47 protein-coding genes, 1 tRNA gene and 1 pseudogene (2 of these 49 cut by a window edge) are annotated in these 57,671 nt (G+C 74.4%); 26 read left to right on the top strand and 23 right to left on the bottom strand.

Translation table 11 applies throughout. The features are described from left to right. The 5 genes and pseudogenes from H488_RS37810 to H488_RS37815 all read left to right on the top strand — a co-directional run. Positions 1-129: the 3' end of a GH25 family lysozyme gene (locus tag H488_RS37810; RefSeq protein WP_031282431.1), read on the top strand. The gene continues 1,767 nt to the left of window position 1, outside the view; 129 of the gene's 1,896 nt are visible here — the last part of the coding sequence; the start codon falls outside the window, past its left edge; it ends in the stop codon at positions 127-129. Then, positions 126-1,289: a CAP domain-containing protein gene (locus H488_RS22535; protein WP_017832361.1), complete on the top strand. Its 1,164-nt coding sequence runs from the start codon at positions 126-128 to the stop codon at positions 1,287-1,289. The genes H488_RS37810 and H488_RS22535 overlap by 4 nt, the downstream gene beginning before the upstream one ends. A gap of 526 nt (positions 1,290-1,815) precedes the next feature. Further along, positions 1,816-4,194, top strand: coding sequence for a bifunctional polysaccharide deacetylase/glycosyltransferase family 2 protein (locus H488_RS22540; RefSeq protein ID WP_150110284.1), 2,379 nt, complete (start codon positions 1,816-1,818; stop codon positions 4,192-4,194). Continuing rightward, positions 4,181-4,516 (top strand): annotated as a pseudogene (locus tag H488_RS38485) (acyltransferase family protein); the annotation flags it as partial. The gene H488_RS22540 and the pseudogene H488_RS38485, both read left to right, overlap by 14 nt. A 184-nt stretch (positions 4,517-4,700) precedes the next feature. Beyond that, complete coding sequence (locus tag H488_RS37815) at positions 4,701-5,627, top strand: acyltransferase family protein (RefSeq protein WP_017832363.1); 927 nt, start codon at positions 4,701-4,703, stop codon at positions 5,625-5,627. Here H488_RS37815 and H488_RS37820 read toward each other — a convergent pair. From H488_RS37820 to H488_RS22565, 5 genes are all read right to left on the bottom strand, one after another. Next, entirely contained in the window at positions 5,593-6,621 is a 1,029-nt protein-coding gene (locus tag H488_RS37820; RefSeq protein WP_017832364.1) for a chitinase, read from the bottom strand. The genes H488_RS37815 and H488_RS37820 overlap by 35 nt on opposite strands. A gap of 179 nt (positions 6,622-6,800) precedes the next feature. Then, a complete protein-coding gene (locus tag H488_RS22550) occupies positions 6,801-7,784 on the bottom strand; it encodes a ribose-phosphate diphosphokinase (protein ID WP_017832365.1) in 984 nt (327 codons plus the stop codon). Positions 7,785-7,786: 2 nt separating this feature from the next. Beyond that, a complete protein-coding gene (gene glmU / locus H488_RS22555) occupies positions 7,787-9,358 on the bottom strand; it encodes a bifunctional UDP-N-acetylglucosamine diphosphorylase/glucosamine-1-phosphate N-acetyltransferase GlmU (RefSeq protein WP_017832366.1) in 1,572 nt (523 codons plus the stop codon). Positions 9,359-9,500: 142 nt separating this feature from the next. Further along, a tRNA-Gln gene (locus H488_RS22560) sits at positions 9,501-9,573 on the bottom strand. Between the two features lie 62 nt (positions 9,574-9,635). Next, a complete protein-coding gene (locus H488_RS22565; RefSeq protein WP_150110285.1) occupies positions 9,636-10,403 on the bottom strand; it encodes a hypothetical protein in 768 nt (255 codons plus the stop codon). A gap of 397 nt (positions 10,404-10,800) precedes the next feature. Between H488_RS22565 and H488_RS38325 the strand changes: the two genes are divergently transcribed. The 3 genes from H488_RS38325 to H488_RS22575 are packed head-to-tail and all read left to right on the top strand — an operon-like array spanning position 10,801 to position 14,022. Further along, entirely contained in the window at positions 10,801-11,094 is a 294-nt protein-coding gene (locus H488_RS38325; protein WP_202804007.1) for an ATP-binding cassette domain-containing protein, read from the top strand. Beyond that, on the top strand, positions 10,980-12,797 hold the full coding sequence (locus H488_RS22570; RefSeq protein ID WP_031282441.1) for an ABC-F family ATP-binding cassette domain-containing protein: 1,818 nt from the start codon (positions 10,980-10,982) through the stop codon (positions 12,795-12,797). Before H488_RS38325 ends, H488_RS22570 begins: the two co-directional genes overlap by 115 nt. Before the next feature lie 4 nt (positions 12,798-12,801). Beyond that, complete coding sequence (locus tag H488_RS22575) at positions 12,802-14,022, top strand: phosphotransferase (protein WP_017832369.1); 1,221 nt, start codon at positions 12,802-12,804, stop codon at positions 14,020-14,022. A 75-nt stretch (positions 14,023-14,097) separates the two neighbouring features. On the opposite strand, the gene H488_RS22580 is transcribed toward H488_RS22575, so the two are convergent. Next, complete coding sequence (locus tag H488_RS22580; RefSeq protein WP_017832370.1) at positions 14,098-14,871, bottom strand: matrixin family metalloprotease; 774 nt, start codon at positions 14,869-14,871, stop codon at positions 14,098-14,100. A 143-nt stretch (positions 14,872-15,014) separates the two neighbouring features. Then, positions 15,015-16,286 (bottom strand): ScyD/ScyE family protein, encoded by a 1,272-nt coding sequence (locus H488_RS22585; RefSeq protein WP_150110286.1) that lies wholly within the window; start codon positions 16,284-16,286, stop codon positions 15,015-15,017. Positions 16,287-16,478: 192 nt separating this feature from the next. On the opposite strand from H488_RS22585, the gene H488_RS0117960 reads away from it, so the two are divergent. Continuing rightward, entirely contained in the window at positions 16,479-18,125 is a 1,647-nt protein-coding gene (locus tag H488_RS0117960; protein WP_017832372.1) for a polymer-forming cytoskeletal protein, read from the top strand. 3 nt (positions 18,126-18,128) lie between these two features. Here the strand turns inward: H488_RS0117960 and H488_RS22590 are convergent, their stop codons facing one another. Both H488_RS22590 and H488_RS0117965 read right to left on the bottom strand, forming a co-directional pair. After that, positions 18,129-18,575, bottom strand: coding sequence for an adenylyltransferase/cytidyltransferase family protein (locus H488_RS22590; RefSeq protein WP_017832373.1), 447 nt, complete (start codon positions 18,573-18,575; stop codon positions 18,129-18,131). 167 nt (positions 18,576-18,742) lie between these two features. Continuing rightward, positions 18,743-19,861 carry an acyltransferase family protein gene (locus tag H488_RS0117965; protein ID WP_017832374.1) on the bottom strand — a complete coding sequence of 373 codons (1,119 nt, stop codon included), beginning with the start codon at positions 19,859-19,861 and terminating at the stop codon, positions 18,743-18,745. A 397-nt stretch (positions 19,862-20,258) separates the two neighbouring features. Here H488_RS0117965 and H488_RS22595 point away from each other — a divergent pair, with 397 nt between their 5' ends. From H488_RS22595 to H488_RS22625, 7 genes are all read left to right on the top strand, one after another. Next, a complete protein-coding gene (locus H488_RS22595) occupies positions 20,259-20,972 on the top strand; it encodes a hypothetical protein (RefSeq protein ID WP_150110287.1) in 714 nt (237 codons plus the stop codon). 33 nt (positions 20,973-21,005) lie between these two features. Further along, a complete protein-coding gene (locus H488_RS22600) occupies positions 21,006-25,100 on the top strand; it encodes a fibrinogen-like YCDxxxxGGGW domain-containing protein (RefSeq protein ID WP_017832376.1) in 4,095 nt (1,364 codons plus the stop codon). Continuing rightward, positions 25,100-25,918 carry a CDP-alcohol phosphatidyltransferase family protein gene (locus tag H488_RS22605; protein WP_017832377.1) on the top strand — a complete coding sequence of 273 codons (819 nt, stop codon included), beginning with the start codon at positions 25,100-25,102 and terminating at the stop codon, positions 25,916-25,918. The genes H488_RS22600 and H488_RS22605 overlap by 1 nt, the downstream gene beginning before the upstream one ends. Continuing rightward, on the top strand, positions 25,908-26,879 hold the full coding sequence (locus H488_RS22610; RefSeq protein ID WP_017832378.1) for a glycosyltransferase family 2 protein: 972 nt from the start codon (positions 25,908-25,910) through the stop codon (positions 26,877-26,879). The genes H488_RS22605 and H488_RS22610 overlap by 11 nt, the downstream gene beginning before the upstream one ends. 7 nt (positions 26,880-26,886) lie before the next feature. Next, on the top strand, positions 26,887-28,161 hold the full coding sequence (locus H488_RS22615) for an O-antigen ligase family protein (protein ID WP_017832379.1): 1,275 nt from the start codon (positions 26,887-26,889) through the stop codon (positions 28,159-28,161). Next, positions 28,158-29,684 (top strand): lipopolysaccharide biosynthesis protein, encoded by a 1,527-nt coding sequence (locus H488_RS22620; protein WP_017832380.1) that lies wholly within the window; start codon positions 28,158-28,160, stop codon positions 29,682-29,684. The genes H488_RS22615 and H488_RS22620 overlap by 4 nt, the downstream gene beginning before the upstream one ends. 170 nt (positions 29,685-29,854) lie before the next feature. Continuing rightward, positions 29,855-31,234, top strand: coding sequence for a hypothetical protein (locus H488_RS22625; protein WP_031282453.1), 1,380 nt, complete (start codon positions 29,855-29,857; stop codon positions 31,232-31,234). Between the two features lie 70 nt (positions 31,235-31,304). Here H488_RS22625 and H488_RS0117970 read toward each other — a convergent pair whose 3' ends face one another. After that, a complete protein-coding gene (locus H488_RS0117970) occupies positions 31,305-32,252 on the bottom strand; it encodes a 4-(cytidine 5'-diphospho)-2-C-methyl-D-erythritol kinase (protein WP_017832381.1) in 948 nt (315 codons plus the stop codon). Then, positions 32,249-33,151, bottom strand: coding sequence for a 16S rRNA (adenine(1518)-N(6)/adenine(1519)-N(6))-dimethyltransferase RsmA (gene rsmA / locus H488_RS22630; RefSeq protein ID WP_017832382.1), 903 nt, complete (start codon positions 33,149-33,151; stop codon positions 32,249-32,251). Before rsmA ends, H488_RS0117970 begins: the two co-directional genes overlap by 4 nt. 262 nt (positions 33,152-33,413) lie before the next feature. Between rsmA and H488_RS22635 the strand changes: the two genes are divergently transcribed. Next, a complete protein-coding gene (locus H488_RS22635; RefSeq protein ID WP_017832383.1) occupies positions 33,414-34,310 on the top strand; it encodes a DUF559 domain-containing protein in 897 nt (298 codons plus the stop codon). A gap of 180 nt (positions 34,311-34,490) precedes the next feature. Here the strand turns inward: H488_RS22635 and H488_RS22640 are convergent, their stop codons facing one another. After that, on the bottom strand, positions 34,491-35,504 hold the full coding sequence (locus H488_RS22640; RefSeq protein WP_017832384.1) for a TatD family hydrolase: 1,014 nt from the start codon (positions 35,502-35,504) through the stop codon (positions 34,491-34,493). Between the two features lie 161 nt (positions 35,505-35,665). Here H488_RS22640 and H488_RS22645 point away from each other — a divergent pair, with 161 nt between their 5' ends. The 3 genes from H488_RS22645 to H488_RS22655 are packed head-to-tail and all read left to right on the top strand — an operon-like array spanning position 35,666 to position 40,397. Continuing rightward, positions 35,666-36,616 (top strand): AAA family ATPase, encoded by a 951-nt coding sequence (locus H488_RS22645; RefSeq protein WP_017832385.1) that lies wholly within the window; start codon positions 35,666-35,668, stop codon positions 36,614-36,616. Next, positions 36,613-37,983, top strand: coding sequence for a DUF58 domain-containing protein (locus H488_RS38195; RefSeq protein ID WP_017832386.1), 1,371 nt, complete (start codon positions 36,613-36,615; stop codon positions 37,981-37,983). The genes H488_RS22645 and H488_RS38195 overlap by 4 nt, the downstream gene beginning before the upstream one ends. Beyond that, complete coding sequence (locus tag H488_RS22655; RefSeq protein ID WP_150110289.1) at positions 37,980-40,397, top strand: DUF3488 and transglutaminase-like domain-containing protein; 2,418 nt, start codon at positions 37,980-37,982, stop codon at positions 40,395-40,397. The genes H488_RS38195 and H488_RS22655 overlap by 4 nt, the downstream gene beginning before the upstream one ends. A 108-nt stretch (positions 40,398-40,505) precedes the next feature. On the opposite strand, the gene cynS is transcribed toward H488_RS22655, so the two are convergent. From cynS to rsmI, 3 genes are all read right to left on the bottom strand, one after another. Further along, entirely contained in the window at positions 40,506-40,955 is a 450-nt protein-coding gene (gene cynS, locus H488_RS22660; RefSeq protein ID WP_017832388.1) for a cyanase, read from the bottom strand. Positions 40,956-41,011: 56 nt separating this feature from the next. After that, complete coding sequence (locus tag H488_RS22665; protein WP_017832389.1) at positions 41,012-41,854, bottom strand: formate/nitrite transporter family protein; 843 nt, start codon at positions 41,852-41,854, stop codon at positions 41,012-41,014. Positions 41,855-42,039: 185 nt separating this feature from the next. Next, positions 42,040-42,969: a 16S rRNA (cytidine(1402)-2'-O)-methyltransferase gene (gene rsmI, locus H488_RS22670; RefSeq protein WP_017832390.1), complete on the bottom strand. Its 930-nt coding sequence runs from the start codon at positions 42,967-42,969 to the stop codon at positions 42,040-42,042. 78 nt (positions 42,970-43,047) lie between these two features. Between rsmI and H488_RS22675 the strand changes: the two genes are divergently transcribed. Next, positions 43,048-44,691 carry a dolichyl-phosphate-mannose--protein mannosyltransferase gene (locus H488_RS22675; protein ID WP_237740418.1) on the top strand — a complete coding sequence of 548 codons (1,644 nt, stop codon included), beginning with the start codon at positions 43,048-43,050 and terminating at the stop codon, positions 44,689-44,691. A 9-nt stretch (positions 44,692-44,700) separates the two neighbouring features. Here the strand turns inward: H488_RS22675 and H488_RS22680 are convergent, their stop codons facing one another. From H488_RS22680 to H488_RS35965, 5 genes are all read right to left on the bottom strand, one after another. After that, entirely contained in the window at positions 44,701-45,723 is a 1,023-nt protein-coding gene (locus H488_RS22680; RefSeq protein ID WP_081615703.1) for a TIGR01906 family membrane protein, read from the bottom strand. Between the two features lie 120 nt (positions 45,724-45,843). Further along, positions 45,844-47,121, bottom strand: a complete 1,278-nt coding sequence (locus H488_RS22685; RefSeq protein WP_017832392.1) for a L,D-transpeptidase — start codon at positions 47,119-47,121, stop codon at positions 45,844-45,846. A gap of 153 nt (positions 47,122-47,274) precedes the next feature. After that, on the bottom strand, positions 47,275-47,445 hold the full coding sequence (locus tag H488_RS37370; protein ID WP_017832393.1) for a hypothetical protein: 171 nt from the start codon (positions 47,443-47,445) through the stop codon (positions 47,275-47,277). Between the two features lie 291 nt (positions 47,446-47,736). Beyond that, positions 47,737-48,435: a DUF3499 family protein gene (locus H488_RS38390; protein WP_017832394.1), complete on the bottom strand. Its 699-nt coding sequence runs from the start codon at positions 48,433-48,435 to the stop codon at positions 47,737-47,739. Between the two features lie 14 nt (positions 48,436-48,449). Next, positions 48,450-48,980 carry a WhiB family transcriptional regulator gene (locus H488_RS35965; protein WP_017832395.1) on the bottom strand — a complete coding sequence of 177 codons (531 nt, stop codon included), beginning with the start codon at positions 48,978-48,980 and terminating at the stop codon, positions 48,450-48,452. 311 nt (positions 48,981-49,291) lie between these two features. Here H488_RS35965 and H488_RS0117985 point away from each other — a divergent pair, with 311 nt between their 5' ends. After that, positions 49,292-50,083 carry a TIGR03089 family protein gene (locus H488_RS0117985; protein ID WP_126349935.1) on the top strand — a complete coding sequence of 264 codons (792 nt, stop codon included), beginning with the start codon at positions 49,292-49,294 and terminating at the stop codon, positions 50,081-50,083. A 10-nt stretch (positions 50,084-50,093) separates the two neighbouring features. On the opposite strand, the gene H488_RS22700 is transcribed toward H488_RS0117985, so the two are convergent. Next, entirely contained in the window at positions 50,094-50,750 is a 657-nt protein-coding gene (locus tag H488_RS22700) for a GtrA family protein (RefSeq protein WP_017832397.1), read from the bottom strand. Between the two features lie 344 nt (positions 50,751-51,094). Between H488_RS22700 and H488_RS22705 the strand changes: the two genes are divergently transcribed. The 4 genes from H488_RS22705 to H488_RS22720 all read left to right on the top strand — a co-directional run bounded on the left by H488_RS22705 (position 51,095) and on the right by H488_RS22720 (position 55,590). Continuing rightward, positions 51,095-52,210, top strand: a complete 1,116-nt coding sequence (locus tag H488_RS22705; RefSeq protein ID WP_051063720.1) for a 5-(carboxyamino)imidazole ribonucleotide synthase — start codon at positions 51,095-51,097, stop codon at positions 52,208-52,210. 136 nt (positions 52,211-52,346) lie between these two features. Then, positions 52,347-52,832 (top strand): 5-(carboxyamino)imidazole ribonucleotide mutase, encoded by a 486-nt coding sequence (gene purE / locus H488_RS22710; RefSeq protein ID WP_051063721.1) that lies wholly within the window; start codon positions 52,347-52,349, stop codon positions 52,830-52,832. Positions 52,833-52,898: 66 nt separating this feature from the next. Further along, positions 52,899-54,515 (top strand): LCP family protein, encoded by a 1,617-nt coding sequence (locus H488_RS22715; RefSeq protein WP_017832400.1) that lies wholly within the window; start codon positions 52,899-52,901, stop codon positions 54,513-54,515. 55 nt (positions 54,516-54,570) lie between these two features. After that, positions 54,571-55,590, top strand: coding sequence for a lipid II:glycine glycyltransferase FemX (locus H488_RS22720; RefSeq protein WP_031282466.1), 1,020 nt, complete (start codon positions 54,571-54,573; stop codon positions 55,588-55,590). Between the two features lie 10 nt (positions 55,591-55,600). On the opposite strand, the gene H488_RS22725 is transcribed toward H488_RS22720, so the two are convergent. Both H488_RS22725 and glpX read right to left on the bottom strand, forming a co-directional pair. Then, positions 55,601-56,776 (bottom strand): hypothetical protein, encoded by a 1,176-nt coding sequence (locus tag H488_RS22725; RefSeq protein WP_017832402.1) that lies wholly within the window; start codon positions 56,774-56,776, stop codon positions 55,601-55,603. Positions 56,777-56,999: 223 nt separating this feature from the next. Further along, positions 57,000-57,671: the 3' portion of a class II fructose-bisphosphatase gene (gene glpX, locus H488_RS22730; protein WP_109222828.1), read on the bottom strand. Its footprint extends 276 nt past the window's final position; 672 of the gene's 948 nt are visible here — the last part of the coding sequence; its start codon lies off the right edge, out of view — the gene reads right to left on this strand; it ends in the stop codon at positions 57,000-57,002.

Raw genomic sequence — 57,671 nt, forward strand, 5'->3', positions numbered from 1 at the left:
TCCGAGCGCGGCTACGGCTACCCGACCACCGGCGAGTACCGCTACGGCACCGAGGTCCGCCAGAAGTTCTCCAAGAACTTCACCGTGCACTACTCCACCACCACGAAGAGGACCTGGGCCACCCGATGAACACCGCCAAGCACCGCGCCCCCGCGCGCGCCCGCACCACCGGCCGCCTGGCGCTCACCGCGGCGGCCCTCGCCCTGGCGGTCCCCGCCACCGGGATGCTCGCGGCGGCCCCCGCCGCCGCGGCGACCTCGGACATCGTCAACGTCTCCACGAGCACCCGCTCGGCCGACACCCAGCGGCTGCTGGACCTGATCAACGCCCACCGCAAGGCCAAGGGCCTCGCCCCGGTCAAGTACTCGGCCACGCTCTCCAAGATCGGCCAGGAGCAGTCCACCCGCCTGGTCCGCGAGGAGGTCATCGACCACACCGACGACTTCTGGAAGGACGAGCGCGCCGGGAACTGGAACGCCGTCGGCGAGATCCACTCCGTGTCCTGGCAGGGCACCGTCACCGAGCTCATGAACTGGTGGAAGGGCTCGAAGGCGCACAACAAGGTGCTGACCGACCCGAGGATGACGGTCATCGGCATCGGCCTGACCTACGTGGACGGGCAGCTGTCCGGGAACAAGCAGGGCTGGAAGCTGGTCGGCACCGTGAACTCCTACGGCTATGCCGCCGGCCAGGCCCCCGCGGACACCCGCTCCACGGTGGGCACGGTCGCGGCACCCAAGCCCCCCACCGCCCCGATCACCTCCGCCGGGTACACGGTGCGCGGCGGGATCGGCAACCAGTACCGCGCGCTGGGCGGGGCCGCCGTGTTCGGCGCCCCCACCATGAACGAGCGCGGCGGCCTGGTGGGCGGCGGCGCCCTGCAGAGCTTCGCCAGGAGCACCACCTTCTACTGGAGCGCCCCCACCGGCGCCTGGCCGGTGCGCTTCAACAGCGCCATCGGCCAGAAGTTCGCCGCCGCCGGGCACGAGCGCGGCTACGGCTACCCGAGCAGCCCCGAGCGCGGCGGACTCACCGGCGGCGGCGCCTACCAGGTGTTCCGCAGCGGGGCCACCGTGCACAAGGTCCTCTGGAGCCCCCGGACCGGGGCGAAGGCCGTGAAGGAGAACAGCGCGATCGGCCAGCGCTGGAAGTCCGCCGGCTACGAGCGGGGCTACGGCTACCCGAGCACCGACGAGTACCGGTACGGCTCCGAGGTGCGCCAGCGGTTCTCGAACGGCTACACCGTGCACTGGTCCTCGATCACGAAGCGGACCTGGGTCACCCGCTGACCCTCCCCACCCGCTGAACGCCCGGCCGGATTCTCCGGCCGGGCGTTCTGCCGTCCCCGGCCGGCGTTCTTGTCCCCGGTCCCGGTGCCGGTGTCCCCCGAGCGGGGGCCGGGCACCGGCTCGCCGCGGTTGTCCCCCGCACGAGGGCGGGCGATCACATCCGGCCACGTCAGGATGTGGTGCGCTTCACAGGCAGGACGGGATCGAGCTGTGTTTCCTGTTGCGAATCTGTGAATGTGTGGATTCCCGTGTCACCACTTGGGGGGACGAGTCCGGCCGCGCCCGTCCCCCGATCGGCGGATGTTTTCGTTCATTAAGTACCACCCCGTAACTTCAGGTGCCGCGATGGCAGTCGTTTGCACTCGCACTTGCATGCACAGCGATGAGATGTGCTGCCTGTGCAACCTGTTTGCACTTGTGACAGACGGGTCAGGGCTTGGCAGGCTGGCCCGGTCGGCCCGTCCGGGGGGATGCGCCGGCCGGTCCGTCGAGGGGACGGACCGCCGACCGGGGGAACGAGCACGCCGTGGCAGCATCCGACAACGACCGACGACCACCGCACCGCCGACGCGCGGAGCGGACCGGCAGCAGCGCCGCGCCGCCGGTGTTCTTCGACCCCAGCGGCAAGCGCTGGTACCGCATCCTCGCCACCCTCGTGGTGCTCCTGGCCCTCGCGGCCGGCGCCGTGTCCTGGATCGTCCCGCAGGCGCTCGCCCAGCCCTGGGAGCGGCCGCTGCACCAGGAGAGCGGCTATCCGCGGGAGCTGATCGCCACCGGGGACCAGGAGAACATCCCGCTGCTCGGGGACGCGTCCAACCCGTTCAGCCGGATCGGGCTCGTCGAGGAGACGGAGGCCGGGACGGTGCTGCGCAGCCCGTTCAGCGAGGACGTGTTCCGGGTGCTCACCGACGAGGAGCGGGAGCTCGTGGGGGACAGCCCCTACGTCATGGAGCGCTTCGGGGAGCTGCCGGAGAAGCAGCTCATGCTGACCTTCGACGACGGCCCCGACGCCACCTACACCGGTGAGATCCTCGACGTGCTCTCGGCCGAGGGCGTGCCCGCCACGTTCTTCAGCGTGGGCACCAACGTGGTCGGGCAGCCGGAGCTCTTCCGCCGGATCGTCCGGGAGGGGCACATGGTGGGCAACCACACCATGACCCACACCACCGCCTGGGACGACGACCTGCGCAACCGCGAGGAGCTGATCGGCACCGACCGCGCCATGCGCTCGGTCGGCAGCTACGCGACCCACCTGTTCCGCCTGCCCACCGGCGACCCGGACAACAAGGCCCTGCCCATCCTCGAGGCCCAGCAGCTGGGCTACCTGCACGTGGACTTCGACTACGACACCCACGACTGGGAGGCCGTGCCCGGGGAGACCGTGGACCTGCCCGCGCTCGACGGCGAGGGTCACATCGTGCTGATGCACGACGGCGGCGGGGACCGCACCGCCACCGTGGCCGCGCTCAAGGAGCTGATCACCGAGGCCAAGGCGCAGGGCTACACCTTCTCGACGCTGGCCCCCATCATCCCCGAGGGCTATCTGCCGGCGGCGGACACCGAGCCCGTGCTCGCCGACGACGCCACCGCCCTGGCCGTGGCCGGACTGACCGTGGCCCCGGACGTGGTCATGACGTGGCTGTTCTGGTTCGGCATCGGGTCCCTGACCCTCATGTCCGCCCTCTACGTGGTGCTGGCCCTGATCGGCCACCGCCGCCAGACCCGCCGGGCCTGGCCCGAGCTCCCCGAGGACCGGCTGCCCCTGGTCTCGGTCATCCTGCCGGTGTTCAACGAGGAGCCCGTCATCGCCCGCACCCTGGCCGCCCTGCGCGCCAGCGACTACCCGAACCTCGAGGTCATCGCCGTCGACGACGGCTCCACCGACCGCACCCTGGCGATCATGCGCGAGCACGCCGCGTCCTGGCCGGCGCTGACGGTCATCACCCAGCCCAACGGCGGGAAGTCCATCGCCTCCAACCACGGGATCATGGCCGCCCGGGGCGAGATCGTGGTGACCCTCGACGGGGACACCCTCTTCGAGCCCCAGACCGTCCGGATGTTCGCCCGCCACTTCTACGCCCAGGACTCGAAGCGCCCGGTCGGAGCCGTGGCCGGGCACGTGAAGGTCGGCAATCGCACCGGGCTGCTGACCATGTGGCAGTCCCTGGAGTACATCTCCGGGATCTGCGTCACCCGCATGGGCGAGGGCGTGGCCGGGGCGATCTCCATCGTCCCCGGGGCGTGCGCCGCCTGGCGCAAGGAGGCCCTCCAGGCCGCCGGGGGCTACTCCCACGACACCCTCGCCGAGGACGCCGACCTCACCATGACCCTGCAGAAGCTGGGCTGGGCCGTGGTGCAGGAGAACCGGGCCGTGGCGTGGACCGAGGCCCCCATGACCGTGCGCGGCCTGGCCAAGCAGCGGCTGCGCTGGACCTACGGCAATCTCCAGGCCCTGTGGAAGCACGCCGGGATGCTCTTCCGCCCCCGCTACGGGTTCCTCGGGATGGTGGCCCTGCCCTACACCCTGCTCGCCACCCTCGTCCCGCTGGTCTTCCTGCCGCTGACCGTACTCATGGCCGGGATCAACCTGGCCGCCGGCAACTGGCAGCCCATTGCCGCCTTCGCCGCCTTCGTCCTGGCCATCCACGCCGTGATCTGCGTGATCGCCATCCGCATGGTCGGCGAGTCCTGGACCCACCTGCTGGTGGTGCCCGTCTACCGGGTCATCTACGAGCCCCTGCGCGCCTACCTCCTCTACGCCTCCCTGCTCCAGGCGCTGCGGGGCCGGATGATCGGCTGGTACAAGCCCGAGCGCACCAACAGCGTGATCGACCTGACCCCCGTGGCGGATCCCGCCGGCGGCGAGGCTCCGTGGCAGGAGGACCGGCGCGGTGAGCGGGTCTGAGCCCGGCCGGGACCGGTACCTCGACCTGCTGCGGTCGATCGCGCTGGTCCGCGTCGTCGCCTACCACACGTTCGCCGGCGCCGCCTTCAGCCTCGTGTTCCCCGCGATGGGCGTGATGTTCGCGCTGGCCGGCTTCCTGATGGCCCGGTCCCTGCGCCGGCCCGCGGGCAAGGTCCTCGCCTCCCGGGCCCGGCGGGTGCTGGTGCCGCTGTGGGTCTACGCCGCCACGGTCCTGGCGCTGCTCGTGGCACAGGGCTGGACGCCGGGGACCGACGCGTCCTGGGGGCAGGTGCTCCTGTGGTTCCTCCCGGTCGGGGACCCGGTCCTCCCGGAGAGCGCCGGGTCCGGGGCGGTGGATCCCACCTGGCCGGTGCAGGCCGGGGAGATCCTCTGGTACGTCCGGGCCTACGTCTGGTTCCTGCTCCTCTCCCCCGTGCTGCTGCGGGCGTTCCGGGCCCGGCCCTGGCCGGTGCTGCTCGNTCCCGGAGAGCGCCGGGTCCGGGGCGGTGGATCCCACCTGGCCGGTGCAGGCCGGGGAGATCCTCTGGTACGTCCGGGCCTACGTCTGGTTCCTGCTCCTCTCCCCCGTGCTGCTGCGGGCGTTCCGGGCCCGGCCCTGGCCGGTGCTGCTCGCCCCGCTCGCCCTGGGCGGACTGCTCGCCCTCGGGCTCGTGCCGCTGCCCACCTGGGCGGACGCCCCGGTGACGGACCTCGCGACCTACGGCTCCTGCTGGCTGCTGGGCTTCGCCCACCAGAGCGGCATGCTGCGCCGCCTCCCCCGCGGCGCCGTCCTCGCGGCGGGGCCCGCGGTGATGGGCCTGGGCCTCTGGTGGGCCGCCGGCCACCGCGGCGAGGCGGGGTGGGACCTCAACGAGATCCCTCTCGCCCAGGCCCTGTGGTCCTTCGGCTTCAGCGCCGTGCTGCTGCGCGTCTCCCCGGCCTGGCGGGAGCTGCCCCGGCCGCTGCGGTTCCTGGACGGGGCCGTGACCCTGCTCAACGCCCGGGCGATGACCGTCTACCTGTGGCACAACCTCCTGCTGGTCGGCGCCGTCCTGCTCGTCGACCTGCTGTGGGAGAGCGACGTCCTGGCCACGGCCGTGCCCGGGCTGCTGGCGAGCCCGTGGCTGTCCTTCGTGCTGGTCTGGCCGCTGCTCGCCGTGGTCGTGCTCGCGGTGGGCTGGGCGGAGGACCTCGCCGCGGGTCGGCGGCCGCGGCTGTGGCCGGTCCGGCCCGCGGCCGCCCCCGCCACCGCTCCCGTGCCTGCCCACACTCCTGGTCCCCCTTCTGCCACCGCCGCGGGACAGGCGGCCGCTGGACAGGGGGCCGCGGGCACCGGCTTCGCCGGCCGGTCCTGGCTCTACCCCCGTTCCGTGCGGGAGCCGGCCCCGCCGGCGGAGCTCAGCCCGCGAAGCCCTCGCGGAGGACCCGGGTGAACTCCCCGGCCTCCTCGTCGAGGCCGCTGCAGAAGTCGTTGGCCTCGGCCGGGTCCCCGTCCTGCGCGGTGCACGGCCGGTCCCGGTTGACCGACCAGTAGGAGAGCCGCCCCACGCCCTGCTCCCGGGCGAACCCGGCGAGCTCGGCGGCCGCGTCCAGGTCCAGGACCTCCCCGGGGACGTCGTTGACCCCGATCATCGGGGTGAGCCCGATCCGGTTCCACACCTCCTCGGCGGAGAGGTCCTGGCCGGCCGCCTCCCACAGCGCGGTGAGCTGGCCGTGCGCCGAGCGGGCCGCCTCCTCCGAGGCCGCCGCCATCGACTGCCCCGCAGGCTTGCTCTCGCTGTAGTTCATGGTCATGAGGTTGACCCCGGCGAGGTCCACCTCCGCCGCGAGCAGCTGTGCCACGACCTCCACCGGGTCCTGGTCCAGACCGTGCGGGGCCACCGGCAGCGTGGCCCACACCTCGAGCGGCTCGTCCCGCTCCTCCTGCAGGCGCACCAGCACCTCGGCCCGCCGGTGGTTGGCCTCCCGGTCCTCGAGGTCGTCCAGTTCGATGTCGAAGTCCGCGATGCCCACGTCGTAGCGCTCGAGCACCGTCCGGTACGCCGCGAGCAGCCGGTCCGGGTCGGTGCACACGGTGGCCAGCTCGGCCCCGGCGGCGCCGCCGAAGGAGATCGCCACCTCCCCGCCCTGCTCCCGGAGGGACGCGATCTGCTCCTCCATCCGCAGCACGTCCTCCGCCTCGTCCAGCCCGTAGTAGCCGCCCCACGAGGGCGTGCAGGGGTCCTCGGGATCGGCCACCACGAACCCCAGCACCGTGCGGGACTGCCCCGCGGCCTCCGCCCCGAAGTCGAAGTACGGGTAGGACGTGGTGTTGACGTAGCCGCCGGACCAGGGCTCGCGCAGGTCGGGGCCGCAGCCGGTGAGGACCAGCCCGGCGGCGCCGCACAGCAGCAGCGGGCCGAGGAGGCGGTGTCGTCGTCGGGTCATGGGGTGCGGGCTGTCCTTGTCGGCGCGAAGGTTCCCCGGACGGTGCCGCCCGGGACGGTGGTTCCTGCGGTGCCGGGCTCCGCAGCGGAGGCCCCAGCTGTAGGGCCCCGGTGGCGGAGCAGCCCCCCGCCGGGTGGCGAGGGGCTGCGTCGTCGTCGTCGACCGTTCCCGGGAGCGGGTCAGGACCTGCCGTCGAACAGGCTGGTCACGGAGCCGTCCTCGAAGACCTCCTGGATGGCGCGCGCGATGAGCGGGGCGATCGAGAGGACCGTGAGGTTCTCGAACTGGTGCTCGGGGGGCACGGGCAGGGTGTCCGTGACGACCACCTCGAGGGCGCCGCACGTGGACAGCCGCTCCACGGCGGGATCGGAGAACACGGCGTGGGTCGCGGCGATGATGACGTCCTTGGCGCCGCGCTCGCGCAGCACCTGCACGGCGCCGGAGATCGTCCCGCCCGTGTCGATCATGTCGTCGATCAGCACGCAGGTGCGGCCCTCGATCTGCCCCACGACCTCCTTCGAGGTGGCCTGGTTCGGCCGGGTGATGTCGCGGGTCTTGTGCACGAAGGCGAGCGGGCAGCCGCCCAGCAGCTCGGTCCACTGCTCCGCCACGCGCACGCGCCCGGTGTCCGGGGAGACCACGGTGACGTTCTCGACGTCGACGACGGAGCGCACGTGCTCCGCCAGCAGCGGGATGGCCATCAGGTGGTCGACCGGGCCGTCGAAGAAGCCCTGGATCTGCGCGGTGTGCAGGTCCACGGACATCAGCCGGTCCGCGCCGGCGGTCTTGTACAGGTCCGAGATGAGGCGGGCCGAGATGGGCTCGCGGCCGCGGTGCTTCTTGTCCTGCCGGGCGTAGGGGTAGAACGGGGACACCACGGTGATGGACTTGGCGGACGCCCGCTTCAGGGAGTCGATCATGAGCAGCTGCTCCATGATCCACTGGTTGATCGGGGCCGGGTGGGACTGGATGAGGAAGGCGTCCGTGCCGCGCACCGACTCCCCGAACCGCACGTAGGTCTCCCCGTTGGCGAAGTCGTAGGCGTCCGTGGGGATCAGCTCCGTGCCCAGCTCCGTGGCGATGCGCTCGGCGAGCTCGGGGTGGGCCCGTCCCGAGACCAGGACCAGCTGCTTGGCGCCCTCGTTGGTGATGGCAGTGGTCATTGCTACTCGCTTTCCTCGGTGGTGTCCCCGGCCGCGCCGTGCGCCGTGGTGCCGGCGCCGGTCCCGGCCTGGGAGTGCTCGGTGGTCCCGGCCGCGGTCGCGGCGCCGTTGCCCAGGGCCCGGGACGCGGCCTCGGCCGCAGCGGTGCCGGGACGGTGCTCCACGACCCAGTTCTCGACGACCCGCTGCGCGCCCTCGGTGAGGGCCAGGGCCCCCGGCGGCACGTCCTTGCGGATCGTGGTGCCCGCCCCGGAGTAGGCGCCGTCCCCGACCTGCACGGGCGCCACGTACATGTTGTCGGAGCCCATCCGGACGTGGTCGCCGATCACGGTGCGGTGCTTGCGCACGCCGTCGTAGTTGACGAACACGGAGGCCGCCCCGATGTTGGAGTGCTCGCCGATCGTGGCGTCCCCCACGTAGGACAGGTGCGGGACCTTCGAGCCGGTGCCGATCCGGGAGTTCTTGGTCTCCACGAACGTGCCGATCTTGCCCTCGTCCGCGAGCACCGTGCCGGGGCGCAGGTAGGCGAAGGGGCCCACGCTGGCCCGGGGGCCGATCACGGAGCCGGAGCCGTGCGTGCGCACCACGTGGGCGCCCGGGCCGACCTCCACGTCCGTGAGAGTGGTGTCCGGGCCGACGACGGCGTCCTCGCCCACCCGCGTGCCCCCGTGCAGCTGGGTGCCCGGCAGGATCGTGGCGTCCGCGGCGATCCGCACCTGCACGTCGATCCAGGTGCTGGCGGGGTCCACGACCGTCACGCCGTTGCGCATGTGCGCCTCGAGGATCCGGCGGTTGAGGTGGGCGCCGAGCTGGGCGAGCTGCACGCGGTCGTTGGCGCCCTCGACCTCCCAGCGGTCCTCGATCTTCAGCGCGTCCACCGCGTGGCCGGCCTCGCGGGCCAGCAGCGGGACGTCGGTCAGGTACATCTCGCCCTGCGCGTTGTCCGAGGTGACCTTCGCGAGGCTGTCGCGCAGCACGTCGGCGTCGAAGGCGAAGATGCCGGAGTTGATCTCGGCGACCGCGAGCTCGGCCTCGGTGGCGTCCTTGGCCTCCTTGATCTCGCGGAACGAGCCGTCGGAGTCCCGCAGGATCCGGCCGTAGCCGCCGGGCTGCTCGTGGTCCGCAGTCAGCACGGTGACCGCGTTGCCGCGCTCCTCGTGGTGGGCGACCAGCCGCTGCAGGACCTCCGGGGTCAGCAGCGGGACGTCGCCGTAGGTGACCACCACGGTGCCGGCCAGCCGCTCCTGGGCGTCGAGCGTCTCCACAGCCACCTGGACGGCGCGGCCCGTGCCGGGCACCTCGTCCTGGTCCACGACGATCGCCTCGGGGTCCTGCTCGAGGACGTGCGGGGCCACCAGGTCCCGCTCGAAGCGCACCACGGCGGCCAGCCGGCGCGGGTGCAGGCTCCGGGCGGCCACCAGGCAGTGCCCGACCATGGAACGACCCCCGATCCGGTGCAGGATCTTGGGGGTCTTGGACTTCATGCGCGTGCCCTTGCCGGCGGCCAGGACGATGACGGCGGCGGGCCCGGCGGCCGCCCCCGGACGATGTGCAGGGGTCTGGGGGGTGCTCACGGCGGGATGCAGCTCCTCGGTCGTCGATCTGAGAGAGGAGGCGGTGGGCTCACCGGCTCCGGCTCTGTTCCGTCTCACTAGCTTGTGGGCTCTTCGGCTCTGGGGATCTCGAGCTTCCGGGCTCTCGGGCGGGATGCGGACGTTCCGCCTCTAGGACTCGAACCTAGACTCCACGGCTCCAAAGGCCGGGGTGCTGCCGATTACACCAAGGCGGAGCACCGCCGTGGAACGGCAGTGGTGCACGCAGTGCACAGGCAGTCACCCTACCACTCAGGGGTCAGGCCCCCGCCGCTCCCGGGCGCCCCAGGATCACGATGATCCGGGCCGTGGCGGCGGCCTCCCGCAGCTCCGGGACGGCGGCGAACAGGTCCTCCACGGTGTCCTCGTCCACCCCGCAGACGATCAGCGGCGCCCGGTCCAGCAGGGGCCGCATCCGCTCGAACGCGGCGGCCGGGCCCTCCCCCGCCGCGGAGGACGCGGCCACGTTCCAGGCCACGGACGCCACGTAGTGCGGGTCCACGTCCAGGGTCCCCGCCTCCCGGGCGCGCTCCAGGTACTCGACCAGCTCCACCTCGTCCGCGGTGGCGCCCTCCGTCTCGAGGAGCAGGTGCACCTGGTGGGCCGAGGCCGCCTCGTCGAGGGCGGCCAGCATCGAGAAGATCCGCTCCTCGCTGCGCCCCCGCCCGCCCATCCCGGCCCGGGGCACCACGAGGTACTCGGCGCCCACGCCGGCGGCCAGCGAGAGGTGGTCGTCCAGGACCGCGATGACGCCCTCGTCCGGGATGTCCTCGTCGATCGAGATGTCCGCCCGCATCATCAGCGGGTCGGCGCCGGCTCCGCGCAGCGCCTCCCCGACCTGCCGCTGCGGCACCGAGCCGAGGTGGCGCCCGACCAGCTGGCCGGGGCCCGCCGGGATCTCCACGGGTCCGGGGTGCTCCGTCACGGCACGGACGGCGGTCTCCAGGTCCGTGATCCCGTCCAGCCTGGTGCCCAGCGGACGGGTGCTCGGGGACGCGGAGGATCGCTCCGTCGGATTCTGCTCCATGCACTCCATGCTCTCACCCGAGCTTGAGCCGCCGCTGAGAAATTCCTGTCCGCACATGTGCCTCCCCCGCCCCCATTTCCGCACCCTCATTCCGCCGAGTCCCCCGTTTCGTCGAGTCCCCCACCTCCGCACCTCCATTCCGCCGAGTCCCCCATGTCCTCGCAATTCCCCATGGTCTGGCGGGGGGAATTGCGACGACATGGGGGACTCGACGCGGCAAGGGTCCAGTCACTGGGGAGTCGACGCGCCAAGGGGCCCACCATGGGGGTCTCTGCGCGGCAAGGGGCCCATCACTGGGGACTCGGCGCGCCGAGGGGGCCCACCATGGGGGACTCGACGCGGCGAGGGTCCCATCACTGGGGACTCGGCGGGGCGGGGGCGCGAGTACCCTTGACGGGTGGCACATCTACTCGGCGGCGAGAACCTGCACCTGGAATTCCCCACCAAGACGGTCTTCGACGCCGTCAGTCTCGGCATCGACGAGGGCGACCGGATCGGCATCGTGGGCCGCAACGGCGACGGCAAGTCCACGCTCATGAAGCTGCTCGCCGGACGGCTGAAGCCGGACNCGAGAACCTGCACCTGGAATTCCCCACCAAGACGGTCTTCGACGCCGTCAGTCTCGGCATCGACGAGGGCGACCGGATCGGCATCGTGGGCCGCAACGGCGACGGCAAGTCCACGCTCATGAAGCTGCTCGCCGGACGGCTGAAGCCGGACGGGGGCCGCGTGACCGTGCGCTCGGGCGTGCGCGTGGGCATGCTCGACCAGGCCGACGTGCTGGACCCGGAGCTGACCGTAGGGCACGCCGTCGTCGGGGACCGCGATGAGCACGAGTGGGCCGGGGACGCGAAGGTGCGGGACGTGGTCTCGGGGCTGGTCAAGGACCTGGACTGGGACGCGAAGCTCGGCGAGCTCTCCGGCGGGCAGAAGCGCCGCGTGGCGCTCGCCGCGCTGCTGGCCGGCGACTGGGACGTCATCTTCCTGGACGAGCCCACCAACCACCTGGACGTGGACGGCATCACCTGGCTGGCCCGCCACCTGAACAACCGCTGGCCGAAGAACCAGGGCGGCCTGGCCGTGGTCACCCACGACCGGTGGTTCCTGGACGCCGTGTGCACCGACACCTGGGAGGTGCACGACCGGATGGTGGAGCCCTTCGAGGGCGGCTACGCGGCGTACGTCCTGCAGCGCGTGGAGCGGGACCGGCAGGCCTCCACCATCGAGTCGAAGCGGCAGAACCTCATGAAGAAGGAGCTGGCGTGGCTGCGCCGCGGCGCGCCCGCCCGCACGGCCAAGCCCAAGTTCCGGATCGAGGCCGCGAACCAGCTGATCAACGACGTCCCGCCGCCGCGCGACACCGTGGCCCTGTCCCAGATGGCGGTCTCCCGGCTGGGCAAGGACGTGGTGGACCTCGAGAAGGTCTCCGTCTCCTACCCCACCGAGGACGACGGCCCGCGGGAGGTGCTCCGGGACGTCACGTGGCTGATCGCCCCCGGTGAGCGCACGGGCATCCTGGGCGTCAACGGCGCGGGCAAGTCCACGCTGCTGGGCCTGGTCACCGGCGAGGTGCAGCCCACGAGCGGGCGGGTCAAGCGCGGGAAGACCGTGAAGATCGCGACCCTCACCCAGCAGCTGTCCGAGCTGGAGGACGTGGCCGAGGACCGGGTCTCGGACGTGGTCGCCTCGAAGCGCACCACCTACCTGGCCGACGGCAAGGAGATGACGCCGGGCCAGCTGCTGGAGCGGCTCGGCTTCACCAACGAGCAGCTCGCCACCCCGGTGAAGGACCTCTCCGGCGGGCAGAAGCGGCGGCTGCAGCTGCTGATGATCCTGCTCGACGAGCCGAACGTGCTGATCCTCGACGAGCCGTCCAACGACCTCGACACCGACATGCTCACCGCGATGGAGGACCTGCTCGACACCTGGCCGGGCACCCTCCTGGTGGTCTCGCACGACCGCTATCTCCTGGAGCGGGTCACCGACCAGCAGTACGCCGTGATCGACGGCCGCTTCCGGCACCTGCCCCGCGGCGTGGAGCAGTACCTGGAGCTCGCCTCCCAGTCCCGCACCGGCACGGCCGCAGGCTCCGCGAACGCCTCGAACCCGCTGGCGGCCACGGGGGCGGCGTCCTCGAACGGGACGACGACGGCGCAGGGCGGGCCCAGGCTCTCCGGTGCGCAGGCCCGCACCGCGCAGAAGGAGGTGGGCGCGATCGAGCGGAAGCTGGAGAAGCTGTCCGCCAGGGTCGACGCCCTGCACGCGGAGATGGCGGGGCACGACCAGTCCGACTACACCGGCCTGGGCGAGATCACCGCCCGGCTGACCGCGGTCCAGGACGAGATCGAGGAGCTCGAGATGCGCTGGCTCGAGCTGTCCGAGGACCTGGTCTAGCCCCGTGGCGGGCCCGGAGCAGGAGGCCGTGGCCCTGCTCTCGGGCACCGGGATGGGCCCGGTCCTGGCGGCTGCACTGGCCCCGGCCGGGCTGTCCGTGCAGCGCTGGACCCGGCGGCGCGTCCACCACCGGCCGGGCGCCGGGGTCACCGCGGTCTTCGACGTCGTGGCCCTGGCCGGGGCACGGCGGGCCGCCGAGGTGGTGTGCGTGAGCACCGCCTCCCCGCCCGCCGGCACGTCCCCGGACCTGGTGCGGACCCGGCACGAGGGCGTGGACCTCGTGGCGTGGCGGCACCCGCACGACCCGTGGCTGCCCGAGCTCGCCTGGGCGTCCTCGCCCGGGGCCGTGGGGCGGGAGGTCTTCTGCTCCGCCGAGCCCGCGGAGCTCACCGAGGTCTCCTACCGGCCCACCCGGCGGGCGGTGCTGCGGGCGGCCCACGGGTCCCGGGTGCGCTACCTCAAGGTGCTGCGGCGGGACCGGGCCGCGGCGCTGCACGCCCGGCACCGGATGCTGCTCGAGGCCGGGCTGCCCGTGCCGGCGCCCGTGGAGGACCCGGTCCGGGACGTGGTGGTGCTCCGGCAGCTGCCCGGCACCCCGCTGGCCGCGTCCGTGCGTCAGGACGGCGCCGCCGCGCTGCACCCTGAGCACGTGCTGGCGCTGCTCGACGCCCTGCCCGCCGCCGCGCTGGAGCTCCCCGCCCGCGCCTCCTGGACGGACCGGGTCCTGGACTACGGGCATGCGGCCGCGGTGGCCCTGCCGGAGGAGCGCGGACGGATCGAACGGCTCGCCGCGGCGATCGACGAGGCCCGCCGGGCCACGGACCCCGGCCCGGTCCTGCCCGTGCACGGGGACCTCTACGAGGCGAACCTGCTCGTCGGTCCGGCCGCCCGCGGGACGTTCGGCCCGGTGACCGGGGTGCTCGACGTCGACGCCGTGGGCCCCGGCCACCGGGTGGACGACCTCGCCTGCCTGGTGGCCCACCTGGCGGTCCTTCCCACGGTCCACGACAGCTACGGGCACGCGCCGGCCACCGCGCGGCGCCTGCTCGCCGGCTTCGACGCGGCCGTGGACCCGGCCGCGCTGCGGGTGCGCTGCGCCGGGGTGGCCCTGTCCCTGGTGGCCGGCGCCCGCCGCTCGGGCGGCCCGCCGGACCGGGCCCGGCGCCGGCTGGAGATCGCGGAGGAGTTCCTCGGCGCGCGGCGGTCCGCCGGCGCGGACGGCTGACACGGGGCGAGGAAGCACCGTCGCGCGGCCGTTCCGGGCCCCGCGGACCGGGCTCGCGGCGAGCGCCGGTCCCGGTCAGTACCGGGGGGAGCGGGCGTCCGTCCGGGCCGTGACCGGCAGCGCCCCGGCGGCCTCCGCGACCGGTGACCCGGAGGCGCTGTAGGGCCGCACGAACCGGACCGGGGTCCCGTTGATGTCGGTGAGGTGGCCGGCCCAGGCCAGCCGGTAGAGCTCTCTCAGATCGCCGAGGTCCTCGTCCGTGAGCTTGCTCATCGGCCCGTAGTTCATGATCGAGAACGGGCTGTGCGTCCCGAAGACCTCCGAGGGCCAGGGCTTCTCGAGGTTCGCCGCGAAGAAGTGCCGCAGGCCGAAGACGTGGCCGAACTCGTGGATCATCGTCTCGATCTGCTCCTCGTGGGACTGCTCGAACATCGTGGGGTAGACGGTCAGCTCGTGCCGTCCCCCGTCCGGGAAGAACGCGCTGGCCAGGACGCAGCCCTCCGGGGTGCAGTCCGCGGCGTTGCGCAGCACCACCTCGAAGTCCCACAGGTCGGGGTCGTGGGTGAACCGGACCGGCGCGGCCGAGCTCCACCGCACCAGGGCCTCGCTCATGAGCCCACCGACGATCGACCGGCTCTCCTGCGGGTCGGGGGCGAGCGCGAAGCTGCGCTCCTGGAAGCGCCACTTCAGCATCGACCCCGGCTGCCACAGGGGGATGAACCCCTCGGTGGCGTCGACCACGATCCTGCTCGGGGGCCGCCCTCCCGGCGTGGCGTGCCCCCTCCCCTCGGTGGCGCAGACGAACCCCTCCGCGATGAGGTGGACCAGGTCTTCGGTCGTCGGTGCCATGGCTCTTCCTCGCCTCGTACGTCGTTCCCGGGTGGTCCTGCGTGCCTCCGGAGGCCGGTCGGTGCGGTCCGGCGCTCCGGCGGCGGTGGCGGGCCGGCGCCGCGCCACCGCCGTCGTCGTCGTTCCTCCGGGGCCGTGGCCTGTTACCCGGCGTCCTCGAGGCGGTAGGCATCGGAGAAGTCCAGCTCCCAGACGGCCCCGCCTCCGACGGCGCCGAACGGGTTCTGGGGACCCTCCGCGATCCCCTCGGCCGGAGCCACGCTGTTGACCGAGGCGTAGACCTGCCCGTGCCGCCCGGTCGCCAGACCGGCCGGCAGGGGCACGTCGATCGCGTACCGCGCCGCGTCCTCGTGGTGCCGGTGCACGACCACCACCTGGCCGGGGACCTGACCCGGCCTCGGCGGCGCCTCCGCCGCCGGGGTCTCCCCCGGAGGCATGGGCGGCGTGGGCCCGAACAGCTGCGAGACGTACAGGTGGCCGCGGTCCACGGCCACGCCGGTCACCGCGGTGAAGCCGTCCCAGCGGCCGAGCTCGGTGCCGTCCGCGGAGAACTGCACGACCGCGCCCTCCCCCGGTCGGACCGATCCCAGCCCGCCCACGTAGACGTTGCCGTGCTCGTCGGCGGTGAGGGACGTGGGCACGAACTCGGCCGGGCCCTCCGGGTCGTCCGTGCCGTCGGGCAGGGCGGTGGTCGGCCAGGTGGCCCACGCGGTGATCTCGTACTCCGGCGGCGCGTCCTCCGTGGCGGTGGAGAAGTCCGGCTCCACCTTCCACACGGTGTTCGCGCCGGCGTCGGCCACGAGCGCGTAGCCGTCCGGCGAGACCTCGTCGTCCTCGTCCACGTACAGGACCGCGTACGGGTTGGAGTCGATCTGCGCGCCGTCCGGGTTGAGCTCCTCCTCGGCCGCCTGCAGATCGGCGTACGCGAGCAGGTATTCTTCCCCGTTCTCCTCGGTGCCCGCGACGAGCATCGACGCGCCACGCGCCTCGAACACCGACAGGTCGAGCCGCTCGGGGTCGTAGCCCGCGACGATGTACTGGCCGTCCACGTCCGTGGCGTCCGCGCCGCCGGGCCCCTCCGCGAAGGACGCGTCCGGCGCCGCCACGGACAGCAGACCCTCCACCACGGTCGACACCGCGGGCTCGTCCCGGTGGGGGTTCTCGATCAGGGTGACGGCGCCGGTCAGCCCCGCGCACCGCTCGCCGACGCAGTCCGGACCGCCGCGGCCGGCCTCCACCACCACCACCAGGTTCCCGTCCTGGTCACTGTTGAGCTGCCGGGGATTGTCCAGGCCCTCCGCGACCACGCGCGGCCCGTCCGGCCGGTCGTCCCCGTGCGCGAACGCCGCCGGCACCGGCCCCGCCAGCACCACCACCGCCGTGACCACGCCTGCTCCGAGTCCCTGTCCTGTCATGACCCACCCCCGGTCGGAATCCTTCCGCGCGCCCGCCACGCGACAGCCCCAGGCTAGGACCGCGATCCCGCTCCCACGGGGAACGGTCCGCAACCGTGACCACCTCTTCACCTACGCGCGGGTACATGGCGGACCGCCGTCACACTGGGCCGCGCCTTGACTCCGTCCCGGCCCGGGCGTGGACTCGGGACCATGGAGACCCTGCCGGTGCCCCGCACCTCGCCCGTCCCGTTCCTCCGCCGCCTGCCGATCCTGCTGACCCTCCTGACCCTGCTGGCCACCGCGCTCGCGGGCCTCCTGCTCACCGCCCCCGCCGCCGGGGCCGCCGAGATCCGCGGCGAGGAGAACGTGGTGCTGGCGGCCGACGAGGTCGTGGACGACGACCTGTACGTGACCGGCGGGGACGTGGTGGTCGACGGCACCGTGCGCGGCGACCTGCTGGTGGCCGCCGGGACGGTGACGATCAACGGCACGGTGGAGGGGGACCTGATGGCCGCGGCCCAGACCGTGGTGATCGAGGGCACCGTGGGCGACGACGCCCGCGTGGCCGGCCAGGTGCTCCTCCTCGGCGAGCAGGCCCGGGTGGCCGACGACCTGGTCACGGCCGGCTACAGCGTGGAGGCCCGCCCCGGCGCCGAGATCGGCGGGGACGTCCTGCTCGGCGCGTACCAGGCCCTGCTGGCCGGCACGGTCGAGGGCGAGGTGACCGCCGGGGCCGCCGCGCTCGCCCTGGCCGGAGCGATCGGCGGGGACGTGCAGGCGGACGTGGGCTCCGCGGACGAGGTGGGGGCCGCCTGGGCGCCCACCACCGGGGTGGCCGTGCCGCGGGTGGAGCCCGGACTGACCCTCACCGACGAGGCCCGCCTCGACGGGAGCCTGTCCTACCGGTCCGGGACGGAGGCCGCGATCGCCCCGGGCGCCGAGATCGCCGGGGAGGTCGTCTACGAGCAGACCGTGGTCGAGGAGGAGCCGGCCGGGCCCGCCGGGCCGCTCGCGCTGCTGCTCGCCGGGCTGCGCCTGTTCGTCACCCTGTTCCTGGTCGGGCTGCTCGCCCTGTGGCTGCTGCCCCGGGCCGTGACCGGGGCGGCGCGCACGCTCCGGGCCCGGCCCTGGCTCAGCCTCGGCTGGGGCGCGCTGACGATCGCGGGGACGGCCGTGGCCGTGCTCGCCGTGCTCGTCGTGTCGATCCTGCTGGCCGTCGCCCTGGGCTGGATGACCCTCGCCGGGCTGGCCGCCGCGGTCGTGACCACGGCCGTGGTGCTGGACCTCGTGCTGGTCCTGGGCCTGGTGCTCGCCGTGGCCCTGCTGGCCCCGGTCGTGGTCGGGTTCACCGCGGGCGGGCTCCTGCTCCGGGACCGGACGCCGGCGAACTTCGGCAAGCGCGTGCTCGCCCTGGCCCTCGGCCTGCTGATCTACGTGCTGCTCCGGGCCGTGCCCTTCCTGGGTCCCGTCGTCGGCCTGCTCGTGGCGCTGCTCGGCCTCGGCGCCCTCGTGGTGTGGGCCTGGGACGCCGCCCGCCGCTCCCGGGCACGCCGGCGCGCGGACCGGGACCGGGACCACGGACTCGACCGGGGCCGGAGCGGCGACGCCGGGTCGTGGCCCGGCGGTCCCCAGCACACCGATCCCCGGCACGGCGGCCCGCAGTCCCCCGGTGCGTGGCGGGACGGCTCCGAACAGGACGGTTCCCCGCGGGGCAGCTCCTGGCAGGACGGCCCGGGGCGCACCGGTTCCGGGCCGGCCGGTCCCGGGCACGCGCCGCCGGGACCGCCGGAGCCGCATCGGCCGCCGTGGGCCGGCGAGCGCCCGGGGCGGCAGCTCCCCCCGGAGCCGCCGCGCTGAGCCTCAGCCCACCGGGAGCGAGAGCACCTCGAGGGCGGCCCGCAGCTTCGTGGAGGACGTGTGGACCGTGTACGGGAAGTACACGACCTCCACGCCCACCGCCGCGAACTCCCGCTCGAGCCGCTCCCCCTTCGGGGTGCCGCGCCAGTCGTCGCCCTTGAAGAACACGTCGAAGCGCAGCTCCTGCCAGGTGTCCAGCTTGTCCAGCAGCACCTCGGCGTGGACCTGGTCCACGTAGCGGATGTGCTCGACGATCTCCATCCGCTCGCGCAGGGAGACCACGGGCCGGTGGCCCTTGGTGATCTCGATCAGGTCGTCCGAGACGACCCCGGCGATCAGGTGGTCGCAGTGCATCTTGGCCTGACGCAGGATGTTCAGGTGCCCCACGTGGAACAGGTCGAACGCCCCGGCCGCGTACCCCACGCGCGGTGCGTGCTTGTCGGTGCTCATGTCAGTCATTCCCCCCTCGGGATCCTGCCGGGGCCTCCTCAGCCCCGGCCCGGTGGACCACCCGGACAGCGCCGTGGGTCCCTCTCGGTCTGCTCGCCGCGGGCACCTCGGGTGCGCGGCGGAAATCTGTGGGCCCGCCCGTCCACAGCGGACGGGCAGGTGTCGGTCTAGCCGGACGTCTGCCCGGCGGGCACCGGGGCGGCGGCCGCCGCGGGGCGGCGACCTGTGCGGCGGCGGTGGTGCCAGCGGGCCACGGGCTCCTCGACGCACCACCAGCAGGCGATGCCGGCCACGGTGCCCACCACCACGCGCAGGGCCACCCCGGCCGGACCCGGCAGCTCCCCGAACACCGCGCTCAGCGCGTGCCCGGCGCCCAGGTGGAGCAGGTAGATGCTGTAGCTGGCCAGACCCAGCAGCTGGACCGGCTTCCACCGCATCCCCGCCAGGACCCGGGTCCCGATCCGGCCGGTGGGCCCGTGCAGGCCCCAGAGCACCACCAGGCAGGCAGCCACCGCCTGGGCCGTGTAGCGGACGGTCTCGCGGAAGAGCTCGTCCCGGATCAGCAGCGAGGCCAGGTAGAGCAGCACCGCCAGCACCAGGACCCGGTCCCGGCCCCACCACGCCGGGGCGCCGGCAGCAGGCTCCCCGGACGCACGCTCCCCGGTGGCACGGGCGTACCAGACGGCGGCGAGCACCCCGATCGCGATGGCCTCGAGCCGGGTGTCCGTGCCGAAGTAGATCCGGTCAGCACTCGCGCCGCCCAGGTGCAGGGCCACCCGCGCGCCCGCCGAGGCGAGCGCGGCGGTCCCCGCCAGCACCGCCAGCGCGGTGGCCGGGCGGCGCCGGCCCACGAGCAGCAGCCAGATCAGCGCGAACGCCACGTAGAACTGCTCCTCGATGGACAGGCTCCACACCACGATCGAGCCGGGCAGGACGTCCACCTGGGAGTCGGTGTAGCGCCAGTTGAAGAAGAAGAAGACCTGCCCCAGGAAGTCCCCGAGGCTCACCGGCCGCACCAGCCACGCGTACAGGGCGGTGGGCAGCACCAGGGCCACCAGCAGCGGCGGAGCCAGCTTCAGGGCCCGCCGGCGGTAGAACCCCGCGATGTCGAAGCCCCCGGTGCGCCGGTGCTCCTTGAGCACCAGGTGCGTGATGATGAACCCGGAGATGACGAAGAAGATCGTCACCCCGCTGCCCCCCGGCACCACCTCGAGCCCCGCGTGCGCGAGCACCACGAGCATCACCGCGGCGGCCCGCATCGCGTCGAGGTGCGCGAACTGCCGCACGGGCAGCTGCGCCCTCGGACGCCGGCGCGCCCCTGCCGGAACCGGTCCTGATGTCTCCCCCGCCACAACGTCTCCCTGCGTTCGCCGGACGCCGCGCTCCCCCGAGCCGCGGCCGTCCCGTGCTGCGTCCGGACCCCCGTTTGCTCGAGGGAATTCCGGTGATCGCCTCACCCTACTGCGGAGAAACCCGCGTTTGCATCTGATAATCCGGGTCACAAAAGGGGACATCGGATTCCGTTCCCGATCGTTAACGCCGGGGTTAGACTCCATGCGATCCAATGAATCCGGGCGGGGGGTCGTCCGGAACGCCGCGGGGGTCCCTCGACCCACAACCTGCGGCGGATCACCGCGGCGCCGGCCACTCGGCGCCGGAAGTTCAGATCTGGGGGGAGCTGACATGATCCTTGACCTGTCGTGCACATCGAGCACTCGAGGTCCCACTGCCCGAACAGCCCGCACGGTGCTGGGCGGGCTCCTGCTCGCCGGCGTCCTGACCGGCTGCGGCACCGCCGGCGCCACGGACGACCCGGCGGCCGACGCCCTCGAGGCGTCCACCGTGGTGGAGCTGGAGACGCCGCAGGAGGTCCGGGCCAAGGACCTGCCCTCGGCGGCGCCCGTGGCCGCGGACGCGCCCGAGGTCGAGCAGATCGAGGCGGTGCTCGAGGCCCAGGAGGCCTTCGTCCCGTCCGACCGGCCGGCCCCGGCGGACCCCGCCAACCCGGAGTCCTCCGCCGAGCTCGGCGGCGCGAACGATCCCGCCGAGCTGGACCCGGCCGCCGTCGCGGCGGCCGAGGAGAACGCCGCCGGCGCCGCCCTCCAGGAGGTCCTCGCGTCCCTGGCCGAGTTCGAGCACCAGGGCTGGGAGCAGCGCGGAGCGCCCGTCGTCGTCGGCGATCCCGTCTCCGCCCCGCTGCCCACGGACGACGGCGAGGCCGTGCGCGTCACCGTCTGCCTGGACTCCTCCGAGGTCACCGTCGTGGACAGCGACGGCGTGGTCGTCAGCGGCAAGCAGAAGGACCGCAGGGCCCTGCACAACTACGACCTCTTCCGCCAACCGGGCCAGTCCTGGCAAGTCGTCCAGCACGGCTTCCCCGACGACCCGACCTGCTGATCCGTCCGCACGAACCTGTTGAGGAACCACACCATGGGAAACACGAACACCCCGCCCCGGGCGGACAGGAGCCGGCGCCGTGCGCGCACGGCCCGCACCAAGGCGTCCCTGGGCATCGGCACCGTGCTGGCCGTCGCCGCGACGCTGCTGACCTCCGTCCCGGTGGGCGCCGCCGAGGTGCCGCCGGTGGACGGCAAGTCCGCGGCCTCGGCCGCGGCGTCCTGCTGGGAGATCAAGCAGAAGGACCCGAAGTCCGCCTCCGGCGTCTACTGGCTGGTCACCCCGGCCATGACCGCGCCCGAGCAGTTCTACTGCGACCAGGTGACCGACGGCGGCGGCTGGGTCCTCGTGGGCCGCGGCCGCAACGACTGGAAGGAGTACTACCAGGGCGTGGGCACGCCCAAGGACGTCTCCTCCACGGTCTCGGGCACCGCGGCCTTCGCACCCAAGCAGCTGCCCTCCGAGACGGTCGACGAGCTCCTGAACGGGCAGCGGCCCGACTCCCTCGAGGACGGCATCCGGATCCGCCGGGCCCGTGACGCCGGGGGCACCACCTGGCAGGAGGGGCGGATGAAGATCTCCGCCAAGCCGTACTGGAACTGGACGTTCGGCTCCCGCACCCCGGTCACCTCCTTCTCCCTGGTCTACGGCACCGGGGTGGCCTCCGGGACCACCGGCACCACCAACGACTTCGGCACGAACACCGGTACCGCCCGCGTGCGCTTCCAGGACGTCACCGAGACCAGCTGGCAGCGCGGCTTCCGCTACGGCGACGGCGTGACCGGCAGCAACACGAGCACCACCTACCTGTGGACTCCCACCGCCGGCGGGAAGGGCGCCATCCCCTTCACCCAGATGTACCTGCGGCCCAAGGTCACCCAGCAGGCCTTCACCGGCAAAGCGATCCCGGACTCCGGCACCGCCGCGGCCGCCCAGCGGGCCCTGCCCAACAGCGGCGCCGAGCCCACGAAGTGGGGCGCCGTGGAGCGCGCCGACGGGCAGGGTGAGGAGATGAACACGGAGGTGCAGGCCTTCGAGCAGATCGGGAGCACGGTCTTCGCCGGCGGCAACTTCAAGGCGATGCAGCGCAACGCGGCCGGCACCGGGCGCGTTGCCCAGTCCTACCTGGCCGCCTTCGACGTCAACACCGGCGAGCTGCGCACCGACTTCCGCCCGGTCTTCAACGGCCAGGTGAAGGCCCTCGCCGAGCTGCCGAACAACCGGCTGGCCGTGGGCGGGCGCTTCAGCACGGTCAACGGCGTGAGCGCCCCCGGCTTCGTGGTGCTCGACTCCACGACCGGCAAGGTCGACACCGCCTGGAACCTCAAGGTGGAGAACCTGCTGACCGGCGGTGTGCTGCAGGTCCGGACGCTCGACGTGCAGGGCGACCACCTGTACCTGGGCGGGGCCTTCACCCACCTCAGCGGCGGGCAGGAGACCGGGCGTGTCTACGCCCGGTCCGGCGCCCGCGTGAAGATCTCCACGCGCACCCCGGACGCCGGCTGGAACCCGGAGTTCAACGGCACCGTGACGAGCGTGGACGCCTCCGCCAAGGGCGACCGGCTCTACGCGGCCGGGTATTTCAACCAGTCCCAGGGCGCCTCGGCGTTCCGCCTGGCCGCGGTGCGCACCACCGCCGGCGCCCCGCTGGACACCTGGACCTGGGAGCCGTCCGTGCCCGTGGACTACGCCAACCCCGGCCAGACGGCCTTCCAGCTCGCCGTGCGCGAGCAGGGGAACACCGTCTGGGCCGGCGGCGCCGAGCACTCGATGTTCGGCTACGACCGCTCCACCTTCCAGCGCACCTCCTGGGGCATCACCTCCCTGGGCGGTGACATCCAGGCGATCACCTCCACCGACGACACCGTCTACGGCGCCTGCCACTGCTTCCACTGGTTCAACGCCGGCGCCACCAAGTGGATCAAGGCCGGGGGCAACACCCAGCCCGTGACCGTGGCCGACCGGATCAACGCGATCGGCGCGTGGGACGCCGCCGGCGGCAAGTACCTGCCCGGCTTCAACCCGGACATCAAGGGCTTCGGCGGCTGGGGCGTGTGGGCCACCCTCGTGGACAGCAACGGGGTCCTGTGGACCGGCGGCGACATCAACCGCAGCGTCTCCACCTCCGGCTCCGCGCAGTGGTCGGGCGGCTTCCTCCGCTTCGCCCCGCGGGACGCCAAGGCCCCGGCCGCGCCCACGGGCCTGAAGGTCGCCCGGGACGGCGACTCCGCCGCCCTCTCCTGGACGGCGGCCCCCGAGTCCGGCGTGACCTACCAGGTGCTGCGCAACGACCGGCCCATCGGCACCGCCACGGGCACCAGCCTGAAGGTCCCGCACGTGGACGCCGCCCGGTACGCGGTGCGCGCGGCGGACGCCGCGGGCAACGTCTCCGCCTCCACCCCGGTGGTGGTAGCCGGCTCGCAGCCTGCCCCGGAGCCGCAGCCCGAGCCCGCGCCCGGCACGAGCACCCTGATCGCCGAGGGCGCCACGTGGAAGTACCACCACAACCGCGACGTCTCGCCCGGGGCGAACTGGACGGCCGCCGACTACGACGACTCCTCCTGGAAGCAGGGCTCGGCCGTGCTCGGCTGGAACGACGCCTCGGTGAAGACCACGCTCGTGGCCGACGGCACCCGCCCGATCGTCACCCAGTTCCGCAAGACCGTGGACGTGGCCGACGCCTCCAAGGTGGCCAAGCTGACCCTCACCACCCGCGCCGACGACGGTGTGGTCGTCTTCGTCAACGGCAAGGAAGTGGTCCGCTCCAACGTCGCCGAGGGCTCGCTCGAGGACACGCCGTGGGCGCTGTCCGCGCGGCGGACCGCCACCGCGGTGGCCGAGCCGGTCGTGGTCGAGGTGCCCGGATCGGCGTTGAAGACCGGCAAGAACGTGATCTCCGCCCAGATGCACTCCAGCTGGACGAACACCACCGACGCCACCTTCGACCTCTCCGCGGTGGTCACCGCCGGCACGCAGCCGGCGCCCCCGGCGGAGGAGGAGCCGCCGGCCGAGGAGCCGCCCGCGGAGGAGCCCCCGGCCGACGAGCCGGCCGGTCCCAACACGCTGGTCGCCGAGGGCGCCACGTGGAAGTACCACCACGACCGCGCCAACCCGCCGGCCGGCGACTGGGCCGGCACCGGCTTCGACGACGCCGCGTGGAAGCAGGGCTCGGCCGTGCTCGGCTGGGGCGACGCCTCGGTGAAGACCACGCTCGTGGCCGACGGCACCCGCCCGCTCACCACCTACTACCGCAAGGAGGTGGACGTGGCGGACGCCTCCGAGGTGGCGAAGCTGACCCTCACCACCCGCGCCGACGACGCCGTGGCGGTCTACGTCAACGGCAAGGAGGTCGCCCGGGACAACCTGCCCGACGGCGACCTCGGCCCCGGCACCTACGCGACGGCCCCGCGCCGGACGGCCACCGCGGTGGCCGACCCGGTCGTGGTCGAGGTGCCCGGATCGGCGCTGAAGACCGGCAAGAACGTGATCGCCGCCGAGGTGCACTCCAACTGGACGAACACCACCGACGCGACCTTCGAGCTCTCCGCGGTCGTCACCCCCGGCACGCAGCCGGCGCCGCCGGCGGAGGAGTCCCCGGCCGAGGAGCCGGACGCGCTGGTCGCCGAGGGCGCCACCTGGCGGTACCACCACGACCGGGCGAACCCGCCGGCCGGCGACTGGGCCGGTACGGCGTTCGACGACGCCGCGTGGAAGCAGGGCTCGGCCGTGCTCGGCTGGGGCGACGCTTCGGTGAAGACCACGCTCGTGGCCGACGGCACGCGTCCGCTGACCACGTACTACCGCCGGTCCCTGGACGTGGCCGACGCCTCCAAGTACGGGAAGCTCACGCTCACCACCCGGGCCGACGACGCCGTGGCGGTCTACGTCAACGGCAAGGAGGTCGTCCGGGACAACCTGCCGGACGGCGACCTGGGCCCCGGGACCTACGCGCTGGCGCCGCGCCGGACGGCCACCGCGATGGCCGCCCCGGTCGTGGTCGAGATCCCCGCGTCGGCGCTGCGCAACGGCAGGAACGTGATCGCCGCCGAGGTGCACTCCAACTGGACGAACACCACCGACACGACCTTCGACCTCGAGCTCGTGCCCAGCACGGAGGCGAACGCCTGATGAGCACCACCGACACCGCCGCCCCGCGGCGCCGTCCGAGCTACGAGGAGGCCCTGGCCGGGCTGCGCGCCGCGCAGAAGCCCGGCCAGGGGGTCCCGGCGTACACCCGGTGGGTGAACCGCCCGCTGGCCCGCTACGCCGCCGCGCGGGCCGCCGCGGCGGGGCTGACCCCCAACGGGGTGACCGCCCTCAGCGCGGTCCTCTCCGCGGCGGGGCTGGTCGTGCTCGTGGCGGCCCCGCCCACCCCGGCCACGGGCGTCGTCGTCGCCCTGCTCCTCGCCGCCGGCTACGTCCTGGACTCCGCCGACGGGCAGGTGGCCCGGCTCACCGGCACCGGCTCGCCGGCCGGGGAGTGGCTCGACCACGTGGTCGACTCGATCCGGACCCCGGCGCTGCACCTGGCCGTGGCGGCCGCCGCCCTGCTGCACCCCCGGCCCGAGGCGTTCCCGGCAGCGGCGCTGGCGGTGCTCGCCGCGCTGTTCGTGCTCGTGGAGGTCGGCCAGTTCATGAGCCAGATCCTCGCCGAGCAGCTGCGGCGCAAGGGCGGGATCGCCGGGCCGCCCGCGGGCGGGACGCTGCGCTCCTTCCTCAACCTGCCCACCGACGCGGGGGTCACCTGCTGGATCTTCCTCCTCTGGGGGCTCCCCGCGCTCTTCCTGCCCGCCTACGCGATCCTGCTGGCCGCCCTCGCGGCGATCAGCGCGGTCTCCATGCGGCGCAAGTACTTGGGGCTGACCGCACGGCCCGCCGCCACCGACCCGGACGCCGACGCCGTCGGCGCCCTCCCGACCGACAGGAGCACCCGCCATGTCCGCTGACGTCCTCGCCCCGGCCACGACCGCCGCCACCGCCGCAGGCTTCCGCACCGCCCACCCGTCCGTGTCCGTCCTGATCGCCACCGCCGGGCGGCCCGAGATGCTCCGCGAGGCGGTCCGCGCGATCGTCGAGCAGGACTACACCGGCCCGCTCCAGGTCGTCGTGGTCTTCGACCGGATCGAGGTCGACCCGCTCACGGACGTGGAGGTCCCGGCCGGCGTGGAGCTGCGCACCGTGCCCAACACCCGGTCCCCGGGCCTGGTGGGCGCCCGCAACACGGGCATCCACGCGGCCACCGGGGAGATCATCGCCTTCTGCGACGACGACGACGTGTGGGCCCCGCGCAAGCTCACCCGGCAGGTGGCGCACTGGCACCGGCACCCGGAGGCCTCCGCGATCGCCGGCGCGATCGACATCGTCTCCCACGAGCGCACCATCCGGCGCGTCCCGCAGGCCGTGGCCACCTTCCCGGAGCTGCTGGCCGACCGGATGATGGAGATCCACCCCTCGGCGCTGATCTGCCGCCGCGCCGACCTGTACGGGCCCGTGGGCCTCGTCGACGAGGACCTGCCGTCCTCCTACGGCGAGGACTACGACCTGCTGCTGCGCCTGGCCCGGCACGCCCCGGTGCACTCCGTGCCCGAGACCGTGCTGACCGTGCGCTGGGACCGGCCCTCCTTCTTCCGCCAGCAGTGGGGGGACATGGCGGACGCCCTGACCTACATGCTGCGCAAGTTCCCCGAGTTCGAGACCTCCGACCAGGGCACGGCCCTGATGGCCGGCCAGGTCGCGTTCGCCCACGCCGCCCGCGGCGACCGCCGGGAGGCGGTCCGGTGGGCGCGGGCGGCGCTGCGCCGGGACCGCGGCCAGCTGCGGGCGTGGGGCGCCCTGGCCGTGGCGACCGGCGCGGTCAGCGCCGAGCGGCTGCAGAACGCCGTGTCCTTCTTCGGCAGAGGGGTGTGAGGCGGCCGTGGCGCTCCTGAGCCCCTCGGTGGTGCGGCCGGCCCCGGTCCGCCGCACCACCGGCGTCCTGCCCGCCTGGCCGCTGCTGGTCCTGTTCTGGGGGCTGCCGCTGATCTGGGCCTCCGGCGCCCTGCAGTTCGCCCCGGCGCTGCTCGCCGTGGTCATGCTCTTCCTGCTCGTGCTCCACCGCTCGGTGACGGTCCCGTGGCCGGCCTGGCTGCTGGTGGTGTTCCTGCTGTGGATGGCGGCGAGCTCGGTGCAGATCGAGGGGTTCGGCTCCTGGATGGGCTTCGCGCTGCGCTGGGTCAACATCTGCGCCGCGCTGATCTACTTCGTCTACTACTGGAACGCCCGGGAGACCCTGGACCACCGGCGGTTCCTGCGGGCCGCCGTGGTCGCGTGGGCCACGCTCGTGGGACTGGGCCTGCTGACGTTCGTGATCCCCGAGGCGCGGCTGACCACCCCGATCGGCCTGCTGCTGCCGGAGGGCATCACCTCCAACGCGCTGGTGCAGAACTTCTTCTTCCCGCCCCTGGCGGAGGTCCAGCTCCCCTGGGGCGCGCCCGAGCCGTACAACCGGCCGGCCGCACCGTTCCCGTACACCAACGGGTGGGGCTCCGGGTTCGTGCTCCTCACGCCCCTGGTCCTCGCCTACCTCACCACCGTCCGCTTCCGCGCCCGGCACCTGCTGATCGTGGCCGGGCTGGTGGCCTCGCTCGCCCCGGCCGTGGCGACCACCAACCGGGGCATGTTCCTCGGCATCGCGGTGGCGCTGGGCTACGTCATGGTCCGGATGGTCCTGCGGGGCCGGATCGGGGTGGCCCTGGCCGGGGTCGCCGGCACGGCCGCCGTCGGCGGGTGGCTCGTGGCCAGCGGCGCCGTGGAACGGATCCTGGGCCGCCAGGAGTACAGCGACAGCACGGGCACCCGCTCCGACCTGTACCGGGACACGTTCCTGGCCACCCTGGACTCCCCGTTGCTCGGCTACGGGGCGCCGCTGTACGACGAGACCGTCGGCATCGAGATGGGCACTCAGGGCTACGTCTGGACCCTCATGTTCTGCTACGGGCTCGTGGGCCTGGGCCTGTTCGTGGCCTACCTGCACGGGACCACGCTGCTGACGCTGAAGGTCCGCACCACCACCGGGCTGCTCGTGCACTCCGCGCCCGTGGCCGCGTGCCTGTTCTTCACCTACTACGGCCTCGACGCGGTGCAGTTCATCCTGATCAGCCTGAGCCTGGCCGTGCTGCTGCGCTCCCGGCGCTACGGGGAGGGGCTGTGAGCGCGCAGCCGCTGGCGCGCTCGGGCTCGCTGACCTTCGCCTTCGTGGTCACCGGCGCGGGCCTCGCCTTCGCCGCCACGCTGGTGGTCTCCAACGCCTCGGGCGCGGCGGCGGCCGGTCAGTTCTTCCAGGTGGTGGCCGTGCTGGCGATCGCCACCACCCTGTCCACCTTCGGCGCCGACACCGGGCTGGTGCGGGCGGTCCCCGCCCTCACCGCCCGGGGCCAGGGCGCCGCGGTGCCCGGGGTGCTGCGGATCGCGGCCCGGCCGGTGCTCGTGCTCGCCGCGGGCGTCGCCGCCACCGCGGCCGTGCTCACGGCCGTGCCCGGGGCCCTGCCCGACGGCGTGGGCCCCGCCGTGCTGCTCGCGGCGCCCTTCCTCGTGCTGGGCGCCGTGCTCAACCTCGCCTTCGGCGCCCTGCGCGGGCTGCACCGGGTGCCGACCTTCTCCTTCCTGCAGAACGTGGTGCTGCCCTCGCTGCGGGTGCTCGGCGTCCTCGCCGTCGTCGTCGCCGGCGGCGGGCTGCTCGCCCTCACGGCGGCGTGGACGGCACCGGTCGCCGTGGTCGCCGTGCTCGCCCTCCTGCTGCTGCGCCGCTGTCTCCGGGACCTGCGCGACCGGCCCGGGGCCGCTCCCCCGCCGGAGCCGGACCAGCAGCGGCGGGCGTTCTGGTCCTTCTCCTCCGCCCGCGGCGTGACCGCGGTGGTCGAGGCGCTGCTCGAGTGGCTCGACGTGCTGCTCGTGGCCGCGTTCCTGGGCCCCGCCGCGGCGGGCGTCTACGGCGTGGTCAACCGGTGCATCCGGGTGGGCGCCATGCTCGACCACACCGCGCGCATGGTCACCGGGCCGTCCATCAGCGCGGCGCTGGCGGTCGACGACCTCGCCACCGCCCGCTCCGTGTTCACCCGCACCACCGCCGTGCTCGTGGCCGGCGCCTGGCCCTTCTACCTCACCCTGCTGCTGTTCGGGCCGGTGGTCCTGTCCTTCTTCGGCGAGGGCTTCGAGTCCGGCTACCCCGCGATGCTCGTCATCGCCACCGCCATGCTCCTGGCCGTCTCGGCCGGCGGCGTGCAGTCCCTGCTGCTGATGGCCGGGCGCAGCCGGTGGCAGCTGATGAACAAGTCCGCGGCCCTGGCCGTGGCCGTGGCCCTGAACCTGTGGCTGATCCCGCAGTGGGGCCTCGTGGGAGCCGCCACGGCGTGGGCGGCGTCGGTGCTCACCGACACGGGGCTGGCCCTGTTCCAGTCCGTGCGGCTGCTCGGCATCGCCCCGCGCTGGTCCGTGGTGGGCGCCATCGCCGCGGCCGCGGCCGTGCTCACGGGCGGGGGCGGGCTGGCCGTCCGCGCCCTGCTCGGCACCACCACCACCGGCCTGCTCGTCCACCTCGCGCTGACCGGCCTGCTCGTGGCCGGCGCCGGGGCGGTCCTCGTGCTCCGGGGCCGCGCCGCCGTCCGGGGGACGGACGCCGAGGCGTGTGGCCCGAAGAGACCACGGGATCACCGGGTCCTGCTGTGGTCCCGATGAGTTTGCATCTGTAACATTTCAATCGATCGACATCGGAATCAGGACGTGGCCGGCCGGGCTGGACCCGGCAGCGCTTCCCGGGGCCGGGGTCGGCGATCCGCCGGGGGGCGGACGCCGGGCGCGGCTGCTCCATCCGAGACGACCCGCGATCCACCAGGGGGGAAATCCACATGAGTGAGACTCTGAACACCATCGGCGCCGAACGGCGCCGAACCCGGGACGACACCGTCCGGGCCCGGCCGAACCGGCCGGAGCCGGCGGACCCGACGCCCGCGTGGCGCCGCGTCCTGCACCGGTGGCCCACGATCCTCAGCACCTGGCTCGTCGTGCTGGCCGCCGCCCTCGTGGCGGGCCTCCTGTGGCCGCCGACCTACCAGGCGACCGCCTCGATGACCGTCACGCCGAGCGCGGTGAACCCGCTCACCGGCGACTCCGGTTTCGAGGAGGTCGAGATGCAGACGGAGATGGCCACGATGGCCTCGCAGCGCATCACCCTGCGGGCCGCCGCCCTGCTGCAGGACGTCCCCGTCGAGGAGGCCGACCCCGCGCTGGCCGAGGACCTGCTCGAGCGGCTCTCGACCACCGCCCCGGACGACACCCAGGTGCTCCGCGTGACGGTGACCGGCGACGACCCGAACCAGGCCGCCGAGCGCGCCAACGCCCTGGCCACCGCCTACCTCGCCGACCGCGGCGAGGACGTGCAGACCACCGCCGACGACACGCTGAAGCGCATCGACGAGTCCATCGCCGGTCTCGAGCGCAGCGACGACGACTCCTCCAGCCTGCGGCAGCTGCGCGAGCAGCGCACGGCCCTCGCCCTCATCGCCCCGACGCCGGGCCGCGTGATCAGCGAGGCCACGCCGCCGCAGGAGCCCTCCTCGGCCGGCATCCCGCTCTTCGTGGCCGGCGGCGTGGTCGGCGGCCTGGTCCTCGGCGCCCTCGCCGGGGCGTTCCGGGAGCGCGCCGACCGCAGCGTGCGCCGGCCCGACCGGCTCGCCGACGGGACCGGTTCGCCCGCCGTGGTGCTGAACTCCGTGGACGACGAGGACGGCGCGCTCGAGCTGCTGCGCCGGCTCTCCCAGGACGAGGACCGCGCGGTGCCGCGGCCCGGCTCCCGGATCGCCGTGCACTCGGCCCTGCCCGGACAGGCCACCGTGGTCGTCCAGGCCCTGGACGCCGTCGTCTCCTCGTGGGGCGGCACCGTGGAGGTCGTGGACACCCGCACCCTCACGGACGCCGTGGGCCCGCTGGGCGACACCGACTGGCTGGGCATGGACGACACCACGCCCTCGCTGCTCGTGGCCACGGTCCCGCCCCGCGCGGGTGCCGCCGAGCTCGCCGCCCTGACCGACCGGGTGGACGGCGTGGTGCTGGCCGTGGAGCCCCGGGGCCGGCTGCGCCGGTTCCAGGAGCGCTTCGAGCGGCTCAGCGGCCGCGGCGCCGCCGTGGTCCCCGCGTTCGTGGTGCAGCGCCAGGTGCGCCCGGGCACGGACGCCGCGCCGGCCCGGGACGCCGCGCCGGCCCGGGACGCCGCGCCGCAGCACCGCTGATCGTCCGCCGGCGCCGCCTGAACCCGGGAGGTCAGGTCAGATCCAGGCGCCGGCGGCCGGAGGCCAGGGGTCAGGGAGCCCGCACCGCGAGAGCGGGCGCTCCCTGGCCCCTGAGCACGTCCGCGAGGTCCTCGGCCGCGGCGGCGTCCGCCACCAGGTGCGCCACCGTGGGCCCGGACCCGGACACGAAGCTCGCCAGGGCGCCGGCGGCCGCGCCCGCGGCCAGCACCGGCCCCAGCTGCGGCGCGAGGGACAGGGCCGCGGCCTGCAGGTCGTTGGCCAGCAGCGGGGCCAGCTCACCGGCCGCCCCGGCGCCCAGGACCGCCTCGAGGTCGCCCGGCAGCCGCGGCGCCGGGACGTCCTGATCCGCGCGCAGCCGGTCCAGCTCCGCGTAGACGGCGGGCGTCGACAGGCCCGCCTCGGCCGCCACCAGCACCAGGTGCAGCGCCGCCCCGACCGCCACCGGGCGCAGCCGGGATCCCGTCCCGGTGCCGACCGCGGCCCCGCCCGTCAGCGCGAACGGCACGTCGGCGCCGAGACCGGCCGCGAGCTCCAGCAGCGCGTCGTCGTCGAGCGCGGAATCCCCCGAGACGCGGGCGGCGAGCCGGTTCACGGCGACCAGGGCCGCCGCGGCGTCCGCGGAGCCCCCGCCCATGCCGCCGGCCACGGGAACGGCCTTGTCGAGCTGCAGGTGCAGCCCGCCCGCCAGGGGCGGGAAGCGGGCGAGCACGGCCTCGGCGGCCCGGACGGCCAGGTTGGACCCGTCGGTGGGCACGGCGTCCAGGGAGAACGTCCCGCGGTCGAGCTGCTGGGCCACGAGCGAGCCCGGGACCGCCGCCACGCCCACGGTGGTGCCGGTGCCCCGGGTCAGCGTGGCCGTCACGGTCTCCCCCGTGCTCACCGCGCAGTACAAGCTCGCGACGTCGTGGTAGCCGTCCGGGCGCGGCGGGCCCGCGGCGAAGAACAGGTTGACCTTGCCGGGCGCGCCGGCGCGCTCCGTGAGCAGCACCGCGGTCATGCCCCGCGCACCCCGGCGGTCAGGCCCGCGGCGGCGCCGGCCCGCGCGATCCGGGCGAACTCGTGGACGTCCAGCTTCTCCCCGCGCTCCCCGGGGTCGATCCCGGCGGCCTCGAGGATCTCGCCGGCCGCCGCGGCGGAGCCCGCCCAGCCGGCGAGGGCGGCCCGCAGGGTCTTGCGCCGCTGGGCAAAGGCGGCGTCCACCGCGGCGAAGACCAGCTCCCGGTCCACGTCCGCCACCGGCTGCTCGCGGCGGACGAAGCGCACCAGCCCCGAGGCGATCTTCGGCGCCGGCCAGAACACGTTCTTCCCGATCGTCCCGGCCTTGGTGACCTCCGCGTACCAGGAGGCCTTGACCGACGGCACCCCGTACACCTTGGAGCCCGGCGCCGCGGCCAGCCGGTCCGCGACCTCCTCCTGCACCATGACCAGCCCGCGGCGGATCGAGGGGAAGCGGGCCAGCAGGTGCAGCAGCACCGGGACGGCCACGTTGTAGGGCAGGTTCGCCACCAGGGCGGTCGGCTCGGCGGGCAGCTCCTGCACGCGCATGGCGTCCTGCTCGAGCACGGTCAGCCGTCCGGCCCGCTCGGGGCGCAGCCGCTCCACGGTGTGCGGCAGCTGCGCCGCCAGCGGGGGGTCGATCTCCACCGCCACGACCTGCTCGGCGGCGTCCAGCAGCCCCAGGGTCAGCGAGCCGAGGCCCGGTCCCACCTCGAGCACCGTCTCGTGCTCCCCCAGCCGCGCGGCGGCGATGATCCGCCGGATCGTGTTGGGGTCGATCACGAAGTTCTGCCCCAGCGTCTTGGTCGGCCGGATCCCGAGCTGCTCGGCGAGCGCCCGGATCTCCGCGGGCCCCAGCAGGGCGCGGGCGGCGGGCTCTGGCGCGGTGGATTCTGTCACCGCCCCATCGTATCGGCCCGGTGCCCTGGCACCCCTCGCCCCCTCCTGACGCCGAGCCCACACATTCCGGCCCCCTCGCCGCCGAGCCCCCACTGCGGTCGCATATCCCCACCATTCCTCTGGGGATATGCGACCGCAGTGGGGGCTCGGCGAGCACCGTATCCGCACTCCCCATTTCCCTGCTGCGCGGTCCGTCCGTTGTCTTGTTCCCGGGGGCGGCGGCACCGGCCCGCCCGGCCGGCTCCGGACCTATCACGGAGTCATGACCGAGCCCATGAGCCTCCACCAGCTGCACGACACCGGCCTCAGCGGCCGAGGGATCCGGCGCCGCCTCCGCGACGGAGATCTCCACCGGGTCCACCCTGGCTACTTCACGGCGTCGGACGCCTATCTGCGACTTAGACCCGAGGAGCAGGCGCTGCTCCGGCACCGGGCGCTCAGCCGGGCTGCCTCCGTGCCGCCGATCTTCTGTCTCGCCTCGGCGGCCCTGGTGCACGGCCTGGATCTTCGGCGCGTCCCGGCCCGTCTGCACACGCTCACCCGGCCGGGGCAGGGAACCCACAACGGATACGCCGGCATCGTGAGGCACCAGGAGCCCCTGCCGGCGTCCGACATCGTCACTGTCGGCGGGCTGCGCGCGACCACAGGTGAACGAACTCTGCTGGACTGCGCCCGCCTGCTGCCTTTCACGGACGCCGTGGTCCTGGCAGACCAGGCGCACTGTTTCGGTCTCACGCGGGCCCGGTTGGAGCAACGACTGCCGGAGTGGGCCGGCCGACGCGGCGTGCGCAGAGCTCGGCGCGTGCTCGCCGCCATGGACACGCGCTCTGAATCCGTGGGTGAGACCCTTACCCGCCTCATGCTGGCGGAGTCCGTCCTGCCGGCGCCGGAGCTGCAGTGGGTGATCGTGGGCCGGACGGGGACCTACCGGGCCGACTTCGCGTGGCCCGAGCAGTGGCTGGTGCTCGAGTTCGACGGCGAGAGCAAGTACAGCGACTCCGCGGCCACGGTGATCCGCAACGAACGGCGGCGCGAGGTCGAGATCCAAGAGCTCGGGTGGACCGTCATCCGGGTCGGTTGGCACGACGTCGTCCGTACCCCGGCCGCGACCGTCGACCGGATCTCGGCCGCACTGCGCCGCACGGCAACGCCCCGCTGACCCAGGCTCCATCCCTCCCGGCCCGCCGCGTACCCGCCACTGGCCCGCCGAGTCCCCAAAGTGCTCGCATTTCCCCAGAGAGTTTCTGGGGAAATGCGAGCACTTTGGGGACTCGCCGCGTGAAGGGGCCAAGGTGTGGGGACTCGGCGGGGCGGGGAGGGGAAACGGGGGCGCCGCGGGTCAGAAGGGGCCGTACACCTCCAAGGTGTTCGCCCAGAGGCGCTCGCACAGCGGCTCGAGTTCCTGCTCGAGGATGTCCGCCATGCCGCGCACAGTGTAGTTGACCACGTAGCTGGCGTTGGGCCGGCCCCGGTACGGGTGGGGAGTGAGGAACGGGGCGTCGGTCTCGGTGAGCACCAGCTCGGGGTGGGCGGTGCGCAGCGCGGCCTTGAGGTCGTGGCTGTTCTTGAAGGTGACGGTCCCGGAGAAGGACATGTACCAGCCGTGCTCGTTGCAGGTGCGCGCGAGCTCCTCGTCCCCGGAGAAGCAGTGGAACACGGTGCGCTCGGGGGCGCCCTCCTCCAGCAGGACGGCGACGACGTCGGCGTGGGCGTCCCGGTCGTGGATCTGCAGCGCCTTGCCGGTCTCCTGGGCGAAGCGGATGTGCTCCCGGAAGGACCGCTTCTGGTGCTCCCGTCCCTCTCCCTCGGTGCGGTAGTAGTCGAGACCGGTCTCGCCGAAGGCCCGGACCCGCTCGTGCTCCCCCAGGGAACGGATCGCGGCGAGCGCCTCGTCGAGGGTCCCGGCGGCCGCGAGCTTCGGCGCCTCGTTGGGGTGCAGCGCCACGGCGGCCAGCACCCGGGGGTCGGCCTCGGCGGCGGCCACGGCGAAGCGGGAGGAGGGGACGTCGCAGCCGACCTGGACGAGCCCGCCCACCCCGGCGAGGGCGGCGGCGTCCGCGGCGTCCCGGACCGAGACCTGGACCCGGCCGTCCTGCAGGTCGAGGTGGGTGTGGTTGTCGGCCACCGGGTGCGGCAGCGGCTCCGGGGCGGGCGGGTAGGAGAGGTTGCGGCGGCGCCCGTCGTCGGCCTGGGCGGAACGGCGCCGGGTGCCCTCCCCCGCGGGGACGTCCTCGGGCACGGCGTAGTGCTCGGGCTCGTAGGCGGCGGGGGCCGCGCCCGGGGCGGGAGCGGGCCGGGCGGCGGGGTCGGGCCACAGGGAGGCGGCGAGGAGGGTGGCGTTGGGGTCGGTCACGGGCGGCACCTCAGGAGGTCTCGGGGGAGCGGATCGGGAAATGGGGACGGGACAGCGGACAGGTCAGCGGGCGGGAAACACGCGGGCACCGACCAATCTACGAGCTGGGCCCGGGCAGACATACTGGGAGCTGCAGACGCGAGCAGGAAGCCGAGGAGCCCATGGAGTCCTTCCCCCAGTACACGCAGGCGATCCTGGACCGGATCAACGCGGTGATCGACGGCAAGCCGGAGGCGGCGCGCACGGCCCTGAGCGTGCTGCTGGCCGGCGGGCACCTGCTGGTCGAGGACGTGCCGGGCGTGGGCAAGACCATGCTGGCGCGCACGCTGGCCACCGCGATCGGCGGGACGGTCTCGCGCGTGCAGTTCACCCCGGACCTGCTGCCCACGGACATCACGGGCGTGTCGGTGTACGACCAGGCCCGGCGCGAGTTCGAGTTCAAGCCCGGCCCGGTGTTCGCCAACGTGGTGATCGGGGACGAGATCAACCGGGCCTCGGCCAAGACGCAGTCCGCGCTGCTCGAGTGCATGGCGGAGGGACAGGTCACGGCGGACGGCACGACCTACCGGCTGTCGACCCCGTTCATGGTGGTGGCCACGCAGAACCCTGTGGAAATGGACGGCACGTTCCCGCTGCCGGAGGCGCAGCGAGACCGGTTCACGGCCCGGATCTCGATGGGCTACCCGGACACCGCGGCGGAGATGACGATGCTCACCGACCACGGCGGCGGCTCCCCGCTGGAGGGCCTGCAGCCGGTGGTCTCCCTCGAGGACGCGGCCCGCCTGGTGGCGCACGTGCGCGGCATCCACGTCTCGGACGCGGTGCGCGCCTACATCGTGGCGCTGGGCCAGGCCACGCGCTCGCACCCGCAGATCCGGCTGGGCGCCAGCCCGCGGGCGCTGCTCCAGCTGCAGGCCGCAGCCCGCGCGGAGGCCGCCCTGAGCGGGCGCGAGTACGTGCTGCCCGACGACGTGCGGGCGGTCGCGGTGCCGGTGCTCGCCCACCGCCTGATCCTGGACCGGCGCGCCGGCACCGACTCCGCGGAGGAGCTGGTGCGGGCGGTGCTGGACGAGGTGCGGGTCCCGGCCGAGCACACCCCCCGGACCCGATGAGGCGCCGGCCGGCGCCGGGGCGCACGGCGGAGGGCGAGCGGGCGGAGCAGCCCGTGGACTCCCGCGCCCGGTTCACGGGGCGCGGCTGGGCCTTCCTGGGGGCCGGCGCCCTGTGCCTGCTGCTGGCCACCTGGCTGGGCCGCAAGGACGTGCTGGCGCTGGCCCTGTTCCTCGGCGGCGCCCCCCTGTTCGCGGCCCTGTCCCTGTACGTGGTGAAGCCCAGGGTGCTGCTCAAGCGCGGCGTGGACCCGGCGCTGGTGACGGCCGGGGACTCCGCGGTGGTCCGGCTGCGCGTGCGGCACCGGACCCGGCGCGGCGGGACGGTCACCGGGGCGGTCGCCGTGCACGAGACGGTCCCGGAGCCGCTGGGCGGGGACCGCGAGCTGGTCGTGGAGGCCGGCGGGGAGCCCGCCGCCTACACCGTGCGCCCCCGCCGCCGGGGCGTGTACGCCCTGGGGCCGGCCACCGTGCGGGTGGCCGACCCGTTCGGCCTCGCCGCCGAGCTGCTCGACGCCTCCGAGCGCACGTCCCTGCACGTGGCGCCGGACGCCGTGGAGCTGCCGGAGATCAGCGCCGACCGGCTGCGGGAGTCCGGCACCGACCCGTCCCGGACCGCGCAGCCGCAGCCGGGCCCGGACAACGTCACCACCCGCGAGTACCGGCACGGCGACCCGATGCGCCGGGTGCACTGGGCCGCCTCCGCGAAGCACGGCCGGCTGATGGTCCGCCAGGAGGACCCCCGCAGCACCCGCCGCCTCACCCTGGTCCTGGACCGCGACGAGACCTCCTGGCCCGGGGAGCGCCTGTGGGCCGGTGTGCTCCCCAGCACCGCCGAGTTCGAGTGGGCCGTGTCCTTCACCGCCGCCGTGCTCGAGCACCTCACCCAGCGCGAGACCGCCCTGCACGCCCTCGACACCTTCGGCCGCCCGCTCCCCCGCGGCGGCGAGGACGACGACGACGCTCCCGCCCGCACCCGCGCCACCGCCGTCACCGACGACGGCGCCGAGGACGCCCGGCACGGGCTCGCGCGGGTCCGCCCCGAGCCCGCACCCCGGGAGACGGGGCCCGGCGGGACCGCGGAGGACGCGCTGGCCGAGCGGTTCGACCGCGACGGCCTGGTCCACCCCGTGCTGCTGGTCTCGGGGGACCTCTCCGCGGCGGCCGCCGAGCGGGTCCTGGGCGGCACGCAGCGGGCAGCAGCGGGCAGCGCCGTGCTGGTAACCTCCTCCCCCGACCACGTCCCGGACGGGGCGGGGGTGCTCGAGGCGGCGGGCTGGTCAGTCGTCGTCGTGCCGGCGTCCGCCGCGCCCGAGGACGCGTGGGCGCAGCTGGGCTCCGGGGCCCGCGCGGCCGGGGCCGTCCGGTGAGCGCCGCCGTCCGCGCCCCTGCGCCCGCCCGCCCGCCGGAGGACGCCGGACCGCCGGAGGACGCCGGGACGGGCCGCCGCCCGGTGCGCGCCGTGCTGGGCCTGGCCGGCACGGTCCTCGTGGCGGTCGGGCTGTCCCTCGTGGCGCCGGCCGGGGTGCTCGACGGCGCGGGCTGGGTCCCCGGCGCGCTGCTCGCGGCCCTCGCCGTGGTCGTGGCGACCACGACGTCCCGCGTGCTGCGGCTGCCGGGCCTGCTGGCGCCCCTGTTCGGCGCCGGCGCCCTGACGCTCGTGCTCACGCTGCTGTTCCTGCGCGAGCCCGCGCTGCTCGGCCTCGTGCCCACCCCCGGGAGCCTGTCCCTCGGCGCGGAGCTGTGGCGGGAGGCGGCCGGGATCGTCGCGGAGCGGCCGGCCCCGTACCCGGGGGGCGCGGCGCTCGCGTTCGTCGCCGCCCTCGCCACCGGTCTCGTGACCCTGTTCGTGGACACGGTGCTCGTGGCGCTGCGGCTGCCGGGGGTCAGCGCGCTCGGCGTGCTGGCGCTGCTGGTGGTGCCCGCCCTGGTGCTGCCCGGGAGCGTGGGCGCGGCCGGGACGGCGGCCGCGGTGCTCGCGGCCCTGGTCCTGCTCGGCGGCGGACGGCGCTTCGGCGCGGTCCGCGAGCCCCGCACCGCCGCGGCGCCGGGCAGCTGGCCGCGGGCCCTCGTGGTGGGCGCCGGTGTGCTCGCGGTGACGCTGCTGGTCCCGGGCCTGGTCCCCGGCTTCGTCAACGGCGCGTTCCCCCAGGGCAGCGGTCTCGCCGGCGAGCGCGCCTCCGGGGTGGGCCCGCTGCGGGCCGTGGGGCAGGGCCTGCGCTCCGCGCAGCAGCTGCCGCGCCTCGAGTACACGACGAGCACGGACGAGCCGGAGCTGCTGCGGGTCCTCACGCTCTCCGACTTCTCCGGGGCGGAGTGGTTCCCGGACACCACCGGGCTGGACCCCGAGCTCGACGACCTCGGGCCCACCCCGCTGCACCCCGTGGGCGGGGGCCCCGAGCGCAGCACCGCCGTGGAGCTGCGGGACTGGTCCGAGCGCTGGCTTCCGCTGCCGTGGGCGCCCGTGGACGTGGCGGGGCTCGAGGACGGCGGCTGGGCCTGGAGCCCGCTCGACCTCACCGTGCACGGGGAGCAGGTCCCGCCGGAAGGCACCGCCTACGAGGTCCGCTCGATCGTGCCCGAGCCCACGTCCGCGCGGCTGCGCGAGGCCCCCGCCGCGCCGGACTCCCCGGAGCTCGCCCCGTTCCGCGAACTGCCGGGCGAGACCCCGGCCGCCCTCCGGGACGCGGCCCGGGAGCGGGCGGGGGACGCCCCCACCGCCTTCGACCAGGCCCTGGCCCTGCAGGAGTGGCTGCGCTCGGACGAGTTCCGCTACGACGTGGACGCCCCGCTCGCGCAGGACTACGACGCCGGCGGCATGGCCTCGCTCGAGGAGTTCCTGGCCGTGCGCACGGGCTACGCCGGGCACTTCGCCCCGGCGATGGCCGTCATGGCCCGGGAGCTCGGCATCCCCGCCCGCGTGGCGGTCGGCTACCTCCCAGCCACCGGCGCCGCCCCGGACGGGTCGGCGGACGCCGACGAGCCGTTCGGGGACGCGGCGGAGGCGGGCGCCTTCACGGTCCTGCCCCGCGACGCGCACGCGTGGCCGGAGCTGTGGTTCGAGGGCTCCGGGTGGGTGCGCTTCGAGCCGACCCCCGGCACCGGCGACCTCCCCGGCTACGCCGCCGAGGGGCCGCAGGACGGGGACGGGCAGTCGCAGGAGGGCGAGGGCACCGCGGAGCCCACCGGCGCCCCGACCGACGCCCCCACCCCGGCGAGCACGGCGGACAGCCCCGACGAGGACGCCCCCTCCGCCGAGCCGACCGCCGTGCCCACCCCGGAGGCCCCCGCCGCGCCGGAGGCCGACGACGACGCCGGACCGGCCGGGTGGCTGCCCTGGCTGGCCGGGATCCTGACCGCCGCGCTGCTCGCCCTGCTGGCCGCCCTCCCCCGGCTCCTCCGGTCCCGGCGGCGCCGGCGCCGGATGCGGGTGCTGGGCGACGCGCAGGCGCCGGCGGCCGATCGGGCCCTGGCGGGGTGGGCGGAGGTCGAGGACCTGGGTGTCGACCACGGGCTGGGCCGCGCCGCCGCGGAGACGCCCCGGGCCTACGTGGACCGGCTCGGCGCCGTGGTCCCGGCCGCCGCGCCGGCGCTGGGGCGGCTCGGCCGGGACGTGGAGCGGGCCCTCTACGCGCCGGGCACCGCGGAATGGACCCCCGAGGCCGGCCCGGAGGACGTCACGGCGCTGCGGACGGGTCTCGCCGAGCGCGGCGGCCCCGGCGCACGGCGCGCCCGGTGGCTCCCCCGCTCGGTGACGACCCGCTCGGCGACGCCCCGCCGCTGAGCGGCCCGAACGCCGAGTCCCCCCGGTGCTCGCAGTTCCCCCGGATCGATCCGGGGGAACTGCGAGCACCGGGGGGACTCGGCGGGCCACGGGGTCAGGGGCGGGGCGTCACCACTTGTAGTCGAGGAACTTCCCGTCGAAGGTGACCACCACGCGGTCGCCGTCCGGGTCGGGCCGGCGGGAGACGTCGACCCGGAAGTTGATGGCGCTCATGATCCCGTCGCCGAACTCCTCGTGGATGAGCTCCTTCAGGGCCGGCCCGTACACGGAGAGAGCCTCGACGAAGCGGTAGACCGTGGGGTCCGTCATCCGCGCCGGGTCGCTGCCGCGGGACGGCTGCTGCTGCAGGCTCTCGGTGACCGTCCCGTCCAGGCCCAGCAGGTCGCACACCTGCCGGGCCTGCTCCGGGGTCATCGGGTGCTGGCCCAGCAGCGCGGCGGTCGTCCAGACGTGCGGGGCGCGGATCTCGTCGGCGATCTCGCGCCAGGACAGGCCGCGGCGCACCCGGGCGGCGACCACGAGGTCGGCGGCGTCGGACTTGGTCAGGATCGGGGTCATGCGGGGCTCCTCGGGAGTCGGCGAGCTGGTGGGGGCGGGTCGGCCGGATCCGGCGCTCACGCGACCGGGACGCGGTCCTCCTGCGCCGCCGGCCGGATGCGGGGCGCCCCGGTGCGGGCGTGGGTGGCGTAGAGGGTGAGCCCCACGAAGGTCAGCCCGCCCACCAGGTTGCCGAGCACGGTGGGGATCTCGTTCCACACGAGGTAGTCCATGACCGAGAAGCCGCCGCCGAGGAGCAGACCGGAGGGGAACAGGAACATGTTGACGATCGAGTGCTCGAACCCCATGTAGAAGAACAGCATGATGGGCATCCACATCGCGATCACCTTGCCGGAGACGCTGGTGGACATCATCGCGGCGACCACCCCGGTGGAGACCATCCAGTTGCACAGGACGGCGCGGACGAACAGCGTCAGCATCCCGGCGGCGCCGAACTCGGCGTAGCCGACGGTCCGGCCCTCGCCGATCTCGCCGATCTGGCGGCCGACCTCGTCCGGGGGCAGGGAGAAGCCGTAGGTGAAGATGATCGCCATCAGCACGGCCACGACGAACGCCCCGGCGAAGTTGCCGGCGAACACCAGGCCCCAGTTGCGCAGCATCGAGCGGACGGTGACGCCTGGACGCCTGTCGATGAGCGCGAGCGGCACGAGGGTGAACACGCCGGTCAGGAGGTCGAAGCCCAGCAGGTACAGCAGGCAGAACCCGACCGGGAACAGCACGGCCCCGAGCAGCGGCTCGCCCGTCCGCACGGTGACGGTGACGGCGAAGGCCGCGGCGAGCGCGAGGATCGCACCGGCCATGAACGCACGGATCAGGGTGTCGCGGGTGGACATGGCGACCTTCGCCGCTCCGGCGTCGATCATCTTCGTGACGAAGTCGGCGGGCATCACATAGGACATGGCATGGCTCCGTTGCTGGACGGACAGGAGGATGCCGGGTCCCGCGCGGCACGTGCCCCGCTCCCGGCACGTCCCAGTCTGGCCGGGCCGTGTTTCCGCACCGTGTCCCCGTCCGCTCCCGGGGGTCAACTCGGCCTCACCGGGGCGCGGCGAGCCTGTGAGGCGACGCCCGGGCCGGACCGCCCCTATGCCTTGCGGGCCGCCAGCACCGTCTCGTAGAGCTGCCGCTTGCCCACGCCCGTGCGCTCGGCCACGCGGCCGGCGGCGTCCTTGAGCCGGGTCCCGGCGGCCACGAGCGCCTCCACCTCGGCCACGAGGTCCTCGGGTCGCGCGGCCTCGGGGGCGGGGGCACCGGCGACGACGACGGCGATCTCCCCGCGCACCTGCCCCTGCCCGCACCAGTCCACGAGCTCGGTGAGCGAGCCCCGCACGACCTCCTCGTGCAGCTTGGTGAGCTCCCGGGCGACGACCGCCCGGCGGCCCGGGCCGAACGCGTCCCGCAGCGCGGCGAGCATGACCTCGAGCCGGTGCGGGGCCTCGTAGAAGACCATGGTGCGCCGCTCGCCGTCGAGCTCCGCCAGCCGAGCGGCACGCTCCGAGGACTTCCGCGGCAGGAAGCCCTCGAACGTGAACCGGTCCGTGGGCAGGCCGGACACGGCCAGTGCCATGAGCACCGCCGAGGGGCCGGGGATCGCGGTCACGGTCAGGCCCTCGGCGGCCGCGGCCTCCGCGAGCCGGTAGCCGGGGTCGGAGACGGTGGGCATCCCGGCGTCGGAGAGGACCAGCACGGTGCTTCCCGACCGGACGGCGTCGAGCAGCTCGGCGACCCGTCCGGCCTCGTTGTGCTCGTGGTGGGTGAGCACCCGGCCGCGCGTGGTGACCCCGAGCCCGGCGGTGAGCCGGCGCAGCCGCCGGGTGTCCTCCACGGCGAGCACGTCCGCGGTCTCGAGGGCCGCCCGCAGCCGGGGCGGCGCGTCCCCGAGGTTGCCGATCGGAGTGCCCGCCAGGACCACCTGCCCGGGACCCGCGGCGGCGCCGTCGGAGGCGCCGTTCCGGGCGTCGGCGGCGTCGGTGGGGGCGTCGGCAGGAGTGTCGTCGTGGGGTTCCGTGTGCACGGGTCCACTCTACGGCGCGCCCCGCGGGCCTCCTCCGCGGCTCAGCGGGCGCCGGGACGCGTCCCCTACGATGACACCGTGAGTTCCTCGGTGCGCGCCCCAGTCCTGGCGCCGGAGCCTCGGCCGGCGGCACCGGTGGGCACCCTGCGCCGGTCCCTGGCCCCCGCCGCCCTGCGGGAGCGGCTGCTGCCGGCCCCCGCGGCGGTGGCCCGGTTCGCGTGGCTGGGGCCGCTGCTGGTGGTCCTGCTCGGCGGGCTGCTGCGCTTCCACCGGCTCTCCCACCCGGACGCGATCGTCTTCGACGAGACCTACTACGTGAAGGACTCCTACTCGCTGCTGCTGCACGGCTACGAGCGGCAGTGGCCGGAGGGCGCAGACGAGCTGTTCGTGGCCGGCACCCCGCCGGAGGCCCTGGCCACCCCCTCCTACGTGGTGCACCCGCCGGCCGGGAAGTGGCTCATCGCGTTCGGCATGTGGCTCTTCGGCGCCGAGGACCCGCTGGGCTGGCGCTTCTCCGCGGCCCTGGTCGGGACGCTGTCCATCGCACTGGTGTGCGCCGCCGGGTGGCTGCTCTTCCGCTCGGTCACGGTGGCCACGCTCGCGGGGCTGTTCACCGCGGTGGACGGGCTGCACCTGGTGCAGTCCCGGCTCGCGATGCTGGACATGTTCCTGATGTTCTTCGTGCTGCTCGCGTTCGTCCTGCTCCTGCTGGACCGGGAGCACGGGCGCCGCCGCCTGGTCGCCCGGCTGGGGGTGGCCCCGGGCCGCGACGTCCCGGAGGCGGAGCTGCGGCGCCGCCTGGAGTGGGGGCCGTGGCTGGGCGTGCGCTGGTGGCGGATCGCGGCGGGCGCGGCCTGCGGGCTCGCGGTGGGCGTGAAGTGGAGCGCCCTGTTCCTGGTGGCCGGGCTGGGCGTGCTCACGGTGCTGTGGGACCTCAACGCCCGCCGGGTGGCCGGGGTGCGGCGCTGGCTGCCCGCCGGGGTGCTCAAGGACGGCGTGCCCGCGTTCGTCGCCGTCGTCGGGACGGGCCTGGTGGTCTACGTGTCCACCTGGGCGGGCTGGTTCGCCTCGACGGACGCCTACGACCGCACCTGGGCGCAGCAGCACCCGGGCGAGGGCCCCCAGTGGCTGCCCGCGCCCCTGCGCTCGCTGTGGGCCTACCACTCCTCCGCCTACGGCTTCCACAGCGGCCTGGGCACCGAGCACGCCTACGAGGCGCTGCCGTGGCTGTGGCTGACCCTGGGCCGGCCCACCTCCTACTTCTACGAGGACCCGGAGCGGGGCAGGTCCGGGTGCGCGGTGGAGCACTGCTCGCAGGCGATCCTCAACATCGGCAACCCGCTCCTGTGGTGGACGGCGATCGCCGCCGTGCTCGTGGCCGCGTGGCTGTGGGCCGTGCGGCGGGACTGGCGCTTCGGGGCGCTGACCGGTGTGTTCGCCGCCGGGTACCTGCCCTGGTTCCTGTACCCCGAGCGCACCATGTACTACTTCTACGCGCTGCCCGTGCAGCCGGCCCTGATGCTCATGCTCGCCGGCATGCTCGGCCTGGTCCTGGGCCGTCCCGGGGACACCGTGCGGCGCCGGCGCGCGGGTCTCGCGGTGGTGGGGGTGTTCACGGCCGCGGTGCTCCTGCTCAGCGCGCACTTCGCCCCCGTCTGGTACGCGGAGACCGTCGAGTACGCCCAGTGGCGGGAGCGGATGTGGTTCACCGCCTGGATCTGACCCGCCGGCTCAGCGACCGGCCAGCCGCCGCTTGAGCTCCTGCCGCCGGCGCACCCGGTCGAGGGCCCGGTGCCGGCGGAAGGCCGTGGGCCAGGTGGCGGCCATGACCGCGAGCGCCCCCAGGAGGGCGAGGCCGGCCACAGCGATCGCGGCGTCCATCCAGAACTGGGTGGGGTACAGCCGGATGAGGGTGTCCGAGGCCCGGAAGGTCCAGGACCCGTCCGCGAAGAACAGGGAGTGGAACAGCGCGAAGAACTGCTGCCAGCCGAGCACCGCGGCGACGGCCAGCGCCACCAGCAGCGCCACGGTCAACCACGAGCCGAAGAACAGGGCGCCGGAGGCGGCCCCCGGGGCCTTCGCCCGCAGGTACAGGCACGAGACGAGGCCGAGCAGCGCGAGGACCGCGACCACCGCGAGCGCGGCCTGCAGCACGATCTTCACGTCGGTCATGTGCGCGACCTCGGAGCCCAGGAACAGCGGGGCGCCGTCCGCGTCCTGCAGCCCGCCGAGGAACCCGGCCGGGGCCCAGTTCATGACGTAGTCCAGCCCGTAGGAGCCGAAGACCATCCGCTCCTCGGTGGAGAAGCCGTAGGAGTCCGCCGGGAAGCCCGGGCGGTGGTACTCCGCCCACAGGAACAGCGGCGTGGCCACCACTCGCACGGCCGCGGCGAGCAGCGCGAGCGGGAGCACGAGCGCCAGGAGGACCTGCTGCAGCCGCGGCAGCCGCGGCTCGTCCGCCAGCGCGTCCCGGCGCAGCGCGGACCGGCGGCGCGCCTCCGCGTCCGGGTCCTCGTCCCCCGCGGCTTCGTCGGCCCCGACGGCGCGGGCGCCGCCCCCCGTGCGGCCCGTCCCGGCGCCGCGGCTCCCGCCGCGCCCACCGGGGCGGTCGTCGTCGTGCGCGTCCTCGGACGCGCTCTCCGCGGGGACGACGGCGGGGAGCAGGCCCGTCCACACGGGCTCCTCGCGCTGCCGGTCGTCCGCGGGCGGGTCTGCCTGCTGCCAGGGCGCCTTGTCGTTGCTGGGGGTGGCCACGGGCGGGTCCTTCGGTCGGAGGGGGTCGGTGGTCCGGGGCGGGCGGGTCCGCTCCGGCCGGTCCCGATCCTACCCACCGCCGGCCCCCTCCCTCACCAGCGGGGGCTCACCGGCGGGGGCTCACCAGTCGCCCTTCCACTCCTCGTCCGCGTAGTGCTCGAGCGGGATGTTCCAGTCGCCGTACCCGTCGTCGGGATCGGCCTGCGGGTAGCCGGTGCCCACGACCTCCACGACGTCCCCGGGCCGGAACACGTCGTGGATGAACTTCGCGCCCTCGGGCGGCATGCCCACGCATCCGTGGGAGACGTTGGCGATCCCCAGGACGGGCAGCGCGGAGGGCAGCGCCTGGTGCACGAACTCGCCGCTGGCGGTCAGCCGGGACACGTTGGAGGCCCAGAACGTGTCGTACCAGTGCGGGTCCCCCGGCTCCAGTTCCAGCGAGGAGGCCTTGAACAGGTACGTCGGGGCCTGCTCCATGATGACCTTCTGCCCGGTGGTCGAGGGCCAGTCCGGATTGCCCAGGGTCACGGGGAACGTCCCCGCGACCTCGCCGTCCACCCAGGCGGTCAGCGTCTTGGTCTCGTTGTCCACCCGGGCGTAGTGCTCGGCGCCGGTCGAGAAGCTCCGGCGCAGGTCGTGGTTGCCCACCATGCCGTGGCCCACGTCGAGTCCGAGGAGGTCCAGGGAGACCGTGATCTCCGAGCGCGGCGCCCACTTCTCGGCGGGGCGGTAGCGCAGCATCGTGTCCGAGTACCACCGGAAGGCGCCCGCCCGGTCGCCGCCGCCGTCCACGGTGACGGCCTCCTCGACCTGCTCCTTGTGCACGACGGGCTCGGAGAAGGTGAACTCCAGGACCTGACCGGTGCCGTAGACCCCGCCCTCGGCCACGTTGAGGCGCGCGTCGACCTCGTTCGCCGCGAGGACGGTCGTGAACGTGCTGGTGCCCGTGGTCGGCTCCGTCCCGGACGCGGCGCTCCAGTGCACGACGTAGGGGGTGTCGAAGGCCAGGACCGCGGTGCTGGTCCAGGTGCGGCCGTCGGCGGAGAGCTCCCCGGGCACCGGATCCCCGCCGGCGGCGGGCACCAGCACGACGTCGGTCAGCTCGCCCCCGTCGGCGCGCACCACGACCGGTTCCACGGGGTTGTGCTCGACCGCCGCGTCCGCGGGGGCGACGGTGACCTCGGCCGGTGCGGCCGTGGCCGGCCCGCTCGGGGACGGCGTGGCCGGGGCAGTGGCCGTCGGGGCGGTGGCGGCCTGCTCTGCCGCGGGGGCCCCGGAGGCCTGGGCGCAGCCGGTGGCGAGCAGGACCGTCACGGCCCCCAGTGCGACCAGGCGCCGGGGGGCCGGCAGCGCTCGCGGGGAGGGGGGCGCGGGAACCGGGCAGGAGGACAGGGGCATGGGAAGCGGCACCTCGGGCGTCTGGGGGGTGGGGGGAACGCTGGGGAACTGCTTCCCACGATAGGTCCGCCGGCCGCGCAGGACCGCACCCGCCGCCCCTCGGTCACGAATGTTAACGCCTTCGTGACCCCCGGCGACGTGGCCGGTGCGTCATCACCCGGGGGTCAGGCAGGCGATGCCGTGGGCGATCGGATAGACCGGGTGCACGCCGTCCCGGAACGGGCGGTCGCTCATCAGCCGGTCGGCGTCCACGGGGATCAGCGTCCCGCCCGTGAGGGGGCACCGCAGGAGCTCGAGCAGACCGGGCGCCAGGGCGACCGCCACGGGGGGGCACCGGCTCCGGCTCGGGCACCGGCATCGCCCAGGGGGCGGGGCGGCGGTCGGCCGGTGCCTCGTGGTGCCGCGCCGGCCGGCTCTCGTGGCGGGTCTCGGTGCGGAGACCGGTGTGGAACTCGGTGTGGAGTTCGTGAGCCGGCTGCGTCGTTGCAGGGACAGTCATGGGGGGACTCCTGGTGCTCCGGGGGGAAGAGCCTTCCGCACCGGACAGGTGCGGTCTGCGGCTCATCCTAGGGGCGGAGCACGGGCACGGTGCGGAACCGGCCGGGGACGCGCGGTTCAGGCCTCGGGCCGGGCGGAGCCCCCGGGCACGGCGGGCCGGCGCAGGTGCGCCCGGTGCAGGGCCGCGGGCACCGGGACGTCGTTCCACGGCACCTCGGGGGCCGGTTCGGGGGCCGGCCGCGGAGCGCGCTCGGGCACGGCCGGGCGGGAGATGCCGGTGGCGGGGCCCCGGGGGTCCTCCGCGCCGGCAGCCCGGGGGTTCTCCGGGGCGGGCACCGAGGGGCGCTGCGGGGCCGTCGTCGGGCCGCCCGGTGCGGCACGCTCCGGGGCACCCGCCCGGCCACCGGTCCGGGGGGTCGTGCGGGGGCTCTCAGGACGCGGCGCGTGCGGTGCCGGGGATGCCGGGGATGCCGGGGAGGAGGGTCGCGGCAGGGAGACGTCGCGCAGCACCGTCCGCGGGCGGTCGCGGACGGTCGCCGGGGGCTCGCCCTCCCGGACCGCCTCCGCCACGGCGCCGATGTCCTCGCGCCGGGCCCGCGCCTCCGGCGGCTCCAGCCGGACCACGCGCCAGCCCCGGGGCACCGTGAGCCGGTCGGCGTGCACGGCGCACAGGTCGTAGGCGTGGGGCTCCGCGTGTCCGGCGATCGGGCCGACCACGGCGGTCGAGTCCGAGTACACGTAGGTCAGGGTCGTGACGGCGTCCCGCCTGCAGGTCTGGCGGGAGCAGAGGCGGGTGGGACTGCCGGAGGAGCTCATGGCCCGAAACTACCTCAGCGGGCGAGACGGCGCAGGCGGCGGCGCTCGCGCTCGGAGAGCCCGCCCCAGATGCCGAACTTCTCGTCCTTGCTCATCGCGTAGTCGAGGCACTCCGCCTGCACGGGGCAGGCCTCGCACACGCGCTTGGCGTCACGCGTGGACCCGCCCTTCTCGGGGAAGAAGGCCTCCGGGTCGGTCTGGGCGCACAGTGCGTCGGTCTGCCACGCGAGCTCGCCCTCGTCCTCGTCCACGGCGTACAGCCCGGCCACGGCGCTCCAGTCGGAGCCCTCGTCGGCCGCCGGTGCATCGAGCAGGTCGAGAGCGGGTGCCGCGCCGGCGCCGGAGAGGTTCTGGACGGCCTCGTGGGCCCGGAGGTAGGCCGTGGCCTGGTCCTCCATGCTCCCGGCCGCCCGGCGGACGTGCCGCTCGGCGGCCCGGGGGTCGACGGGATCGACGAACCAGTCCTCTGGCACCGAGCGCATGCTCAGCCGACGGGCCTCGAGGGGGCTGGATTCCACGACCTGCTGTCGTGCGGCCTCTCCCATGACTTTCCTTCCATCCGACACGATTGCTCGGGTGCGGCGCAGTACGGGGGTCGCCGACCCTGTGCATCCCGGAGAACGTATCCTTGCTGATCGTCTGCCGGACTTCCCAATTACACGTGTGTAACTAGTACGGAGTCAACCCGTCCCGGGTGACCGCCCATGCCACGATATCCGGGAAGAATGTCTTTGGGAGTAGACGTTTTTCCACGTCACGGCCCGATTTTCGACAGGAATGCCGCAGAGGGCGAAGAATGCGACTCTACGCATATGCCGAACCGCCGCCGCGGGCACGGCAGCCACGAGGAGGAACCATGGACACCCCGACCCCCCGATCTGTCCCCCGCTTGGTGGACAAGCTGCGCAGCAGCAGCCGCCCGGCCCTGATCTGGTACGGCCGGGACGGCGAGCGCGTGGAGCTCTCGGGGCGGGTCCTCGACAACTGGGTGGCCAAGACCGCGAACCTGTGGGTGGACGAGCTCGACCTCGAGGCGGGCGACGTCGTGGCCGTCGGCGACGAGGTGCACTGGCGCAGTCTCGCGGCCGTCCTCGGCTCGTGGACCATGGGGGCCGCGGTGCGCGTGGTCGATCCCCGCGAGGACGCGGCGGAGCCCGGGGACCGGGCCGTGGTGGGCCTCGTCGACCCGCAGGGGGCGACGCCCCCGCTGCTGGACCGGGTGCCCGCCGGGGCGCGGGCCGTGGTCCTGGACCGGCCGGCGCTCTCGCTCGGCCACCGCGGCGAGCTGCCGGACGGGGACGTCCTCGACTACTGCGCCGAGGTCCGCTCCCACGCGGACGTCTACGACGGCCTCGAGGAGCCGGCGCCGGACGGTGCCGCGCTCCGGGCCGCGGGCACCGACGACGGCTTCCTGCCGCACGACCGGCTGATGCCGGCCGCGGGCGAGCTCGCGGCCGGGCGGGAGGACGTGTGGGGAACGGCGTCGGCCGTGCACGTGCCGGGCCGGCGGATGGACGCCGAGTTCCTGCTGCGCGTGCTGGCCGTGCTGGCCGGGGGCCGGGCCGCGGTCGTCACGGACCGTCCGGCGGACGCGGCCGACGACGGCTGGCGGTCCGTGCTGACGGCCGAGAACGCCGTCGCGTTCTGAGCGGAACGGCTCAGCGCCCCTCCGCCGCCTCCGTGCTCCCGTGGCTCTCGTGGCTCTCGTGGGTGTCCGAGCCGGGGGCCGCCGCACTCCCCGCGCGGTGCCGGGCGCCCTCCCGGTGGGGGTGCTGGTGCGCGCGGTGGGGGTGCTCGGCGCCCTCCGCGGGCTGGTGACCCGTGATCAGGGCGATCTCGAGGGCCGCGGTGTCCGCGAAGTTGGGGTCCTCGTCGAGCTCCTCGGTGAACACCCAGAAGCGGTAGGCGAAGTACCGGAAGACGGTGCCGAGGATGGTCCCGATGATCGTGCCGGACACGAAGGACGCGTAGGCGCTGGTGAGACCCAGCACGTAGTAGCTGAAGCCGAGGCAGCCGAGCTCGATGGCCATGCCGATGCCGTTGGCCACGAGGAACTGGACCAGCTCGCGGCGCTTGTCCGACTGGCGCTTGTGCCGGAAGGTCCACAGCCGGTTGGCGACCCACGCGAAGACGATGGCCACGGCCGTCGCCACGAACTTCGCCTTGAGGTGGCCGTCCTCGAACACCGTGTGCATCAGGATCCAGGTGAGCGACGCGTTGATCACGAACGCGAGGGCGCCCACGACGCCGAACTTCATGAGTTCCTTGACGAAGAGGTGCCACAGGGCATCGAAACGGTCGACGAGGCGGTTCACGCGGCTTCAGGTCTCCCAGGTGGTGAGGCGGTGGGCGCCGGCCGGCGCGGCGGTCGACGCCCACGGACGAGCGCCCGGGGCGGACCTCGGCACATCCTACCCCGCCCCTCCTGCACGGCACCGGAGAGTTACAGCACAGTCCCCTGGCCGTCGCGGGGCCCGTGCCGGGCAGGTGCCGGGGCCGAGGCGGGAGCACGACGCCGGAGACCAGGCGGCGGGCGGCCCCGGAGGCAGGGCATCCCGGCCCGCCGAGCGGTCCCGGCGGACCGGGATACCCTGGTCGGGTGAATTCTTCTGTGACCGCCCCTGTCGTCGGCGTCGTCGGAGGCGGGCAGCTCGCCCGCATGATGGCGCCCTCCGCCACCGCCCTGGGGATCGAGCTGCGCGTGCTCGCCGAGGGCCCCGACGTCTCGGCGGTCGCCGCCGTGCCCACCGCCCCCGTGGGCGACTACACCGACCTCGACGTGCTGCGCCGGTTCGCCGCGGGCGTCGACGTGCTGACCTTCGACCACGAGCACGTGCCCACCGAGCACCTGCAGACCCTGCTCGCCGAGGGCGTGGACGTCCGCCCGGGCCCGGACGCGCTGGTGCACGCCCAGGACAAGCTGTGGATGCGCGCGGCCGTGGAGCGCCTCGGGCTGCCGAACCCGCGGTGGGAGGCGGTCGCCGACGTCGAGGAGCTGATCGCCTTCGGGGAGCGCACGGGCTGGCCGGTGGTGCTCAAGACCCCGCGCGGCGGCTACGACGGCAAGGGCGTCATGGTGCTCGGCACCGCCGAGGACGCCCGCGGCGCCGAGCCGGCGCAGTGGTTCGCCCGTACGGACGGGCCCCTGCTGGCGGAGGAGAAGGTCGGGTTCTCCCGCGAGCTCTCCGCGCTCGTGGCCCGGACCCCCTCCGGCGAGGTGCGGGCGTGGCCGGTGGTGGAGTCCATCCAGGTGGACGGCGTCTGCGACGAGGTGCTCGCGCCCGCCCCGCAGCTGCGCCCCGAGGTCGCGGCCGCGGCCGCGGACGCCGCCCGGACGCTGGCCACCGAGCTGGGCGTGACCGGCGTGATGGCCGTGGAGCTCTTCGAGACCCCCGGCCGCGGTACCGGGTTCCTGGTCAACGAGCTCGCCATGCGCCCGCACAACTCCGGGCACTGGACCATGGACGGATCCGTGACCAGCCAGTTCGAGCAGCACCTGCGCGCCGTGCTGGACCTCCCGCTCGGGGACACCGGGCTGATCGGCGGGTCCGCGGTGATGAAGAACTACCTGGGCGGGGCGAACCAGGACCTCTTCGGCGCCTACCGGGCGGCCATGGGCGCAGAGCCCCGCGCCAAGATCCACAACTACGGCAAGGCCGTGCGGCCCGGGCGCAAGATCGGCCACGTCAACCTCACCGGCACCGCGGACGAGATCCCGGAGCTGCGCCGGCGGGCCACCCGCGTGGCCGCTGTGCTGCGCGACGGGCAGGCCTGACCCGCGTGCCTCCCACGGCCCGTCCAGCCGGGACGGATAGCGTAGCCCCAGACCGGACCGCGATGGCGGCCCCCACCCGCCGAGCAGCCCAGGAGCACCAGTGAACGAGAAGCAGCAGCCCGTCGTGGGCGTCGTGATGGGCTCGGACTCCGACTGGCCCGTGATGGAGGCCGCCGCCACCGCCCTCGAGGAGTTCGGGATCGCGTACGAGGCCGACGTCGTCTCCGCCCACCGGATGCCCACCGAGATGATCGAGTACGGTCAGCGGGCGCACGAGCGGGGGCTGCGGGTGATCATCGCCGGGGCCGGCGGCGCCGCCCACCTGCCGGGGATGCTCGCCTCGGTGACGCCCCTTCCCGTGATCGGCGTCCCCGTCCCCCTGAAGACCCTCGACGGCATGGACTCGCTGCTGTCGATCGTGCAGATGCCCGCCGGCGTCCCGGTGGCCACCGTGTCCATCGGCGGGGCGCGCAACGCCGGGCTGCTGGCCGCCCGGATCCTCGCCGCCGGCGCGGGCCCGCAGGCCGAGGCCCTGCGCCGGCAGCTCCTGCGCTTCGCCGACGAGCTCCGGGAGACCGCCCACGCCAAGGGCGCCGCCCTGCGCACCCGCCTCGACGGCTGACCCGGGCGCCCGCGCTCCCGCCCTCCCGTCCTTCCCCCTGCCCGCCCTTCCCCGCCGGAGCTGCCCGTGAACAGCCACACCCCCCGCGCTGAGCACGATCCCCGCCCGCCCCACGACCCGTCCGCCGAGGGCTCCCGGTCCCGGGACCTCCCGCCCGACGCCGTGACGGCCGTGCGGGGCGTCGACGACGACGCGGCGAGCCCGCCCCGGCTCACGGATCCGCTGCGCCACCCGCAGCACGCCGGGGACGGCACCCGGGCCCGGCGCGCGTGGACGCTGCTGCTGTCCACGCTCGTGGTCCCCGGCAGCGCGCAGCTCGTCGCGGGCCGGCGGGCCGTCGGCCGGGCGGTCCTCAAGGTCGACGTGGTGGTCTGGGCCGCGGCGGCGCTGGCGCTCCTGTCCCTGGTGCTGTGGCGCACTCCCCTGGTCTGGTTCCTGACGAACTCGTTCACGTCCCTGCTCCTGATCGCCGGGCTCGTGGCCCTGGCGGTGGGATGGGCGCTGCTCTTCTTCGACACCCTCCGGCTCATCCGGCCCGGCCTCCTCGTGCAGCGGACCCGCCGCGCGGTGGCCGCGGCCACCGTGGCGCTCATGCTCGTCACCTCCGGCGGACTGGCCTGGTCCGCCTACCTGCTGTCCGTGACGCGCGGTGCGGTCTCGGACGTCTTCGGGGGCGGGCTGCCCTTCCGGCCCGCGGACGGGCGGTACAACATCCTGCTCATGGGCACCGACTCCGGGGAGGACCGCTCGGGCCGCCGCCCCGACTCGATGACGGTGCTCAGCGTGGACGCCGACTCCGGGCGGACCGTGACCGTCTCCCTGCCGCGCAACCTGCAGAACGCGCCCTTCCCTTCAGACTCGCCGCTGGCCGACGTCTATCCGGAGGGCTTCGACTGCGGCGACGAGTGCATCCTCAACGCCCTCTACACCGACGTCACGAACAACCACGCCGAGCTCTACCCGGACGCCGCGGACCCCGGCGCCGAGGCCATGAAGGACGCCGCCTCGGGCGTCCTCGGCATCGAGGTCCAGGCCTACGCGATCGTCGAGATGAACGGTTTCGAGCAGCTCGTCGACGCCCTCGGCGGGATCACCATCGACGTCGGCGGGCGCGTCCCGATCGGCGGCGGCACCGACCTGGTGACGGGCCTGCCGAACGAGATCTTCGGGTACATCGAGCCTGGCGTCCAGCGCCTGGACGGCTACCACGCCCTCTGGTACGCCCGGTCCCGCGAGGGGGCCACGGACTACGACCGCCAGGCGCGCCAGCGCTGCGTGCAGGCCGCGATGCTCAAGCAGCTCAACCCCGTCAACGTGCTGACCCGGTTCGAGGACCTCGCGAACTCGGGCACACAGGTCGTCGAGACCGACATCCCGCAGAGCCAGATCGGCTCGTTCGTGGACGTGGCGCTGAAGGCCAAGGAGCACGAGCTCGTGCAGTACGCCGCCGGCCCGCCGTACTACGACCCGTCCTTCCCCACCTACCCGGACTTCGACCTGCTGCACGAGGACCTCGACCGGGTGCTCGAAGAGGCCACGGACCGCGGCGCGCGGGACGCGGAGGCCCTGCCGGCCGGCACCCCGGTGGGCTCCGGGATCGCGATGGCCGCCCCCCTCGCGGCGGCGAAGCCCCTCGTGGGGACGCAGGAGCTCACGCCCAACGGCACCTGCTCGGTGCCCTGACCGGCCCGGACCGCGGGGCGCCGGCGGCGCTCCGACGCCCCGGTACAGTGGGGGCGTGGCGAACATACTGCAGTCGAACGCATGGGCCGGATTCCAGCGGAACCTGGGGCACAAGGTGTTCCAGGCCTCCGGGGACGGATGGCGCTACCTCGCGATCCTCGAGGGCGGCCGGACGGGCCGCTACCTCTACTGCCCCTACGGCCCCGAGGCCCGGACCCCGCAGGCCTTCGAAGCCGCGCTCGACGACCTCGCCCGCACCGCCCGGTCCGAGCGCTGCTGGTTCGTGCGGGTGGAGCCCGTCGACGCCGCGGTGACGGACGGGCTCGAGACGCCCGAGGCGTCGTTGCGCCGGCGCGGGCTGCGCCCCGCCCCCCGGCAGGTGCAGCCGGGGCACACCCAGGTCATCGACCTCATCCAGGACGAGGACGCGATCCTCAAGGACATGAAGTCCACCAACCGCAACCTGCACCGCAACATCGCCAAGAAGGGCGTGACCTTCACGACCTCGGCCGACCCCGAGGACGTCGACGTGCTGCTGGGCTTCCTCGAGGCCACGGCCGAGCGCAAGGACTTCGCCCGGCAGCAGGACGCCTATCTGCGCGAGGCCGCCCGCAGCCTCATGCCCGTGGGCGCGGCGGCCCTCTACGTGGCCCGGTTGGACGGGGAGCCCATCGGCGCCTCCCTCGTCTACGACTCCGACGACACCCGCACCTATGCCCACGCCGCGATGGACTTCGAGCACCGCAGGCTCTCGGCGGGGATCCCCCTGGTCGTGCGGATGGTCCTGGACGCCAAGCAGAAGGGCCTGAGCCGTTTCGACCTCTTCGGCACCGCGCCCGAGGACGCCGGCCCGGACCACCCGTGGCACGGCTTCACGAAGTTCAAGAAGTCCTTCGGCGGCCGCCCGGAGTCCTATCCCGGGACCTGGGACCTGCCGCTGAGCCGCGGGAAGTACGCCGCGTACACCGGTGTGCGCGCCGCCCGGGAGGCCGCCGTCTCGGTCCGCAAGAGCCTCCCGGGCCTGACCGGCCGGCTCCGGGAGTCCGTCGCCGGGATGCGCCGCCGGGAGTCCTGAGCGCCCGGTCTCAGCGCCCCGCCGCGTCCCGGAGGGCGGAGATGCTCTCGCCGACCACGCGGCGGGTGAGGTCCCGGGCCCGCCGGGCACGCCCCCGGACGGGACGGGACGCGCCGTCGTCGTCCTCGGGCACGTCGTCCGGCTCCCCGAGGTCGGGGGACCACGCCGGGGCCGGTTCGCCCAGGCCCAGCTCCGCGGCGACCGCGGTCCCCGAGGCCTCGGCGGCGGCCTCGGCGACGTCCTCCGAGAACTCCCCCGCCGGGCCACGGCCCAGGGCCTTCTCCCAGGGGCCCAGCACCGGGCGCTCCGTCGCCGCCAGCTCGCGGACCACGAGCGGCACCTCCGTCTCGTCCGGGTCGCCGCCGTCGAGTCGCTGCACGCGCCGCTTCTGCAGCTCGACGATCCCGGTCAGCAGCAGGGCGTCGTCCACGCCCAGGTCCCGGCCCCGGCGGGTGAAGCCGAGCCGGTAGATCATCGCCAGACCGCGCGTGTGCACGAACCACAGGTAGCCCAGGGCGGCCTCGCGGCCGTCCTCCGCGGCCTCGGTGGCCACGAGCAGCAGCGAGTCCTCGCCCAGGTCCTCCAGCAGCTGGGTGATGAGCCGGGTCCGCAGCCCGATGTTCGCGAGGACCCGGCTGCCCGCCGTGACCTCCCGCACCGTCACGCCCGGGGTGCGCAGTGCCGTGCGGCAGCGGTCCAGGGTGGCCTCCGAGAGCCGCCGCGAGAGGTCCCGCTCGGTCTCCCCGAGCACCACCTCCAGCCGCCGGGGCTCCTCCGGCCCGGCGCCCGCGGCGGGCCTGGTGAACCCGGCGGCCTCCAGCGCCTCCGGGGTGCCGGGCGCGCGCAGGGTGTCGGCCTGGAAGCGCAGCAGGACGGCCGAGTGCTCCTCCCGGGCCCAGTCGGCGAGGGCGGCGGCGACCACGGGCAGGTCCTCGGGCCGGTGGACGTGGCAGTGCACGGTCCCGGCGACCACGCGCTCAGCCTCGGAGCGCAGGTAGAGCTGCGCGTAGCCCACGGTGCGCTGCTCGGCGTCGTGGACCATGACGCGGTCGACCCGGAGACCGGGGCCCTCGGCGGAGACCTGGGCCTCGCCGATGCCCCACAGCTGCTGCGGGTGCCCGCCGGTCACCCGGACGGTGGCGTCCCAGGTCTTGCGGTTGGGACAGGGGCTGACCGTGGTGCTCACGTGGGGATCCTCCTCGTCACCCGGGCGCTCCGCCCCGGCTGGGGGACCGCGGTCGGCGCCCGCAGTTCGGCCTCCAGTCTAGGGCCGGGAGGGGCTGGGAGAGGGGCCGGACACGGTGCGACGGGGACGGGAGGACCCCCGCACCGGAGGTCGGTGCGGGGGTCCTGTCACGGCCGTGCCGGCCGGGCCCGGCGACGGCCCGGTGTCAGGCTCAGCGTCAGGCTCAGTGGCGCGCGTACTTCTCCCACTTGGAGGCCAGGTGCTCGGCCTCGACCATCCGCACGGTCCCGGAGCGGGAGCGCATCACGATGGACTGGGTGGTGATGCGGCGGCCGCGGTAGCGCACGCCGCGCAGCAGGTCCCCGTCGGTGATGCCCGTGGCGGAGAAGAAGCAGTTGTCCGAGGTGACGAGGTCGTCGGTGGTCAGCACCGCGTCCAGGTCCAGTCCGGCGTCGAGGGCCTTCTGGCGCTCGTCGTCGTCGACCGGGGCGAGCCGGCCCTGGATGATGCCGCCGGTGGCCTTGACGGCGCACGCGGTGACGATGCCCTCCGGGGTGCCGCCGATGCCCATCATGACGTCCACGCCGGTGCCCTCGCGGCAGGCCGCGATCGCGCCGGCCACGTCCCCGTCGAGGATCATCCGGGTGCGGGCGCCGGTGGCGCGGATCTCGTCGACGAGCTGCTGGTGGCGAGGGCGGTCCAGCACGCACACGGTGAGCTGGTTGATGTTGACGCCCTTGGCCCTGGCCACGAGGTGCAGGTTCTGCTTGACGGGCAGGCGCAGGTCCACGAAGTCCGCGGCCTCCGGGCCCACCACGAGCTTGTCCATGTAGAAGACGGCGGAGGGGTCGAACATCGACCCGCCGTCGGCCACCGCGATGACGGCCAGGGCGTT

The sequence above is a fragment of the Kocuria sp. UCD-OTCP genome (genome assembly GCF_000349605.1).
GTDB classification, from domain to species: domain Bacteria; phylum Actinomycetota; class Actinomycetes; order Actinomycetales; family Micrococcaceae; genus Kocuria; species Kocuria rosea.

Excerpts from the sequence above, each read along its gene's own strand:
- H488_RS22580 (WP_017832370.1), bottom strand. The coding sequence starts at position 14,871 with ATGGCACCGACGACCGAAGACCTGGTCCACCTCATCGCGGAGGGGTTC.
- H488_RS22600 (WP_017832376.1), top strand. The coding sequence starts at position 21,006 with ATGGGAAACACGAACACCCCGCCCCGGGCGGACAGGAGCCGGCGCCGT.
- H488_RS22665 (WP_017832389.1), bottom strand. The coding sequence starts at position 41,854 with ATGTCCTATGTGATGCCCGCCGACTTCGTCACGAAGATGATCGACGCC.
- H488_RS22535 (WP_017832361.1), top strand. The coding sequence starts at position 126 with ATGAACACCGCCAAGCACCGCGCCCCCGCGCGCGCCCGCACCACCGGC.
- H488_RS0117960 (WP_017832372.1), top strand. The coding sequence starts at position 16,479 with ATGGAGACCCTGCCGGTGCCCCGCACCTCGCCCGTCCCGTTCCTCCGC.
- H488_RS22705 (WP_051063720.1), top strand. The coding sequence starts at position 51,095 with ATGATGGCGCCCTCCGCCACCGCCCTGGGGATCGAGCTGCGCGTGCTC.
- H488_RS22605 (WP_017832377.1), top strand. The coding sequence starts at position 25,100 with ATGAGCACCACCGACACCGCCGCCCCGCGGCGCCGTCCGAGCTACGAG.
- H488_RS22595 (WP_150110287.1), top strand. The coding sequence starts at position 20,259 with ATGATCCTTGACCTGTCGTGCACATCGAGCACTCGAGGTCCCACTGCC.
- H488_RS38390 (WP_017832394.1), bottom strand. The coding sequence starts at position 48,435 with ATGAGCTCCTCCGGCAGTCCCACCCGCCTCTGCTCCCGCCAGACCTGC.
- H488_RS37820 (WP_017832364.1), bottom strand. The coding sequence starts at position 6,621 with ATGACCCGACGACGACACCGCCTCCTCGGCCCGCTGCTGCTGTGCGGC.
- H488_RS22565 (WP_150110285.1), bottom strand. The coding sequence starts at position 10,403 with ATGGAGCAGAATCCGACGGAGCGATCCTCCGCGTCCCCGAGCACCCGT.
- H488_RS22550 (WP_017832365.1), bottom strand. The coding sequence starts at position 7,784 with ATGACCACTGCCATCACCAACGAGGGCGCCAAGCAGCTGGTCCTGGTC.
- purE (WP_051063721.1), top strand. The coding sequence starts at position 52,347 with ATGGGCTCGGACTCCGACTGGCCCGTGATGGAGGCCGCCGCCACCGCC.
- H488_RS38195 (WP_017832386.1), top strand. The coding sequence starts at position 36,613 with ATGAGGCGCCGGCCGGCGCCGGGGCGCACGGCGGAGGGCGAGCGGGCG.
- H488_RS0117985 (WP_126349935.1), top strand. The coding sequence starts at position 49,292 with ATGGACACCCCGACCCCCCGATCTGTCCCCCGCTTGGTGGACAAGCTG.
- H488_RS35965 (WP_017832395.1), bottom strand. The coding sequence starts at position 48,980 with ATGGGAGAGGCCGCACGACAGCAGGTCGTGGAATCCAGCCCCCTCGAG.
- H488_RS22685 (WP_017832392.1), bottom strand. The coding sequence starts at position 47,121 with ATGCCCCTGTCCTCCTGCCCGGTTCCCGCGCCCCCCTCCCCGCGAGCG.
- cynS (WP_017832388.1), bottom strand. The coding sequence starts at position 40,955 with ATGACCCCGATCCTGACCAAGTCCGACGCCGCCGACCTCGTGGTCGCC.
- H488_RS0117970 (WP_017832381.1), bottom strand. The coding sequence starts at position 32,252 with ATGACCGCGGTGCTGCTCACGGAGCGCGCCGGCGCGCCCGGCAAGGTC.
- H488_RS22645 (WP_017832385.1), top strand. The coding sequence starts at position 35,666 with ATGGAGTCCTTCCCCCAGTACACGCAGGCGATCCTGGACCGGATCAAC.
- H488_RS22625 (WP_031282453.1), top strand. The coding sequence starts at position 29,855 with ATGAGTGAGACTCTGAACACCATCGGCGCCGAACGGCGCCGAACCCGG.
- H488_RS22590 (WP_017832373.1), bottom strand. The coding sequence starts at position 18,575 with ATGAGCACCGACAAGCACGCACCGCGCGTGGGGTACGCGGCCGGGGCG.
- H488_RS22585 (WP_150110286.1), bottom strand. The coding sequence starts at position 16,286 with ATGACAGGACAGGGACTCGGAGCAGGCGTGGTCACGGCGGTGGTGGTG.
- H488_RS22610 (WP_017832378.1), top strand. The coding sequence starts at position 25,908 with ATGTCCGCTGACGTCCTCGCCCCGGCCACGACCGCCGCCACCGCCGCA.
- H488_RS22635 (WP_017832383.1), top strand. The coding sequence starts at position 33,414 with ATGACCGAGCCCATGAGCCTCCACCAGCTGCACGACACCGGCCTCAGC.